The organism is Pararcticibacter amylolyticus, from assembly GCF_003130405.1.
Taxonomy (GTDB): domain Bacteria; phylum Bacteroidota; class Bacteroidia; order Sphingobacteriales; family Sphingobacteriaceae; genus Arcticibacter; species Arcticibacter amylolyticus.
Genome location: NZ_QEAS01000020.1, coordinates 59027 through 107255 on the forward strand (window position 1 = coordinate 59027; position 48229 = coordinate 107255).

General features: G+C 40.9%; 41 protein-coding genes and 2 tRNA genes. 22 read left to right on the forward strand and 21 right to left on the reverse strand.

Annotated elements, in window-relative coordinates; translation table 11 throughout:
* From atpH to DDR33_RS20370, 4 genes are all read left to right on the forward strand, one after another.
* A partial coding sequence (gene atpH, locus DDR33_RS20355) for an ATP synthase F1 subunit delta (RefSeq protein WP_317047463.1) occupies positions 1-597 on the forward strand: 597 nt, incomplete at its 5' end.
* Positions 598-659: 62 nt separating this feature from the next.
* Positions 660-2234: a F0F1 ATP synthase subunit alpha gene (gene atpA, locus DDR33_RS20360; RefSeq protein WP_109417644.1), complete on the forward strand. Its 1575-nt coding sequence runs from the start codon at positions 660-662 to the stop codon at positions 2232-2234.
* Between the two features lie 94 nt (positions 2235-2328).
* Positions 2329-3216, forward strand: a complete 888-nt coding sequence (atpG, locus tag DDR33_RS20365) for an ATP synthase F1 subunit gamma (protein WP_109417645.1) — start codon at positions 2329-2331, stop codon at positions 3214-3216.
* 138 nt (positions 3217-3354) lie between these two features.
* A complete protein-coding gene (locus tag DDR33_RS20370) occupies positions 3355-4344 on the forward strand; it encodes an aldo/keto reductase (protein WP_109417646.1) in 990 nt (329 codons plus the stop codon).
* A gap of 84 nt (positions 4345-4428) precedes the next feature.
* Here the strand turns inward: DDR33_RS20370 and DDR33_RS26500 are convergent, their stop codons facing one another.
* Complete coding sequence (locus tag DDR33_RS26500) at positions 4429-4605, reverse strand: DUF6496 domain-containing protein (protein WP_202913803.1); 177 nt, start codon at positions 4603-4605, stop codon at positions 4429-4431.
* Positions 4606-4798: 193 nt separating this feature from the next.
* On the opposite strand from DDR33_RS26500, the gene DDR33_RS26770 reads away from it, so the two are divergent.
* Together DDR33_RS26770 and DDR33_RS20380 are read left to right on the forward strand one after the other, a co-directional pair.
* The gene (locus tag DDR33_RS26770; protein WP_238387879.1) at positions 4799-4942 is read left to right on the forward strand and encodes a hypothetical protein; all 144 of its coding nucleotides are present in this window, start codon (positions 4799-4801) and stop codon (positions 4940-4942) included.
* A gap of 75 nt (positions 4943-5017) precedes the next feature.
* Complete coding sequence (locus DDR33_RS20380; RefSeq protein ID WP_146198817.1) at positions 5018-5716, forward strand: hypothetical protein; 699 nt, start codon at positions 5018-5020, stop codon at positions 5714-5716.
* Here DDR33_RS20380 and gldB read toward each other — a convergent pair whose 3' ends face one another.
* Positions 5717-6745 (reverse strand): gliding motility lipoprotein GldB, encoded by a 1029-nt coding sequence (gene gldB / locus DDR33_RS20385; protein ID WP_109417649.1) that lies wholly within the window; start codon positions 6743-6745, stop codon positions 5717-5719. It abuts the gene before it with no gap.
* A gap of 21 nt (positions 6746-6766) precedes the next feature.
* Between gldB and DDR33_RS20390 the strand changes: the two genes are divergently transcribed.
* The 8 genes from DDR33_RS20390 to DDR33_RS20425 all read left to right on the forward strand — a co-directional run bounded on the left by DDR33_RS20390 (position 6767) and on the right by DDR33_RS20425 (position 15088).
* Positions 6767-7426: a porin family protein gene (locus DDR33_RS20390; protein ID WP_109417650.1), complete on the forward strand. Its 660-nt coding sequence runs from the start codon at positions 6767-6769 to the stop codon at positions 7424-7426.
* 64 nt (positions 7427-7490) lie between these two features.
* Entirely contained in the window at positions 7491-9131 is a 1641-nt protein-coding gene (locus DDR33_RS20395) for an NAD+ synthase (protein WP_109417714.1), read from the forward strand.
* 402 nt (positions 9132-9533) lie between these two features.
* Positions 9534-10046: a glutathione peroxidase gene (locus DDR33_RS20400; RefSeq protein WP_109417651.1), complete on the forward strand. Its 513-nt coding sequence runs from the start codon at positions 9534-9536 to the stop codon at positions 10044-10046.
* A 93-nt stretch (positions 10047-10139) separates the two neighbouring features.
* Positions 10140-10217: transfer RNA gene (locus DDR33_RS20405), tRNA-Val, on the forward strand.
* Between the two features lie 53 nt (positions 10218-10270).
* A tRNA-Val gene (locus tag DDR33_RS20410) sits at positions 10271-10348 on the forward strand.
* 104 nt (positions 10349-10452) lie between these two features.
* Positions 10453-11688, forward strand: coding sequence for an MFS transporter (locus DDR33_RS20415; RefSeq protein ID WP_109417652.1), 1236 nt, complete (start codon positions 10453-10455; stop codon positions 11686-11688).
* A 27-nt stretch (positions 11689-11715) separates the two neighbouring features.
* Entirely contained in the window at positions 11716-13218 is a 1503-nt protein-coding gene (locus DDR33_RS20420) for an ATP-binding cassette domain-containing protein (protein WP_109417653.1), read from the forward strand.
* A 496-nt stretch (positions 13219-13714) separates the two neighbouring features.
* Entirely contained in the window at positions 13715-15088 is a 1374-nt protein-coding gene (locus DDR33_RS20425) for a glycoside hydrolase family 55 protein (RefSeq protein WP_238387880.1), read from the forward strand.
* Positions 15089-15092: 4 nt separating this feature from the next.
* Here the strand turns inward: DDR33_RS20425 and DDR33_RS20430 are convergent, their stop codons facing one another.
* The 19 genes from DDR33_RS20430 to DDR33_RS20520 all read right to left on the reverse strand — a co-directional run bounded on the left by DDR33_RS20430 (position 15093) and on the right by DDR33_RS20520 (position 37045).
* Positions 15093-15608, reverse strand: coding sequence for a D-glycero-alpha-D-manno-heptose-1,7-bisphosphate 7-phosphatase (locus DDR33_RS20430; RefSeq protein ID WP_158280818.1), 516 nt, complete (start codon positions 15606-15608; stop codon positions 15093-15095).
* A 1-nt stretch (position 15609) separates the two neighbouring features.
* Positions 15610-16323, reverse strand: coding sequence for a nucleotidyltransferase family protein (locus tag DDR33_RS20435; RefSeq protein WP_109417656.1), 714 nt, complete (start codon positions 16321-16323; stop codon positions 15610-15612).
* Between the two features lie 12 nt (positions 16324-16335).
* Positions 16336-17367, reverse strand: coding sequence for a GHMP family kinase ATP-binding protein (locus DDR33_RS20440; protein ID WP_109417657.1), 1032 nt, complete (start codon positions 17365-17367; stop codon positions 16336-16338).
* A 36-nt stretch (positions 17368-17403) separates the two neighbouring features.
* Positions 17404-17904, reverse strand: coding sequence for a cupin domain-containing protein (locus DDR33_RS27010; RefSeq protein ID WP_109417658.1), 501 nt, complete (start codon positions 17902-17904; stop codon positions 17404-17406).
* Complete coding sequence (locus DDR33_RS20450; RefSeq protein ID WP_109417659.1) at positions 17838-18845, reverse strand: NAD-dependent epimerase/dehydratase family protein; 1008 nt, start codon at positions 18843-18845, stop codon at positions 17838-17840. The genes DDR33_RS27010 and DDR33_RS20450 overlap by 67 nt, the downstream gene beginning before the upstream one ends.
* 129 nt (positions 18846-18974) lie before the next feature.
* Positions 18975-20105, reverse strand: a complete 1131-nt coding sequence (locus DDR33_RS20455) for a glycosyltransferase family 4 protein (protein ID WP_109417660.1) — start codon at positions 20103-20105, stop codon at positions 18975-18977.
* Positions 20102-21094: an NAD-dependent epimerase/dehydratase family protein gene (locus DDR33_RS20460; protein ID WP_109417661.1), complete on the reverse strand. Its 993-nt coding sequence runs from the start codon at positions 21092-21094 to the stop codon at positions 20102-20104. The genes DDR33_RS20455 and DDR33_RS20460 overlap by 4 nt, the downstream gene beginning before the upstream one ends.
* A 47-nt stretch (positions 21095-21141) precedes the next feature.
* On the reverse strand, positions 21142-22155 hold the full coding sequence (locus tag DDR33_RS20465; protein ID WP_109417662.1) for a glycosyltransferase: 1014 nt from the start codon (positions 22153-22155) through the stop codon (positions 21142-21144).
* 12 nt (positions 22156-22167) lie between these two features.
* Positions 22168-23250 carry an acyltransferase family protein gene (locus DDR33_RS20470; RefSeq protein WP_109417663.1) on the reverse strand — a complete coding sequence of 361 codons (1083 nt, stop codon included), beginning with the start codon at positions 23248-23250 and terminating at the stop codon, positions 22168-22170.
* A gap of 47 nt (positions 23251-23297) precedes the next feature.
* Positions 23298-24212 carry a glycosyltransferase family 2 protein gene (locus DDR33_RS20475; RefSeq protein WP_158280820.1) on the reverse strand — a complete coding sequence of 305 codons (915 nt, stop codon included), beginning with the start codon at positions 24210-24212 and terminating at the stop codon, positions 23298-23300.
* Positions 24213-24229: 17 nt separating this feature from the next.
* A complete protein-coding gene (locus DDR33_RS20480) occupies positions 24230-25525 on the reverse strand; it encodes a glycosyltransferase family 4 protein (RefSeq protein WP_109417665.1) in 1296 nt (431 codons plus the stop codon).
* A gap of 29 nt (positions 25526-25554) precedes the next feature.
* The gene (locus tag DDR33_RS20485; RefSeq protein WP_109417666.1) at positions 25555-26892 is read right to left on the reverse strand and encodes a hypothetical protein; all 1338 of its coding nucleotides are present in this window, start codon (positions 26890-26892) and stop codon (positions 25555-25557) included.
* A 33-nt stretch (positions 26893-26925) separates the two neighbouring features.
* The gene (locus DDR33_RS20490) at positions 26926-27789 is read right to left on the reverse strand and encodes a DUF5672 family protein (RefSeq protein WP_109417667.1); all 864 of its coding nucleotides are present in this window, start codon (positions 27787-27789) and stop codon (positions 26926-26928) included.
* A 43-nt stretch (positions 27790-27832) separates the two neighbouring features.
* Positions 27833-29203: a lipopolysaccharide biosynthesis protein gene (locus DDR33_RS20495; protein WP_109417668.1), complete on the reverse strand. Its 1371-nt coding sequence runs from the start codon at positions 29201-29203 to the stop codon at positions 27833-27835.
* Positions 29204-29251: 48 nt separating this feature from the next.
* Complete coding sequence (locus tag DDR33_RS20500; RefSeq protein WP_109417669.1) at positions 29252-31612, reverse strand: GumC family protein; 2361 nt, start codon at positions 31610-31612, stop codon at positions 29252-29254.
* 63 nt (positions 31613-31675) lie between these two features.
* Positions 31676-32491: a WecB/TagA/CpsF family glycosyltransferase gene (locus DDR33_RS20505; RefSeq protein WP_109417670.1), complete on the reverse strand. Its 816-nt coding sequence runs from the start codon at positions 32489-32491 to the stop codon at positions 31676-31678.
* On the reverse strand, positions 32439-33569 hold the full coding sequence (locus DDR33_RS20510; RefSeq protein ID WP_109417671.1) for a glycosyltransferase family 4 protein: 1131 nt from the start codon (positions 33567-33569) through the stop codon (positions 32439-32441). The genes DDR33_RS20505 and DDR33_RS20510 overlap by 53 nt, the downstream gene beginning before the upstream one ends.
* Before the next feature lie 29 nt (positions 33570-33598).
* The gene (locus DDR33_RS20515; RefSeq protein WP_109417672.1) at positions 33599-34369 is read right to left on the reverse strand and encodes a polysaccharide biosynthesis/export family protein; all 771 of its coding nucleotides are present in this window, start codon (positions 34367-34369) and stop codon (positions 33599-33601) included.
* A gap of 624 nt (positions 34370-34993) precedes the next feature.
* Positions 34994-37045, reverse strand: coding sequence for a M13 family metallopeptidase (locus DDR33_RS20520; protein WP_109417673.1), 2052 nt, complete (start codon positions 37043-37045; stop codon positions 34994-34996).
* Positions 37046-37300: 255 nt separating this feature from the next.
* Between DDR33_RS20520 and DDR33_RS20525 the strand changes: the two genes are divergently transcribed.
* From DDR33_RS20525 to DDR33_RS20560, 8 genes are all read left to right on the forward strand, one after another.
* Entirely contained in the window at positions 37301-38275 is a 975-nt protein-coding gene (locus DDR33_RS20525; RefSeq protein ID WP_109417674.1) for a deoxyhypusine synthase family protein, read from the forward strand.
* A gap of 238 nt (positions 38276-38513) precedes the next feature.
* Positions 38514-39881 carry a cytochrome c3 family protein gene (locus DDR33_RS20530; RefSeq protein WP_109417675.1) on the forward strand — a complete coding sequence of 456 codons (1368 nt, stop codon included), beginning with the start codon at positions 38514-38516 and terminating at the stop codon, positions 39879-39881.
* A 37-nt stretch (positions 39882-39918) separates the two neighbouring features.
* Positions 39919-42936 carry a TAT-variant-translocated molybdopterin oxidoreductase gene (locus tag DDR33_RS20535; protein ID WP_109417676.1) on the forward strand — a complete coding sequence of 1006 codons (3018 nt, stop codon included), beginning with the start codon at positions 39919-39921 and terminating at the stop codon, positions 42934-42936.
* 29 nt (positions 42937-42965) lie between these two features.
* Entirely contained in the window at positions 42966-44438 is a 1473-nt protein-coding gene (gene nrfD / locus DDR33_RS20540) for an NrfD/PsrC family molybdoenzyme membrane anchor subunit (RefSeq protein ID WP_109417677.1), read from the forward strand.
* Between the two features lie 2 nt (positions 44439-44440).
* On the forward strand, positions 44441-44977 hold the full coding sequence (locus tag DDR33_RS20545; protein ID WP_109417678.1) for a DUF3341 domain-containing protein: 537 nt from the start codon (positions 44441-44443) through the stop codon (positions 44975-44977).
* A complete protein-coding gene (locus DDR33_RS20550; protein WP_238387881.1) occupies positions 44961-45557 on the forward strand; it encodes a c-type cytochrome in 597 nt (198 codons plus the stop codon). The genes DDR33_RS20545 and DDR33_RS20550 overlap by 17 nt, the downstream gene beginning before the upstream one ends.
* Positions 45558-45573: 16 nt before the next feature.
* Positions 45574-46809 carry a quinol:cytochrome C oxidoreductase gene (locus DDR33_RS20555; protein ID WP_109417680.1) on the forward strand — a complete coding sequence of 412 codons (1236 nt, stop codon included), beginning with the start codon at positions 45574-45576 and terminating at the stop codon, positions 46807-46809.
* A 44-nt stretch (positions 46810-46853) separates the two neighbouring features.
* Entirely contained in the window at positions 46854-48170 is a 1317-nt protein-coding gene (locus DDR33_RS20560; protein ID WP_109417681.1) for a cytochrome c oxidase subunit II, read from the forward strand.
* The last annotated feature ends 59 nt before the right edge of the window (positions 48171-48229 follow it).

Genomic DNA, 48229 nt, shown 5'->3' on the forward strand with positions numbered 1-48229 from the left:
GTATGCCAGGCCTTACAACTTACAATTTACAACTTACAACACATAGAGATGTCTGAAATACAAGTAGCATCACGGTACGCAAAATCATTAATAGACCTGGCTGAAGAGCAAAATGCGCTTGAGCCTATCAAGTCTGATATAGAGTCGTTTCTGAAGGTTCTGAAGTCGAATCCGCAGTTAGCTGCGATTCTCAGGAATCCCATTATACATATGGACAAGAAACTCGCTATTCTTAAAGGTCTGTTTGGAGCCGGGTTTCATAAAATAGTGATGTCCTTTTTCACAATTGTTGTAAATAAGGGACGTGCTGAGATCCTTTATTCCACCGCGAAGGAATTTATCAACGAGTATAACAAACGGAAAGGGATTATAAGGGCAATTGTTACTTCTGCCGCGCCTTTAAGTGAGGATAACAGGAAGCAGATTGAGCAACTTGTGACTGAAGCTACGAAGAACCAGGTTGTTCTTGAAACTAAAATAGATACCGGCCTGATCGGAGGGTTTATTTTAAAAGTAGGGGACAGGCAGTTTGATGCCAGTATTGTAAGCAACCTGAACAAGTTAAAGAAAGAGTTTGCACAGAAAGCGTCTGTTTAAAGAAGGCGGACTTATTGCATAAATAATCAATCATTAAAGAAAAAAAATTAAGATAAAAAACTATGGTAGAGGTAAGACCAGATGAAGTTTCGGCGATACTGCGTCAGCAGTTGTCGGGCTTTAAATCAGAGGCCGAGCTTGAAGAAGTAGGTACCGTGTTGCAGGTAGGCGATGGGATCGCCCGGGTATACGGCCTCACCAAAGTTCAATCAGGTGAGCTGGTTGAATTTGACAACGGACTACAGGGGGTTGTATTAAACCTGGAAGAAGACAACGTAGGGGTCGTATTATTAGGCCCTACAGAAGGTGTTAAAGAAGGTGATACCATAAAGCGTACAAAGAGAATCGCTTCTATACGTGTTGGAGACGGCATGCTTGGCCGGGTTGTGAACACCATAGGAGAGCCAATAGACGGAAAAGGACCTATTGCCGGTGAGACTTATGAAATGCCGATTGAGCGTAAAGCTCCGGGAGTAATTTATCGTCAGCCGGTGAATGAGCCTTTGCAGACAGGTATCAAAGCTATCGATGCTATGATTCCTATCGGCCGCGGACAGCGTGAGCTTGTAATCGGCGATCGTCAGACTGGTAAGACTGCTGTTTGTATCGATACCATCATCAATCAGAAGGAGTTTTATGCGGCGGGCAAACCCGTATATTGTATTTACGTTGCGATTGGTCAGAAGAATTCTACAGTAGCTAATATTGTACGTACGCTTGAAGAAAATGGTGCTATGCCGTATTCTATAGTTGTAGCTGCATCCGCTTCTGAGCCTGCACCGATGCAATTCTTTGCACCATTTGCAGGTGCTGCAATCGGAGAGTTTTTCCGTGATACCGGTCGTCCGGCGCTGATTATCTACGATGACCTTTCAAAGCAGGCTGTAGCTTACCGTGAGGTGTCTCTGCTGCTTCGTCGTCCTCCAGGCCGTGAAGCTTATCCAGGCGATGTATTTTATCTGCACAGCCGTTTGCTGGAAAGAGCTGCAAAGATTAACAGTTCTGATGAGATTGCGCAGCAGATGAATGACCTCCCTGAGTCAATCAGGCCTCTTGTTAAGGGTGGTGGTTCGCTGACAGCTCTTCCTATCATTGAAACACAGGCTGGTGACGTATCTGCATATATTCCGACAAATGTAATTTCTATTACTGACGGGCAGATCTTCCTCGAGTCTAACTTGTTCAATGCCGGTGTACGTCCTGCAATCAACGTTGGTATCTCGGTATCGCGTGTGGGAGGTAATGCACAGATCAAGTCGATGAAGAAGGTTGCCGGTACATTGAAGCTTGACCAGGCGCAGTACCGCGAACTGGAAGCGTTTGCAAAGTTCGGTTCTGACCTTGATGCGGCTACCAAGTCTGTACTCGACAAGGGTGCAAGAAATGTGGAGATCCTTAAGCAGGGACAGTTCTCTCCGGTTACAGTAGAAAAACAGGTTGCTATTATCTATGCGGGTACTAAGGGATTGCTTCGTCAGGTACCTGTGAACAAGGTAAAGCAATTTGAAGCAGAATATACCCAGCAGCTTGAAGTTCGCCATCCGGAAGTCCTGGAGGCACTAAAGGCTGGAAAATTTGATGACAGCATTACGGAAGTGCTTGAGAAAGTAGCTAAAGAACTGGCAGCAAATTATTAATTGAGATATTAGATGTGAGATCTGAGGCGGAGATGAGGGGACCGGCAGGTAACCTGATCTTAAGTCTTAAATCTCATATCTTATTAAGAGAAAAATGGCGAATTTAAAAGAAGTTAGAAACAGGATTACGTCGGTAGGTTCAACGCAGCAGATCACAAAAGCTATGAAAATGGTTTCGGCTGCAAAACTTAAGAGAGCTACGAATGCTATTGTTCAGCTACGTCCATATGCTAATAAGCTTAAGGATATTCTGGGCAACCTTTCCGCAAGCCTTGAAAGTTCTACTTCTCCATATATTCAGGAGCGTGAACCTGTAAGAGTTTTAATCGTAGCAGTTTCCTCGAACAGGGGATTGGCCGGAGCTTTTAATGCCAATGTTATTAAGACGGTAAATCAATTAATAGCAGAGAAGTACAGCGAACAGTTCAGAAAGGGGAATGTAAGCATAGTTGCGATCGGAAAGAAGACCCAGGACTTTTTCGAAAGACGTAAATTCAATGTAATAGGGAATAACAATGAAGTTTATTCCAATTTGACTTTTGAGAACGTTTCTGCTATTACAGAGTCTATCATGCAGGGCTTTGTTAATGGGAACTATGATCGTGTGGAAGTAGTTTACAACCATTTCAGAAATGCTGCCGTTCAATACCTGCTTACCGAGCAGCTTCTTCCTCTTCCAAGGAATACAGAGGATGCAAAGGCCGGGAATGCATCTAAAGTTGACTATATTCTTGAGCCTTCCCAGGAAGAGATCGTTAATGAACTCATTCCGAAGTCGATCAAGATTCAGCTATATAAAGCGGTGCTTGATTCTCATGCTTCAGAGCATGGAGCCCGGATGACCGCAATGGACAAGGCTACTGAAAATGCAGGAGAACTGTTGCGTTCCCTTCGCTTATCATATAACCAGGCCAGACAAGCCGCAATCACTACAGAGCTTACTGAAATTGTAAGTGGTGCTGCTGCATTGTCGAACGGATAAAGAATATAAATAACATAATTGAAGTCAGACATTGGAAATCGGATCCGGTGTCTGATTTTTTTTGTCGTCTGCATTGCAGCGGGACCAGGTTCCTAAAAACTTATCATTCTTCTTTCTTGTTAGGAAAATAAACAATTTATGGAATACAGAAAAATAGGTAATTCAGATCTTGAGTTATCAATAGTGACGTTTGGGTCCTGGGCTGCCGGCGGATGGATGTGGGGAGGCACGGAACGTAAAGATGCCGTAGAGGCTATCCGGGCCTCGTATGATCTCGGAGTAACATCTATTGATACAGCACCTGTCTATGGACAAGGGTTGAGTGAAGAAATCGTGGGAGAAGCAATTAAAGGGCTGCCAAGAGATAAGGTCCAGATCCTGACGAAGTACGGAATGAGGTGGGATCTGGCAAAAGGCTCATTTGCCATGAAAAGCAAGAACAATGCCGGGCAGGAGATTGAAATTTATAAATATGCCGGGAGGGAAAGTATTATAAAAGAATGTGAGGATAGTCTCAGACGCCTGGGGACAGACTATATTGATCTTTACCAGATACACTGGCCTGACGAAACCACTCCGGTAACCGAGAGTATGGAGGCTGTACAACGGCTGATTAAAGACGGAAAGGTGCGGCATGCCGGTGTGTGCAATTACAATGAGGACCAGATGAAGGAAGCAGAGTCTTCGATAGATCTGGTATCTAACCAGGTGCCTTACAGTATGGTAAACAGGCATATCGAGGAGGTAGTTATTCCTTATTGTCTGGCAAATAATAAATCAATCCTTGCCTACAGCCCATTGGAAAGAGGCCTGCTTACCGGGAAGATGAAACCAGGATATCAGTTTTCAGAAGGAGATCACAGGGCTGCTCACAGATATTTCAATGGAAACAGTATGCAGCGTGTGAATGCTTTTCTTGACAAAGTAAAGCCTCTTGCAGACGAGAAGGGCGTTACACTGAGCCAGCTGGTGCTTCGCTGGACAGTTGAGAAGCCAGGGATTACGATAGCGCTTGTGGGTGCACGTAATGCAGAACAGGCCGTGCAAAATGCAAGAGCTGCCAGTGTGAAACTGTCAGCGGACGAATTAAGCTTTATCAGCAGGGAGCTGGAGGATCTGAAGATTTAAGGAATCAGCAATTAGTCTGTTAGCTGTCAGATTTCGCGAAATGGCTGATCGGCCAGCTAACAAACTAATTTTCGGTCTTTGTTTTTATTTTTTCTTTTTCGGTACCTTCGCACCTTCCTCCCTGGCTTCTGACAGTCCAATAGCTACAGCCTGTTTGGGGTTGGTGACTTTTTTACCGGTACCGCTTTTTAGTTTCCCTTCTTTCATCTCGTGCATAGCTTCATGCACTTTCTCCTGAGATTTTTCTGAATACTTTGCCATAGGTTTATTGTTTCCTTAAGAACCCGTGCCCGACTTAATTGTTTTACAGTCGGATAGTGCGCCCTGAAGATGGCTTGATTCCCGGATTTTTTATAAATTAGCAGCAGTATAATAGAAAATGGAAAACGTAAAACAAACTTACAACACTAGCAACGGAAGCGATAACGCTAATAATCCTGCTCATTACAGTTTAATGACTATTGGTATCGTTGTCATTATGATTGGTGTAGTCCTTCGCTTCCTCGGGGAATGGACAATGATAGACCTTGTTTCCAATCTGATAACATTAGCAGGTATCGCGATTGCGCTGAAGTCAGTTTATAACATACTACGCTAATTTCTTCCGGAATTTTTTCCAGGATTTATGGAGAACCGAGACTAAGTGCATCTCTTTATCGTTAATATGAATGTAATGATAAAGAGACTGATTTTTTGCGCATTAGCATTTATCTCCTTGCTGGGCCCTGCTTTTGCCCAGGCCGGTAGTGAGCCTGTTAGAATTGGTAAGCTGGAGCTTAAAAAACGGCAGGAATACAGAATTAGCGGGAGAGACTCCCTCACTTCTATCGTGATAGATACTTTAATTATGGGAGACAAGTCTTCTATTGATTTTCTAAATAAGAAAAAGGTTAACCTGCTTATAAAATATGCAGTTATCGGCAGGGAATGTATTATCAGAGGAAGTGACGGCAGGAATAACGGGACCGACATCGTTCTTTCTGTAAATTTTGCAGCGCTCAATGGTCTTGTTATTCAAGTTCCCGGGCTGGATGCCAAGATGTCTAACCGCAAGCACGACAACGGTAACGGGGGAAAAGTGCTTATAAATTATCTTTCTTCAGGGGTGAAGCCACAGATGTCAGATCCCCGGCAGACGGCATTTATCGGTATCAACAACAGGGCGGGAGGTTATCTTACAAATGCTCAAACCGACTTGTATACGATTTATTCCCAGCTTAACAGCGGGGTGCCGGGCAGGCCCCTGAGCCAGCTTCCGCAAGGCCGTGTTTATTCGGGAGGTACCGGGCGTGCGGGTAAATCAGATATCAGGGGTGTTAATGAACTTGCTGTTTCCCCCGCAGATCAGAAGTCCTCTCCGGAGAACTTTTGATTATTTGGGCTTATAGTGAGACCGGTTGAGGATCTCCTGGTATTTTGTATCCTGCATTAGTTGCAGAGGGGTAATCCCTGGATTTTCTGACATGTATTTCTTTACGATCTGCCAGCCAATATAAATACCAAGCTTCGGTGCTGAGTTGTTTCCTTCTCCAATACCCGGAGTAAACGGAGCTTCCGAAAGGAACTTCTGTGTTTTTATATAGTCTGTTTCATACAGTAAATTTTCCTGCAGGAAATAAGCCCATATATCTGCCTCATAGGTCTCACACCATTTTTGTTGTTTTCCGGTATAGCCGATGACTACGGAGTCGGGCACATCAGGCAATACCGAATTCATCAGATACATGATCTTGCCATTATAAATCATCCTTTCCAGAAATGAATTCAGGTGGTCGGGTTCGGGAAACATATCTTCCCTGATGAATGATTCCGTTACCCTGGGGGTGATATTGGAAGGGGTAAATCTCCTGGAGATATATACAGGTATGCTTTGTCTGAGAGCCGGGTAGAATTTTGAGTCGGCTCCGAGAAACATATCGAGACCAATCCCCACATAGTTATCTCCTACGGGAACCTGGACTGCGAAGCCGGAAAGGAATGTGATGATCCTGGGAGCTTGCTGATCAGGGAAATAGTATTTAATATGCTTAAATGCATCCGTTAGTTCTTTCTGCCAGGGACTCATGTCTCGGAACTTTTGCTGAACCGCCTGGTGGAGGGCCTTATAGTCCTGATTAGTCAGTATCGTTCGCAGATTTTGATAATAGGAAGTGTCGGTGGTGCTTCCGGCATTGAGCATTCCTTCTACATAGTCCTTATAAAAGCTACCGTATCTTTTCTGCAGGGCGGGTATTTGCCGGCCGAAGTTACCGGGGGCAAGTTTCCCGAAATCCTGATCAAACCGTTCGATTTGAATGTCCAGTTTTATATTGCTAATGTCTGCACGCTTCTTATTCTTGCATGAGACCAACAATGCAATTAAAAAAAACAAGTAGATTTGAAAACTTCTTTTACGTATCATGTTTATATCAGAAGCGAAAATATGAAAAAACTAATTGGTGTTCTTGCGATACTTTTCCTGGCTTTACAGTCGGGCGCTCAAACAATAACAGATAATTTGCAGCTTGGGTTTACGGCTTCGCCAAATATTGCCTGGCTCTCCGTGGATGAGGGTAATGGTATTCCCGAGAATGATGGTGTAAGGACCGGCTTTTCTTATGGTGTACTGGCCGACATCGGTTTTGCCCGTAATTATTACTTTTCTACCGCTTTCACCCTTACAACAATCAACGGGAAGACAACAGAAGGTATACAGAGTAACTCTTCTACTTATTATAATGATGTTTATAAGATCCGGTACATTGAAGTACCTTTTACTTTAAAACTCAAGAGCAATCCTGTTCAGGCGGGAAGGTTCTACGGGCAATTCGGACTCGGGACGGGGGTAAAGATAGGAGCTAAGGGAACACGGGCTGAAAAAGTTATAGGGGAGCAGGCTGCGGATCAACGTAATCCGAATATTTCGGATGTTAAAACTTTCCGTCTGAGCATGATAATTGGCGGAGGTGCGGAATGGAACATAAATGATAACTTTAATATTGTTACAGGCTTAACCTACAATAATGGTTTTACAAAGGTGATAAGCGGAAGTCCTGATATGAAGAATTCATATCTCGCATTGACTGTGGGTGTTTTCTTTTAAACGTTATCATCAAAAATCCTTTTATCATATAAATTATTCTACCAATAACGTTGAAGCTTTTATTATGAAGATTGCTCTTGCACAACTAAATTATCACATAGGAAATTTTGAATCAAATACTCAAAAGATCATTGACGCTATTAACAGAGCAAGAACACAGGGTGCAGATCTTGTGGTGTTTGCCGAACTGGCTGTATGCGGATATCCCCCCAGGGATTTTCTTGAGTTTACAGAGTTTCTTGAGTTGTGTGAGAGTTCTGTGCAAGATATTGCTGCGGCCTGTCATGGGATCGCCTGTATTTTAGGTACCCCTACCCGAAATCCAAAAACAGAGGGTAAAGATCTGTTTAACTCTGCCTGCTTCATTGAAGATGGCGAAATTAAATCGATAGTAAACAAAGCGTTGCTGCCGACGTATGATGTGTTTGATGAATACCGGTATTTTGAGCCGTCTGCAGAGTTTAATTGTGTTGATTTTAAGGGCTGCAAGATCGCTTTGACGATTTGTGAAGATCTGTGGAACATCAATGACAATCCCCTCTATATTGCAGCTCCGATGGATCAGCTGATAGAAGAGAAGCCAGACCTCATGATCAATATTGCGGCGTCGCCTTTTGCTTATAATCATGATGATAATCGGGTGAAGGTGTTGAGTGATAACAGCAGGAAGTACAGTCTTCCTCTGTTGTATGTTAATCAGGTGGGGGCTCAGACTGAAATTATATTTGACGGGGGATCGTTTGTGTTTAATGAGGAGGGAGAGATCCTTGACCAGCTTAAGTACTTTGAAGAAGATCTCCGGATTTATGAATTTGCAGGGGGGAAGATCCAGGATCTGACTCCTGTGCCCTATAATCCGTTGCCGGATATTGATCAGATCCATCAGGGATTATTGCTTGGGATAAGAGATTATTTTACGAAATCAGGGTTTACGCAAGCTGTTCTTGGATTATCCGGAGGGATTGATTCAGCCATCGTATGTGCGCTGGCTGCAGAAGCTCTGGGTCCGGAAAACGTGACAGCGGTACTGATGCCTTCTAAATTTTCGACGGATCATTCTATTAAAGATGCAATGGATCTGGTCAATAACTTAGGGTGTAAGCATTATGTTGTTCCGATTAAAGAAGCTGCTGATGCATTTGAACGCATGCTGGAGCCTGCATTTAAAGGCCTTCCGTTCAATATCACCGAAGAAAACATTCAGGCCCGCTGCCGTGCGGTCATTGTGATGGCTTTCTCTAATAAATTTGGGTACATTCTGTTGAATACCTCCAATAAAAGTGAGTGTGCTGTGGGATATGGTACACTTTACGGGGATATGGCGGGCGCTATTTCTGTGCTGGGAGATGTTTATAAGACCCAGGTTTATGAACTTGCTAACCATATCAACAGGGAACGTGAAATCATTCCGCAGAACAGTATTGTGAAACCTCCGTCTGCAGAACTTCGTCCCGGGCAGAAAGACAGCGACTCTCTGCCGGATTATGATATCCTTGACCGGCTTCTCTATCAGTATGTAGAGCTTAAGAAAAGCTCGAGGGATATAATTGCCCAGGGATTTGACGAGGAACTTGTGAGGAAAGTTATTAAAATGGTTAATAAGGCCGAGTTTAAGCGTTATCAAACACCCCCTATTCTACGGGTATCGCCAAAAGCGTTCGGTATGGGCAGGAGAATGCCGATAGTGGGCAAATATCTTTCTTAGCAGCTGCGTAATCTTTGTATATCATGCTTGTGTAAATCTGGTGTAACAAACTTATAACCAGATAGTAAAGTTGTGTTTTGCGCGTTTGTAATATATAAGGAACGCACATGGAGGAGCCAATAATATTATTGGCCTGATAGATTATAGCATCAAAAGTTATCGAAAAGCAGTGAGAGATTCAAAAAGATTGCAGAAAAGCTTTTTGACGAGTTTCCGGCATAAAGGCTTGGTTTAGTAATGTTTAGTGAGTTAGGTTAGCCGCTCCCGGAGATTATCCGGAGCGGCTTTTTTGTACTGCTGCGGAAAGGATTAAAAATTTACGTTGAGGCTACTTTTCTTTCGTATATATAGCTGGACGTGTACAAATATATTTTCTAAGTTTGTTTTATATACCGAGAAATTATGAAATTTGCAGCAATTATTCTGTTATCTCTTTTAACTTTCCCGCCTAAAGGCATCCACGGCTTTAAATTCACGTCTATAGACGGAGAAACGGTTAGCCTGTCGAAGTTTAAAGGCAAGAAGATCCTGATCGTTAATACGGCTTCCAAATGCGGTTTTACGCCTCAGTATGCTGAGCTTGAAAAGCTTTCGCAGGAATACAAGGATAAGCTGGTAATTATTGGGTTTCCTGCAAATAACTTCGGAGGGCAGGAGCCCGGATCGAATGAAGATATCCAGGAATTTTGTCAGAAGAATTATGGGGTGAGTTTTCTGATGGCTGAAAAAGTAAGCGTGAAAGGGGAGGATATCAATTCTCTTTTCAAATATCTGACCACGGAGGACAATCCAGATTTTACCGGTGACATTAAATGGAATTTTGAGAAATTTCTTATAGATGAAAACGGGAAGCTTATTCACCGGTTCCGGTCGGCTGTGAAACCTGATTCTCCCGAACTCACAAAATATCTGTAATCCTTTTACAGGAAATTTTAAAATATATTTTGCAGAGTTCATCAACGATTCTATATTTGCAGTCCCAAACGGGATAGCCCGTATGACAGGGAGGGAGGCTTAGCTCAGCTGGTTCAGAGCATCTGCCTTACAAGCAGAGGGTCACTGGTTCGAATCCAGTAGCCTCCACCAAAGTTCTTCGGGTAGTACTCAGACGGACTTGTTTTTGAAATATATCCTGTAATGGAGGCTTAGCTCAGCTGGTTCAGAGCATCTGCCTTACAAGCAGAGGGTCACTGGTTCGAATCCAGTAGCCTCCACCAAAGAAACCCCTCGGAAGAAGCTCTGAGGGGTTTTGTTTTTTATTGGCTTGCCCTGTTGCCCCGATTTGTTGCCGCAGGCTTTACTTTTATTGATAGCAAACAGTATGAAAGTCTCAAAATCTGCATTGACTCCGGAAGCTAAATCGTTCACACAGCAGACTGTCTATTCTATATTATTTGCGATCAGTTTTACGCACCTGCTTAATGATATGATGCAGTCTGTGATTCCTGCTGTCTATCCATTGATAAAGGAAAAATATCATCTGTCATTCACCCAGATCGGGTTGATTACTTTTACGTTTCAACTCACTGCCTCGCTTCTGCAGCCCTTTGTTGGCCATTATACCGACCGAACACCCCGGCCTTATTCCCTGGCTGCAGGAATGGCATTTACTTTTTTAGGACTTATTTCCGTTTCTTTTGCTTCAAGTTTTATCACTATACTCATTTCAGTAAGCCTGATCGGGATAGGATCCTCGGTCTTCCATCCTGAATCTTCGCGTGTCGCACATTTAGCGTCGGGCGGGAAGAAAGGGCTGGCTCAGTCGATTTTTCAACTGGGCGGAAATGCCGGCAGTGCTACTGGTCCTTTGCTCGCAGCCCTGGTGGTTGTGCCCTACGGGCAATTTAATATTATCTGGTTTGCACTTGCAGCTATCCTTGCGATAATCGTGTTGTCGAGAGTCGGTACTTGGTATAAGGAGCATCTGATTCTCAGATCGAAGGGTAAAGGTGCGAATGCAGCAGACGCCGGTCCGGGAATTTCGAAAACGAGGGTAACGATTTCGCTGGCAATATTACTGGTCCTGATCTTTTCGAAATATTTCTACATGGCCAGTATGACCAGTTATTTTACCTTCTACCTGATCGATAAGTTTGGGGTATCAGTGCAGCTGTCGCAAATCTATTTGTTTGTATTTCTTGCCTCGGTTGCGGCGGGTACTTTGATCGGAGGGCCGCTCGGTGACCGGTTTGGAAGGAAGTACATTATATGGGTGTCTATTCTGGGAGTGGCTCCGTTTACTTTGCTTCTCCCTCATGTAAACTTGTTCTGGACGGGGATCCTGTCTGTTATTATTGGAGTTATCATATCCTCGGCCTTTTCAGCTATCCTGGTTTATGCAACGGAACTGGTTCCGGGAAAAGTAGGAATGATTGCGGGCTTGTTCTTTGGTTTCGCATTCGGAATGGGAGGACTGGGTTCAGCATTGCTGGGAAAACTTGCAGATATGACGAGTGTCGGGTATGTTTTTAGCGTTTGTGCTTACCTTCCGCTTATTGGCATTATAACGGGACTTTTACCCAATATAGAAGGCCGGCGAAAGGGGATTAAAGCATAAGATATTTGCCGTGATATAGCTGTTCAAATGGAAAATATAATACTTTCTTTCAAAGATGTAACAGTGCGCGGAGCTACACAAACAATATTTGGTGGGCTCGACTTCGAAATTAAGAAAGGCGAACACTGGGCGCTTGTGGGAGCAAGCGGATCTGGTAAGAGCAGTCTTCTGGATACTATTGCCGGAAAGTATCCTATTTCAGGAGGCCATGTGGTTCATCCTTTACCAGAGGGCGGGCAGGAAGCAGAAAGAGTGCGCGATCCTTTGTTCACCTGGCACAAGCTTGTTGCGCTGGTAGGTACACGACATGGTTTTCGCAATCTTTCTAATGTCAGCAATTTTTATTACCAGCAGCGCTTTAATTCATCTGATTCTGAGGACTCAGAATTGGTAGAAGAGTATCTGCTTAGGGTTCAGCATACCGGAAGGGGCGGGATCTGGGATTTCGGCAGGGTAACAGAGAAACTGAAACTTACGCCTCTTCTTAATAAGCAGCTGATTAAACTTTCGAACGGTGAGACCAAACGCTTACTGATAGCGTCTGCACTGATTAAGAATCCGGTTTTATTATTACTTGATAATCCTTTAACCGGGCTTGACACAGGTACGAGAAAGGAGTTTAATGATCTGTTATCAGAAATTTCGGCCACTGGAATCAGTGTGATAATGTCTACAGCTCCAACTGAGATCCCCGATTCGATTACCCATGTAGCAGTACTTGAGAAGGGAAAGATTGTGGCCTCTATGGACAAAAGCGGGTTTGATGCCGCAATGCTTAATTTTTCAAGTTTGCCGGTAATTAATACCGAAGAACTCGGTACCCTGATTTCTGAAGGCCAAGGGCAGGCTTATTCAAGTATTGTTGAAATGAAAGATATCGTGATACAATATGGAGAGAAGGTGATTCTTGATCATGTCAACTGGACGATAAAGCAGGGAGAGCGATGGGCGTTAGTTGGACACAACGGGGCGGGAAAATCGACCTTATTGAGTCTTATAAATGCAGATAACCCCCAGGCATATGCTAATCATATCATTTTGTTCGACAGGAAAAGAGGAAGCGGGGAAAGTATCTGGGATATTAAGAGGAAAACTGGTTTTGTATCACCGGAGCTCTTTCAATACTTTCCGGCAGGTACTTCCTGTCTGCAGGTTATTGAATCGGGCTATTATGATACACTTGGGCTTTTTCGTCCTTCCAATCCCCAAAAGGCTGAAGTTGCCAAGCGATGGATGCGGTTGCTCGAAATAGAATGCTTTGCTGCCAGGTTATTTAAGAATGTACCGGCAAGTACACAGCGTCTTTGCCTGCTTGCGCGTGCTCTGATTAAGAATCCGCCTTTATTAATATTCGATGAACCTTGCCAGGGCCTGGACAGACATCAGCAGGACCACTTTAAACATGTTGTTGATGCCATCTGCAGTCGTTCCAATGTATCGCTGATTTATGTCAGCCATTATGAGCATGAGATACCGGCAAGTGTCGATAAGATATTGAAGTTAGAGAATGGTAAGGTGGTAATTGATTAGTTTTTTGATATTAAGTGTAATAATGCTTTGAAATGCGGGGGCTAAGAGTTATCTTTAGCCTCATATTCAAACTACTGCTACACATCAGCAATCTAAAAGTTTTCCCGAGCTCAGACAAACCATAGGAAAGGTATGGCCAAGTTCATGCCTTTCTTTTCTATAAAGATAAATACCCAACAAGTTAATCTTTATTTTTAAGCTCTTTTGTTGTTCTTATTGTATATTCAATAGTTTTTTGTGAAAAAAAGATCATAACTAGGTTGTATGAAGTTTTTTCAATATTAAAGTCAGTGATAGAAGCCTTTTTTGATGAGGTGAGATAGGCATTCTGTCAGATCATAAGGTGATATGAAGTAAATTCGTTTTGGAGGTGATTGATATTTGAGTGGTCTGGGTCATAAAAATAAATGATCTTAATCATAATTTAATTTAAATGCTTTATAACTCTATTTTTGAAGTTGTTTACTGTAACCTAATAATATTAGTGAGGTATAAGATGAAAAGATTATCAAGAAGTTTAATCTTAAAATCAATATCGAAAATATTATTAGTTATTATGAAAGCATTTATTTTTCCTCTTTTAGTTGTTACTTCGTTTCTGGTTTGTTGTAAGGCTGAGGAAACCGAAATCGTACCAGAAGAAATTACATCAGTTGAGCAGAACCTGACATTGACAGATGTAACAAAATCAGGAATTAGCAGCAATGGACTCTCCGATGAAAGTCAAAAAATTCAATCACTTATTGCAAGTAACAAAAAACTCTTTTTTCCAAAAGGAACATATAGAATAAGTAAACCAATCACACTTAGTAAAGTAAATAATCTTCAAATTTTAGGAGAGGAGGGTACTGTTTTTACTACAGATCAGAATAAAATGTTTGTAGTTTCAGGAAGTATTAAAACCCTGGATATTCAACGGATTTCTTTCATTTCTACTAAGAACAGTACAGCTGAAGACGCCGAGGGTCTGATCTTTATTGCTAATTATGGCGCAAGTGATGTTATGGATGGGATTAATATTAATCAATGTACATTTTCTATTCCAAACTCGAAGGTTAATGCTATTAAAATGGTAAGCGAAGGGGCAAATTCATTGGTGAAGAATGTTAATATAACTTATAATAAGTTCTTAAGTATTGGAAGGATGGGTGTTGAGTTTCAGAATCACAATTCTTCTCCAAAGATAGCCCGGTTCCGCGACTATACCATTAATAATAATTATTTCAATGATATCGGTACGGTTCAAACAGGCTCAGCTCCCTCCTGTATATCGGTTAGCGGATATTCTCTGAATGGTAAGATCAATTATAATAAAATCTATGACATGAGAATGAATACAACGTCTAGTGTTTATTATGGAATTGAGAACGCCGGCACAGATGGACTTGAAACCGTTGGAAATGAAATGTACTCTACTACATATGGTTTTACTGGGATATTAGGTTCGTCTACATATGCTAAGGCTAAATGGATTATTAAAGATAATATTATTAATCTTACCGGTAGCTCCAGCAATACTAAAATAAGAGGACTTGAACTTAATAATATAGAAGGAGTTGTTGTCGCAAACAATAAAATACAGGTTGATGGATATGGTATGAAGTTAGATAACTGCAAGAAGGGAAAGATAACCGGTAATAATGTAGTGGTTACAAAGGCGGGAAATGTACTCTACCTTCAATCAGGCAGTGCAACTAATGAGATCAGCAGCAATACGCTTGACGCGAGCCGAGGTTTAGATCATGGAGTAGTGATATTTAATGGTTCAGCAACAAGTGGGAACAATGCTTTCCAGAATACATTGATTAAACCAGGTAATAAAAAAGGCGATTATGTAAACTTAAATGGCGCAGTTAATAGCGTAAAGTAAGAATTTAATATAAGTTGTTGAATGCAGACAAAAGATGTAAGGTCGAACTTACTCTTTTGTCTGCATATTTGCTTTCATAGCCAGATATATAAATTGTTTTGATTCCGAGTTCTTTTGCCGGAATCAAATCGGATTCAGAATCTCCTACAAGTACGGAATTACTAAAGTCAATATTATAAATATCCCCAGCCTTGCGGAAAAGTCCATCTTTGGGTTTTCGACACTCGCACATATCGTTATTCAGGTGCGGACAAACGAGGAAATGGTCTATATGAGAACCTGTTAATTGGTTTAAGGTCCGATTGATCATTTCCAGGCGGTCCATCGTCAGCATTCCTCTCCCTACACATCGCTGGTTCGTAACAACAATGATCTGATTAAATAGATTACGAACCCGGGATAAGAAGTAGACTACACCCGGAAGAACTTCAATGTCGCAGATATCGAGTACATAGCCAGCTTCAATCTTTTTGTTAAGTACCCCGTCCCTGTCTAAAAAAAGCGTATCATACTTTTTCATTTCAGATAATATTCTTAAGGATCGTCTGAGCTGCCGCATAGTCAGAAGGAATTCCTATGTCGATAAAAGTATTATGATAAATCTTTCCGAACATCGCCAAATCGTTTACCTTATCCTCAAAAAGGTCTTTTTCGAGAGAAAACTTTTTTGGCATATTAAATTGATCTATCAGGGCTTTTTTCATGTAATAAATTCCCCCATTGATTATTGTATTTCCTTCTGGAGATAGCCCCTTTTCCTTAAAGCCTATTATTTTGCCGTTTTCTGTAATTGATACACTGCCGTAGCGTTGTGAATTCTGTATTTTTTTTAAGGCCATGGCCACGCTGGCGGAACTGGATTGTGCAAATTTCTCGAGATCACTCAGGTCTGGATCAAAATAGGTGTCTCCGTTAATGATGAAAGCGCTTTCTCCTGCTATCTGTTCAAAACCCTTATATACAGCGCCTCCTGTACCAAGCAGATCTTCCTCAATGCTATAGCAGATTTCCAATCCGTAATTATTGTGAGGGTTTTCGAGGAAATTTCTGATGATTTCATGTTTGTATCCGACAGCAAGAATTACCCTGGAAATTTTATTTGCCCGAAGATAGTTTAATGTATATTTCAGGAATGGGACTCCGGCGACCTCAGCCATCGGCTTTGGAATGTCTTTTATTACAGACCTCAGTCTGGTGCCGAGTCCTCCTGCTAAGATAATCGCTTCGCGTATCATTCAATTCATAGTTTATGCGTCGGTTTTCCATGTCATGACTCCTTTATCGTAGAAATTAACTCTTTCTACTTGTCCCCCCATCTCATGAAGTACATTTCCGAGATGATAGACATAGCAATTCTTTACGTAAAACATCATATACCCACCTCCCCCCGCGCCAGAAATCTTTCCACCCAAAGCTCCGTTCTTCAATGCGACTTCATAGATTTCATCGACCACAGGGTTGGAGATTTCGTCTGCTGTCTCTTTTTTTGAGAACCAGCTTTCATTTAATAAATTTCCTATATCCGTCAATCTTCCCCTGAGAAGAGATTCCTTCATGTTGTATGCTAAGTCTTTGAGAGAATGCATGGCTTCAATTGACTTAGAGGCATTTTCGCTTACATTTCTTACCTGGGCATCAATAATCTTAGAAGAAAGCCTGGATGTTCCTGTATAATATTGGATAAGGGAAAACTCAAGCTCATAAATATATTTTTGCTTGATGCGCAATGGATTGACCACAACCCGGTCGGCATAAAACTCCATAAAATTAAATCCGCCGAATGTGGCAGCATATTGATCCTGTTTACCGCCACTTAGTCCTAAATCTTCCCGCTCTATGCTGTATGCCAAATGTGCAATATCATAGTCGCCTAAGGGGAGTCCGAGCCATTCTGAAAATGCGGCGACAATGGCTACAACGAGTGTGGACGATGAACCGAGTCCTGATCCGGGAGGGGCATCAACGTAAGTTTCCAGCTGATAAAACATTGGTTCTTTAATTCTGAACTCTTTTTTTATCCTGTTGTGGATGCATTTGATTAACGCAAGTTTTGAATCTGTAAGATCAAATTCATCAATATTATTGAATATGTGGTGCTCGTTAATGTCATGACATTTTATTACAATTTGAGGTAAATCCAGAGGGATTAAAGTTGCATACGCAAACTTTGTAATCGTGGCGTTCAATATGGCTCCTCCAAACTGATCGCTATAAGGGCTTACATCGGTTCCTCCTCCTGCGAGGCCTAGCCTAAGAGGTGCTCTGGATCGTATTATCATAAGAAAGTCGGGTCTAATTTGTGATAATGGAAATGCTTAAGGAATAAGCATCAGACAAGAATACAGAAAACGTAAGGATGACGAGCATTCAATGGAATGAAATGACCTGGCAGGAATGTTAAAGAATGCCCCTGTAGTAGCTGGGTAAGTAGTTCCATCAATGTGAAAAGTTCCTTCGCCTTCCAGTACATAATAGCATTCGTCCATATCTGGGTGCGAATGCGGGGGAATTACTTCGCCTTTCTGCAATATTCCGACGGCTATTTGTTTCACCTGCATTTTTTCGTTGAAGCCTTTGCAAAGTATTTGTTTTAAGCCGCTAGTATGGGAAGTGGGAATTGGAACTATACTGCTTATGTTCGTATAGATCAATCTTTTTTGTTCATCTTGCATGATTTTGCGTTCTGAGAATAAAGGACCGGGGAAGTGAAACTTCCCCGGAAGGAAGCCCATTGTAAAGAGGTAGAGAATTATAGGGTCATTTCTTCGGTGGCAGATACCTTCTCTTTGGTTGCTAACACCTGTTCTTCTATCCATTTGTAAGTCTTGGAGATTCCAACTCTTAAGGGTACAGAGGGTTCCCAGTCGAGCTTTTGCATAATGAGCTTATTATCAGAATTCCGGCCTCTTACTCCGATAGGGCCTGTAATATGCTTTATTGTTATTTCCTTTCCAGCAATTTCAGCTACCATTTTAACCAGGTCATTTATTGGGAGCATCTCTTCAGAGCCGATATTGACAGGCCCCGAAAAGTCGCTGTTCATGAGCCTTCTAACAGCCTCTACACATTCGTCGATAAACAGAAAAGAGCGGGTTTGCTTTCCGTCTCCCCAAATTTCTATTTCTCCTCCATTTTCTGCCATGGCAACCTTTCTGCATACAGCAGCCGGAACTTTTTCTTTTCCCCCATCCCAGGTGCCCTGAGGCCCGAAGATGTTATGGAAACGGCCGACTTTAACAGAGATATTACAGTTTTTCTGATAGGTGAGGTAAAGTCTTTCGCTAAAGAGCTTTTCCCAGCCATATTCGCTGTCAGGCGCAGCGGGATAAACAGTATCTTCTGAGCATTTTGGATTATCGGGATCCATTTGATTATATTCCGGATAAACACATGCGGAAGAGGAATAGAATATTTTTTTTACATTATTCAAACGGCTAACTTCAAGCATATTCAGGTTGATTAAGGCCGAATTATGCATTACTGCCGCATCATTTTCTCCTGTAAATAGATAACCAGCACCACCCATGTCGGCTGCCAACTGATAGACTTCATCAATTTCCCGATCAAACAAAGATTTACAGATGTTAAAATCGCGTAAATCTCCCAGAACGAAATCGTCTGAATTGTTGTTGTTGTATTCGTTAGCTTTGATGTCTACTCCTCTAACCCAGTATCCTTCACTCTTCAATCTGTTAACAAGATGGCCGCCAATAAATCCTCCGGCGCCACAAACAATAGCACTTTTGTTTCTGTTCATAAATCTGTTTGTTATAATTAATTGATTTCTAAAAAATATTTAAGACAAGCATTGAGATCAGCAGTCATAGGCTGATAGCTGATTCCGGCTTTTTAAATTCGACAGGTAATATACTTTTGGTAACTAAGGTTATAGAGAAAGGGCAAGCTCCTGCTTTTTGCCTGCAGTTTCATTGAACATTGTTTGGTATGATTTTACCAGCTTCTCCATTGAGTAATTGCTGTTAACATATTCTTTCTGTCTTTTCCTGAGCTCGAGGTAGTCATCTTCTGTACGTTCTATGGCTTCTGCCAATACCCGATCAATGTCATTGGGTATCTCTAGGTCAAACATATAACCAGATGTCTGCTCCTCAAAGAACTCTCTAAAACCAACAGCATTGCTTGCTATTACAGGTGTATTGTAATGATATGCAATCATCAGTGGTCCGCTTTGCGTTGTGTCCCGATATGGAAGAATGAGATAATCGGAACTTAAGAAGTACCGAGGAATATCTTCGTTCTTAATGAATCCGATATTAACAGAAACTAATTCTTTGTTTAAAACAAGAGGAGCGTACAGTTCTTCCCAGTCTGTACATCTTCCGGCGATCAGCAGTCTGAAATTAGAATATCGCTTTGAGAGCCTGTTGACAGCTTTAAGCAAAATATCAAGGCCTTTATAATGCTGGATGTTTCCGAAAAATAAGAATGTCACATTCTTGTTTTTGCGTGGAGTAAGTATCTCCGGTTTACCAAAACCAATTAAAGGAAGAGGGATTGTATAGATTTTTTTTCCGGGATACCTCTCATTAAGTAAACGCGATTGTGATTTTGAGTAAGTTAAAAAACGGTTGAAATTTTTGAATAAAATTGTTTTACTAAGGCTTACTAGTTTGTCAAAAGCTGTTTTACTATGATTACTTACATCATGCATTGCAATAATTGTATTTTTGGGATTCAGTAACAATAGCATTAAGTTAAGATAGAGCTGATCGAAATTGGCAAAGAGAACCACGTCGGGCTTTGTAGACTTAATTGTTTTAATTATTCTGTAATAACTGAGAAACAGAAGCGGATTTCTGAAGCGATATTTTAGTTTAAAGGGCAAGAATCTGATATTATGCTGCTCGCAATATGATGAAAGCTCTTCTTCCGTATAGTTGGAGTTTTTTGAAGGAATAATTACTCCGTAGGTTAACTCATATTCCTCCGGAAAATGGTGGATCAGATTTATCTGATTGTCTGAGTATGCTGAACTTGTTAAATAGAAAACTTTCATAATGAGCTGGATATGAGATTGGTTTCGTCTTTCTCTTCGTGCAAATCGATTAATTCATTAATATATAGCTTGACCTTTTCTTCGTTGTTGCTGGTGTAACGCTGTACTATTTCATGAAGATTCTCTGCGCGGGTAAAAAATTGAAAACTGTCTGTTAAGTCATCCGGCATGGGAATAAGACGGACGAGGCGATCGCCGGAATTTTTGAGTCCTCTTTCAATGAATGAATTGGATACAATTTCGGCGAGGGACTTATGTGAAATGGGATTTCCGGAGCCAAGGTTATAGATTCCGTTTGGTAAAGAGGAATTGTACAATATATCCAAAATGACATTTGCAACATCTTCTACCCAAACATAATCTCTTTGGATTTCTTTATTAAAAAGATCTATATAGCCATTATTCTGAATAAATGAAAAGAAACGATGGGGCAGGCTGGCATTTTTGCCTTTATGAGATTCTCCGTGGCCAAAGATATTGAAGAATCTCAATCCAATTACCCTGTTTGTGAATGTGTCGATATTATTCAGAACTAATTTGTCAAACATCCATTTTGACCAGGAATATACATTGTGAGGGTGTTCGAAATTATCCCCGACTACACAGTTATATGAATTTCCGTATACGGCAGAGCTTGAGGCATATAGAAGCGGGATATTTCTCCTGATGCAGAAGTTTAAGTAGAATTTAGAGTGTTCGTAATTTGAGGCCATCATCAGATTTGCGTCTTTAATTAATACGTCCGCATTGGCCCCGATGTGAAGAATGGCTTCAATTTCATATTTGTCCAGCTGTTGTTCAATTTCTTTTAATTCATTTTTATAGGATATATAATCTACGAATGAGCAGTTTTTTATATTCCAGAATTTCTGTTCGTCGTAGTTGTCTATAATGATAATATTTGTTACTCCCCGTTGATTGAGCTTTTTTATAAGATTTGATCCTACGAATCCTGATCCTCCTGTTACAACAATTGTCTTTTGTTTCATGACTTCAATCGTGATGTTTTAGATTTACTTAATGTTTTATCGGGCGGTTAGCGAATAACCTGGTCCATCATAATGTTGTGTTTGGCACGGCCATAGTTGTTGATAACGGTCTCATGCGCATTTTTTCCAATAAGTTCTTTGTCAAATAAGTCTGATTCGAGGTTTTTGATGATTTGAGGGATTTCCTTTTCTGCATTGTGTACGACAAAGCCATTAGCTTCATTGCTGATCATTTCTTTCAGAATGCTGGAAGAAGATGAAATTACGATACGTTTATGATACATTGCTTCAAGTGTAAAAAGCTGTCCGGCTGCACCTGAGTCATCTTTGATCAGGATAACACATCCTTCGGATCTTTTGATGAGCTCACTGAAGTCTTCCTTCTGAACGTCATTCAGGATAATGACATTGTTAGGGAGTTTTGCTCCTTTTACGTCATCATTTAATGTTGAGGAACAGATTATCAGGGGATGAGAAATGTTTTCAAATACCTTAATAAGTGTTGCATAGTCGCGGTGACTGTAGCCACCGGAGAAATAATATTTTTCCGGAAGTTGTTCCCATTCAACTCTTTTTGTATAATCCGTGTAAATTGATTTTCCGGGATTAAATACCAGAGGTACATAGTAGAGTGCGCCGGGGCTTAAACCGAGTTCTTCAGAGTACAGTTTACGCTCATATTCTGAATATACAATCAACTTATCTTTATGAGTGAAAAGCAGGGTGAAGATTTTTTTGAATATGCTGAAATACTTCTTGTTGTGGAGGAAAAAGCCGGCCCAGATAATTGTAGTGTTCTTATTTATAAGACCAAGCTTACGGAAAATAAGAATCGGTACAGAAATAAAGAATACACATATAATCTGATCTGCTTTTCTTATCTCTTTCAAATGACCTAAACACTTCAATGTATCTTTGATCATTTTTAGAATCAATATAAACTTAGGGAATATGGATTTAATATCATTATTTAATCTTATAACCTGTAAGGAATTTTCTTTGCAGTAGTTTTCCAGGTTACCGGGTAGAAATGCAGATGTTATAACAATCGTTTTCATCATACGAAATCTGTTTTATAAAACGTTTGATCCAAATTGTTTTCTTATATGTACAAAGGGTTTTTCGACCAGATAGTAAGAGGTCAGAGAAAATATTATCGTCAAAGAAATAGTGGCTGCCATCCATTTGGCTGAATGGACCCCCTCGAAAAAGTTTTCCTGAAAGTATTCATTCATCATCATAATGCACAGTCCGTTAAAAAGATAAAGAGAGTAGCTGAGTTTTCCGATGAAGATCAGTGCGGGACTTTCAATAAGTTTTTTTAACAGGGAATCAGATGGATAGAACATTGGACCAGGGAGGAGCAGCATTAAAGCCAAACCCTGAATAGAGTATCGAATTGATTCTCTGAAGAGCGGGTCGCGGTATAAGAGCGAAATGAGAATTAAAGCAACTCCTATAAATACGGTCAATTTATTGTTCAAAATACCCATGTAGGTTTTGCTATTTTGTTTATAGATCAGAATAGCAGATAAACAGCCGTAGATGATCGAATCCACTCTTGTATGAGTTGAATGGTAAATGATTAAGCTCGATTGGTTAAAATCATTATTGAACATGAGTATAAACAGTCGTATGAGTAAAGAGAGGATTGCTATCAGTATTAGTATGGATATAAGGTGCCGGGTGTTTTTATTAAAGAACAAAAAGATAAAAGGGAAGAAAAGATAGAAGTGCTCTTCAACTGCCAGTGACCATAGAGCATCAAATACACGCTCACAATCTAACGGAGCCGCAGATCTGAAGAAGCTGATGTAATAATTTGTATAGTAAAAAATGCCTGAGAAGATGTAGGGTTTAACGGATGCATTGCTGCAGGTAAGAAATATAAGAGCTGAAGTAACAGCTATCATCGTAAGTAATGCGGGGTAAAGTCTGAGTAATCTTCTTACATAGAATTTCTTGATATCAATTGTTTGGTTTTTGTGATATTCGAAGATTAAGAGTCTTGTAATTAGAAATCCACTTATGAAGAAGAACAGTGTGACCCCAAAGCCACCGGGGATAAAGTTGCCAAAACCGAGATGTCCTAAGATCACTAACATTATTGCAATTCCCCGGAACCCATCGAAGTATGGAAGATATGTATTGTTCATTTCGTAGTACTATAGCGTGTGTATATAAAAGCTTTTCTTACGTTTAACTATCTGATGAGCCATTGTTTGCAGTACCTCCAGCAGATGCCTCTGAAATTGTAATAGAAATTACTTATAAAAAATATTATAAATTGAAGTGGTGACCTTGTGGCTATCAGGGAATAGTGATAAATGAACCCTATGTTATTCGAAGACCTGAAGTCAGTTAAAGAACGGTAGATATCTTTTAGTGTTAAATGCTCTTGTGAGTCGAGTGAGAATGAATGCTGAGGTAGTTCGTAGACAATTGCATCGTAAGACACCAGCAGATGATATCCTTCTTTTTTTGCGCGGAGAGGTATATCAAGATCTCCGCGGTGTTTGAAGCGTTTTTGATCGAAGAGTCCCGTTTTATGGAAGACTTCAACGGGAATGTATAGTCCCCGTCCGTATAAATCAAACGAGTCGGTTACATACCCTTTTTGGAAATTGAGGCGTGGAACTTTATAATTTATTCTTTTCTCCTTTGCGAACCATGCATTTATGTCTCTTCCTCCATAATTGATCAGGTCCCTGGAATCGGGAACCGATGTCGCGCAGCCTATTAAGCATCCGGGGTGTTTAGAGGCTGTTTTAATCAAAACATGTAACCAGTCTTCTTCTAACATTACATCATCATTCTGAAGGATTACTGCTTTGAGATTTTCAAAGTGCTGCAGGCTATAGTTTATACCCAGGTTTACTGCTCCTGTCCACCAGAGATCACCTTCGCTTTCCACAACATGGATGTATGGATAGGCCTTTTTGATCAATTCCGCTGTCCCATCGGTCGATCCGTCGTCAACCATCACAATTTGGATGTTGTATTCAGGAGAGGATGCTTGTTTGTTATAATAATCAACAGATCTGGAGATGTATGTGAGACCTTGCTTGGTTACTTCGATTCGGTTATAAACCGGTATTATAATAGTAATAGTATCCATGGGTGGGTTAGTACGTTTTAAGCGGTTGTAAGTGAGCATTCTGATGCTTTGCTTTGTCTGGAATTGCTTTCTCCGAGTATTTCGCGGTATGTGTTAACGACGGTGCGGACAATTTCTTTCGGATTGTGTCTTGTTTGTGCTAACATGCGTGCATTTTTACCATATGCAATTAGTTCAGACGGAGAATCATAGAATTCCAGAATTCTTCCGGCAAGCTCGTATGGGTCATGTGAATTGTATAAAATACCTGTTTTCTCATGTTGTATTATAGTAGAGATCCCACCAACATTTCCTGCTATAATGGGCATTCCAAGCAGCATCGCCTCACATATGCTGTTAGGGCTATTTTCAATGTGAGAAGGATGTATATAAATATTTGATGATAGCAGCTCCTGTATTAATGACTCTTCATCTTTTGCACCAGCCAGGATTATTCCGTTGTGGGAGAAACGTGTTTTTACCAATTTTTCAACAAGCCTGACCAGTTCGTGATCCTGATTGATTCCGAGGATGGTCCATTTGAAGTTGAAATTGAGTTTCTCTTTAAGAATCTTTGCTGTCTCAAGAATGATCTCTAAACCTTTGAATAGGTAGGGGTTGATCGTTGTGACAATCTTCAGTTCTGTGTCAGGATGATTATTCCAATGTCTGTTATAAAACGAAGGCCTAAGCATTTCCTCACATTTTATATAGCGGAACTGATCTTTATACAGACGGATGTAATTCTTGTCCCAATGGGTCCGTCCGAAGAATAACTGACAGTTTGAAATGATTTTCTTTTCCCTGATCCCCCGCTTTTTGAAGAACTTATGTTCGAAATAGTATCCTGTTCTAAAAATAATTGATTTTATAGGCGAATTAAACAGTACCTGCCATTTTGAAACTCCTTTTGGCAGCCATGCATATGTACAAGGATTAATGAGCCCCTGTAAGTGTATAACAACCGGGATTTTTGTTAATTCAAGGATTTCCCCCATTCCCGTTTCTGTTCCAAAGAGATGAATAATGTCTGGTTTAAAATCGTCAAGAACTTTTTGTAAGCCTTCTGTATTTACATCATATAGAGCGGAAGAGAATTTTTGATATATTTTCCCGGTTAGGGAGGTGTATTTTTGCTTTAGGGGGTAGTATGTGACATTTTTATATTCGATCTTAAACTGATCATGCCTAAGAAAAAAGCACAGACCTAATGTAATGCTTTTTTCATCCATGAGATAGTTTTGTAACGAACTGATCCACCCGCATCCGGGATTATTATAATTTAATAATTCACTCGCATTGGCGGGTGTTTGAGTTAACCAGAGAATCCGCATAATTGTGTTTTTTGAGAAAGTAAGAATGTTTAAAGATTGTTATTGGCTATTTTTAATCCGGTATGGAGATGGCTGGGAGTGATCCGATTGGGCGAATCAATAGTTTTGTCAATAATAATCCGTACTCTTTTTCTGTTTGGCAATGGGGCCATGTATAATAGTGTCAGACATTTAAAAACGAGAAAAATAAAATATACTTCACTGAATGAGAGAATCAGAACAACAAACAGAGAAAGATAAGCGAGGCTAGAAGGGATGTTTCCAATCTTCGTGAGCTGCTTAAAAGACAGGGCGATTGAAATAATGGAAAAAATGAAAAAGAATAAACCATATCTTGTCAGTAGATCTGTTATTCCATTATTGCGTAATACCTCTTTATCGTCTCCGGCTACGCGAGTATCCTGGTGAGAACCGCGGCCAAAAAAAATAAAAAATGCATTTTCTCTTATCTCTGCTAAATCCAGGAGAGCACTGGCTACCCGGCCGTCTCCGCCTTTTGTAAATGCATAGTATTCAGCATCATCTATTTCTTCCTGTATTTTCTTTCCCAGAAATTCAATCTTAAAAAACGATATAGCAGAAACGGCGAGAAGAATAATCATTAGTCCCCATTTTACTCCCGGGCTTTTTATTTTAAAGAATGCATATCCGCATAGGAAAACGGCAAAAGCAAGGTAAGTTGTAGTTGAGAATGTAGTAATGATTGCGACAACAAGTATTATATTATCTTTTTTTAACCACGTTTTGGTGGTCAACATATCGAAAATTAATGCAATTAAAAGATAGCCGCCAAAAGCTCCAGGTTCCCAGAATGGTCCGCTATTCCTTACCAGTCCTTCGAAAAAGTCGGGAGGAAAGTTCATTATAAAGATGTTATGGGAAGTGCTTTCCCATCCATATGCTTCTGCTGTTTTTGAGATATGAATAGGAGAGGCTGAGATTAAAGTATCACTAAAACCCGGTATTATTAGCATTGGGATAAAAAGCAATGAAGCGATAGCGGCAATAATAACGAGGGTCTTTTTATATAAATAGATAAAATTTGTCCCGAGTATTGCTATACTAAAACAAGCAGTAGTAAATAGCAGTATCTGATTTATAGCTGTTGTAATATAAAATGCTCCCCAAAAAGCCGTTTGGAATAGCATGAGCAATATAAAGAACGAGCTGTATTTGAAAACCCATCTTAAATCAGGTTTATACATGATAACTCCTGCAAGGCTATAGAGAAATGTAGTGATGTAAACTAACTTATCGTTTACAAACATCGGAAAACCCGAAGAAATTATTAAGATCAGAACAAGCCCGGTCTGGTAAACTTTATCTCTGAACGGCAGATTTTTATATTTTAGCGCGATGTTCATCATACTGGATATTGTCTTTAGATATCTGCCCCGCGGCTATACTGTCTGCCAGACTGCTTGTAAAGAGTTAATGTTAACGTCTATAAATTTCTTCCAGAATGACGGATCGTATTTTTCCCAGGCATGACAGCCAAACGGCAATTCATTATTGTTGAGCTTTAGAAGTTCCTCCGGCAATACTTCAAAACTAAATCTTAAAGCTTCTTCCGGCCTGGCAACATTAAACCATTTGAAATATCTGGGCACAATAAGCCCCCAGAATTCATCTTCATAGCCCATGTGAGGTTTAATTATCTTCATTAAATAATTTATACCAAGCGTTTTTCTTAGGAGATTATAATTATTCCCCTGAAGAAACTGGTATAAGGTATACATAAACAGGTAATTCCGGATAATTCGCTTGTTGCCTGAAATTTCTATAAAAGAGCTAAGTTTTCTTAATGAGAAACCGCCATTTCCTACACCCTTAAATTGGAGTGGTTTAGCGGGTTCGCTATTTCCAACAAACCACGGCGCGCCTATATAGTCGAAATTTAAACTGCACCAATAGTCCAGCTGATCAGAAAAAACATACGCATCAGTATGATATATCAGCATGAAATCGTAATCCGAAAATTTTGAATAGAATTTGTATTGAACAAAAAGCCGATTGCCCCGCACCGGGTTACCAAAGTATTTATCATCAATGAGAATTGATCTGACGTTTAATGGTTGGAACAGTTCGATGTATTCTGTGACATTAACGTAAGAAGGATGAATAAAAAAGATGTCCCTGTTACCTAATATGGTTTTTAGCTGTAAAAGAGATTGTATCTCGCCAGGGAGCTGCTGATTGAAGGCTTTGTAAACAGGCGTTACTATTGCTACGTTGGCCATTTTTAATGTTTCAGGTTTGTTCATACACAACTTCAGTTAATAGTTGGTAAAAGAGGATGACATCAGCTTAAAGTTCGTTGTCGTGCCCTGACCTGGCACTTAGAATTTTGCGGGTTTGAATAGAAACTACAATAGAACTGGGTATCAGGCTGATGATGTTGGCGAGGCAAATGGATGTTAATCCTAATTCCGTATAACGTGCCAATAGAATCGTAATTGGGATGTTAATAATTGCTCCGCTTATACCACACCATAATTGGGACTTGAGTCTGCCAATACCATTTAGAAACAGTACGAATACGTTATTGAAAATCATTTGTGTGTTATAGATAATGAGGCTAAGCGCAAGGTGATTGTGTATATGAAAGGATCTTCCAAGCCATAGTTTTACTAAGGGTTCAAATGCGAAGAATAAACATATGTTGACAGCCAGAAACAAAAGGTTCATGAAGTGCATTCTTTTAACCATTTTTATGATCCAACTGATATCACCCTGATACCATGCATTGGTAAAGGCGCTCCACAAGGGAGCCATTACCATATTCGATAGCAGGAAGACAATCCCGTAGTAACGGGAAGCTATATTAAATGTAGTTACTGATTGCATATCGAATAAATTGGCAACAAGAAATTCGGATGTGGAAAATATGATTATCACACAGATCTGAAGTAAGAAAAATTGATATCCTAACGTCAACAGACTCTTTCTTAAAGAGTGATCTATGAATTTAATAGATGGTCTCAGAAATTTATAGCTGCCATTAAAAAAGAAGAAGTTATATCCTATCAGCACTATTATCGGCGTTATGCTCATTGACAACATCAGGTTGTAAAAGTTGGCGTGCCCGCTTTTATAGAGTATGAATATTAGCAGGATTGTTATCACATTGGCTATAGGCATGATGGCGTCACTCAAATAACCTTTCTGATCTGCTAACAGAATCATGCTTATCAGCTGCAAGATGAACCTTACAATAAATATTGCTATTACAATGTAAATACAGAGGGAAAGTTCCGGTACCTCGGAAGAAGAAATGTGCAGTAGTCCGTGCCAGTTTATGAGAGGATGTACAATTGTATAAAGTACGAGGATGGATAAGAAGATAATTGTTACATAATAAAATGCGGTACTGACATATCTTCTGCCTAGCTCCGGATTATTTTCAGCAATTGCCTGACTTAGTTTGTTCCGTAAACCATTTCCGATGCCGATATCAAAGAATGAAATCCAATTGACGATTGATGTAATGGTTAGAACAAGTCCATATTCTTTTTCTGTTATAGCATTTAAACACAGAGGTACTAATATGAAGTTAATAAGAATGGATATCCCTTTGAGAAATAGCGATGAGAGGGTGTTTATTAATACCGTATTGGTCCTGTCGTTTGAAGTTCTAAGTCCTCTTACAGCCCCATACAGGCGAAGTAGTAGTTGCATATTGCTTTTTCTGGTATTGTGTTTTTGCTTATGATTTGATTTTTAATATCAAAAGCGCTTAAAGAAATCTCTTACCCCGGCTTCCATTAACTCTTTCTTAGTTATGTCTTTATTATCATAATATCCATAATGATAATTAGAGCTTTGCTCGGAGGAATTTATTCCATTAAACACAATATTCAGATTTCTTAACTTTTGTTCTCTGAAGAGTTGTTTTATAAAATCGAGATGTGATTTATAGGTATATCCATGTCTGACAACAAAGAGATTTACATCGCTATATTTCGAAAGGATCATAGCATCGGCTACAAGGCGGATTGGAGGGGTATCAATGAGTATTTCGTCAAAGTTGATACTTAACCAGTCTATTAACTCCTGCATCTGTGGTTTAATGAGCAATTCAGTCGGAAATTCAGGCAGGCTTCCTGCACTTGCTATATATAGGTTCTCATTGATATCAGATCGTTTTACTATTTTTTCTTTATAAGCTTTGTCGTTTAAATAATCACTAATACCGACATCGTTACTTAACTGGAGGTAATTTGATATCATAGGGCTCCGTAGATCTAATTCCAGGATTACGGTTTTTCTTCCTGTCGCGGCTAACGCTGCCCCCAGATTACAACTGACGAAGCTTTTGCCTTCACCCGACATTCCTGAAGTTAACAAAGTAACCCTTCCTTCCTTTTTTTGTGCGTAAATGTACTCGAGGTTTGTTCTAAGAGACCGGAATTGCTCAGCGATCATTCTCCTGCTTTTATCTTTTATCACAACCGGAGAATTTGACTTTTGATAGGCCAGTTCTGCAAGCACCGGAACAGATGTTGCTTCCTGGATTTCTTTTGAAGTTAGAATACGATTGTTGAGCAGACCTCTTCCATATATTATACCAGTGGGAAATAGCAGGCCTATTATTGCAGCAATCCCCAATATTAATGTTTTGTCAGGACTATCCGGACTTCCATAAAAAGCCTGATCTACTGTTCTGCTGTCGGCAATAGTGGATGCGTAGCTAACAGCGGCCTCTTCCCGTTTTTGCAACAGATATACATAAAGTTCTTCCTTTATGCTCTGTTGTCTCTTTATTGTAATGAATTCTCTTTCCTGACCAGGTAGTTTTTTTATAGAAGCTTCAAAATTAGAGTTGAAATTCTGAAGTTGTTTCCGTGATGTTACAAGGGCGTTCTTAATGCCTTTGATGTTTTCTCTGATCGAGTGTTTTATACCGCTGATCTGTCTGTTTAGTGCTTCAAATACCGGACTTCCTTCAGGTGCTGTTTCCAGAAGTTGTTCTTTTTTTAATTCGAGGTTAATTAACTGATTAATTAATGCCACGAGTCCAGGATCACTAATTCCGGTTGTGGCGGGTGCATGCCCAGTATTTTGAGAAGAATTGATATAGGCTTCGATTCCATTTACTACTTCAAGCTGTACATTAACCTCGTTTAATTTAGAGTCAATATCTTTTACGTTTTCCAGAAAGAATTTTGACTCAGAGGAGATATCAATCAAGCCCCTGCTGCTTTTAAAGTCCTCAACGTTTTTTTCGACAGAGGTTAACTCACCAGTAAGGGAAGACAATCGTTTGTCTATGAAATTCAAGGTGCTCTGCCTGACCCGATTTTTGTCATTGATAGCAGCGCTGTTATAGGCTTCTATTAGCTTATTTAATACATCCTTGCCTCTTTGAGGTGTTGTTTCTCTTATGCTAAGTTCGACTACTGTTGCCTTCTTGTTTGTTAGTACAACGTTTAGTGACTTTTCGTACTGATCTGTTATCTTATCAGGAGGGTTTATTGAAATTTTTATCTTTTTGCCTTCATACAATGGCAAATGTTCGCTTGGGTCAAGCTTCCAGGTTCCAAACCTGCTTCTTAGTTTAGAATTAAAGGAAACCAGGCTTTCAGAATTTTTATGTTTTAAGATAAACGATTTCTTATCCTTAATGGTTATTTCAATGCTGGCACTCTCCAGATCTTTCAATGGTGTCAGAAGAGTAAGCCTGACGGGACTTTTGTCATAAAGATCCTTGTATTTCAAATTATCCTGGCCCTGGTATTGAACCCAGAGCTTCAGGTCCTGGACCACATTATTCAGTAAAGAGCGCGATTTCAATACTTCCAGTTCATTTTCAACTACGGTGTTGGATTTAAAAAGATTTAGCTCCTTCAGGGCGGTTTCTGCTCCGATTCCTTTCTCGCTGTCTTTTATCAAAAGCCTAGCCCTGACAGTATAGGCAGGTGTTGCATAGTGCAGATAAATCAGAGCACCTGTAACGCTTATAAGCAGAAATAAGACAAATAAAGGCCAATGGTATAAGTATTCTCCTATTATATTGCGGAAGCTTCCTGACTGTTGCGGTCCTGCGTTTTCTTCATAATAGAAGTATGCATTCTTTTCTGTATTCATATTGATGCTTTATGTGATAGACAATGGAGAGAATTAGATCCGGACAGATTTATTGTAGGGTATTTATGCCGGAACATGTTCCTCAAGAAGGAAATCGTTATGTTTACTATCGATGAGATGGTATTTCGCTATGCCGGTTTTTTGAAGGAAAAAGTGGTACATAAACAGGAAGTACATAACAGTGTATCTCTTCCATAATCTCTTAAAATCCTTCCCTAAAAGGCGATATAGCCATTCAAAACCCGATCTGCGGATAAAGGTCGGAGCCATTTTAATCCGTCCGCCAAAGAAATCAAATGTGGCTCCGGAAGCGATAAGTACAGATCCTCTGATTTTATGGAGATGATCTGCTATCCAGTAGTCCTGTTTGGGCGTACCGAGACCTACGCATACGATATCGGGGGCGAGACTGTTTATTTCATCTACAATAGCCTGGTCTTCCTCTTCGGTCAATTCACGAAAAGGGGGAGAATAATGGCCTACAATATTTATATGCGGAAATTTCTCTTCCAGGAATTCTTTCATCTTGACACAGACGTCTGGTGCTCCACCATATAGATAAAAGGTATAATTTGTCATTTTCGCATGTTCTGCGAGCTGTAGGATCGTATCAGGAGCGGCGATGCGATCACAGGACTGTTTGTTTATTGACCGGATCCATCTCACGAAAGGCATTCCATCTGCACCTACTACATCAGCTGCGTTGTAAATTTTTCTGAGTTTTTCATTTTTAAGTGACAGAGAGATGTTGTACGCATTTACACATGCAATATGATGTGACCGGTTGCTCTTATCGGAGATCCAAACATCAATTTTCTTAAACAATTCACTGTATGTGATGGGGTTCAGCCCGATGCCTAAAAAGTTTATCTGATTCATGACTGTTGATTTTTTGATATAATTCGTTTAAACTGGTTAAGTAATTTTTAAGGTCGTATCGTGATACGATAGTATTACGCGCGTTCTTGCTTAATTCTGTAAGTCTTTCTCTGTAAGTTAAAGCTTTAATCAGGTTGGCTTTTAATCCTTCTGCATTGCCTTTAGTGCTTATGTAACCATTATGATTATTAGAGATTACTGTTGATATAGAAGCATCGTCGGATACAATTGGTACACAGCCGTAGCTCATGCTTTCGAGCATAGCTATAGGTAAGCCTTCACCAAAACGGGAGGGGAGGAGAAAAACATGAGCATTTCTTAAAACTTCTTCCTTGTAATTGCCTCTTACTACCCCATGATAACTATAGTTAAGTCCATTTATTGAAGATAATTTGCTGAGAAGTTCTTCCTTGTCAGGGCCAGTACCATAGATATGCAGGCTGAATTGAGAGAAGAATGAAGCCAACTCTTTCAAACATTCACATATCAGAAAGATACCCTTGGCTTCAACTATTCTTCCCATAAAGAAAAATGTGAGTTTTCCGGAGAAATCCTTGTCACTTCTATAATTATTGCTTTTTACCGCATTTGGTAAAACCGAGCAGTCAAGAATATAGGACCGGGCTATGGCTGTTCTCTCTGTTTCACTTAATACTACTGTTGTATCTGCATTTTTAAGCATGGTTTTTATCAGAAAGAAGAATATAGAGCGGCTGGGTGGCGGCTTCATAAGAAAACGTCCGCCATGAAGGTGAAGCAGTATTTTTTTCCTTAATATGAATTTCCCGGTAATTAGAAGTGGAAAATCTCTTATCAAAGACAATGGAGTTAAATCTGTATTCAGATGAATTAGTGTGATGTTGTTTTTTAATGTAAACAGAAGAAAGCCAGGAATAATCAATAATTGGTTAAATAACCATTTAAGTCCTTTGCCTTCTGAATCTTTTTTTCCCAGCCGAAAATGAAAATACGAGTGTTGTTCTGAGTTGTTGTTAATAATTGTTTTAGCAAGGCTTGAAATTCCACTGATATTAATGTTCTCATCAAGAGATGGAGCTGTTATTAAGATGTTCGCCATGGTTTACTCTCCTGGATTGAGCCTCTTTGTTATTTTAAAGCAGTAACCATCACAGCGAGAAAAGATAGTGCAGAAATGATAAGAGAGGTAGTTCTATAGCCGCGTTCTACCGTGGCATATTTTGTTTTATCTGGCTGTACATATATTTCATCGTTGTTTTTCAAATAGAAATAGGGCGAATTAAATAGTTCTTTTGATGTTAAGTCTATTCGAATAAATTTTCTTTTGCCGTCTTCATTCCTAATAAGGAGAACGTTTTTTCTTTTTGCCGTAATGTTTAAATCTCCGGCGAGGCTTAATGCCTGAGTTATGGACGTATGCTCGTTTTGTAATGAATATATATCAGGACGAAGAACGTCTCCATAAATAGCGACTTTGAAGTTTATTACACGTAAATTTACAACCGGATCTTTGTAAATTGCTTCCAGTTTGTCGTTAAGTTGCTGTCTGGCCTGAGCTGTTGTTAACCCAGCGACCTTCAGTGCACCTATATAGGGCAGATGAATATTGCCATTCTCGTCAACCAGATAACCTATAACAGGATTGTCGGGCGAGGCTTGAGAAGTCCCTTTGATATTTCCTAAGTTATAATTGAATATTACCGACGACTCAGGGTTTCGGCTTGTAACACTTATTGCCAGTATATCTGCCTCTTTTATAATTAGAGGCGAATAGTTGGTCATAGCTTCGTTTGTGCTGTTCTGACTAAGGTCCTGAAAGTATTGGACGTGTTTATAAGAGCTACATGAGCTTATAATGCCTGCAAGAAGCAAAAGTGAAATACCAATGATATTACGCATAGATTAATAGAATATGATGGAATAATGAATAATTGAGCGAGAGAAGTATTCCTCCGTAATTCTTTTGTTTAGGCTGCTGAGTTTTTAGTTGTGCAATTAAATTTTCTAAATCAAAACGTTAGTTGAAGATTAACAATAGCTTCGCCATTCCGCTTACACAGATATTTTATTTAAAAAATAGTTAAATGTTTCTTTAGCCCGATCTTAGCTGTGTTTTCAAAGCTTCGCCATTCCACTTACGCGGATGATCTAGTTTAAAAATTTTTATTTTGCTATCTGTTTATTTCGCTTATTAAGCTTTTTATACAGATGTTTTTTTAAAAATTTTTAAGTGTCAATTTTCATTGAAGAAAACCAAGCTTTAAAATTTAAATTATACCCCACAGGAACTGTTAATCATAGACAATTCGAAGGTAAAAGTTTTATTTTAACTTGGATTTGATTTTTGTACGATGTGTATTAGAATGTGGTAAGTTGTGAAAGTATATGTGAATTTTAACCACAATGTATCACTGTCTGAATTGGATAACTTTCTATTGTCTATATTATTCATTGTAAGGTTAGGTAAACTAAAGCCGGCTTGTTTAGGAGCCGGCTTTTTAATGCAAAACAATAAATAGTTTATTACCAGATCTTTACTCTTTTTTGAGGCGGCAGCCACATAGGATCACCTTCTTTTACATTAAAGGCTTTGTAGAATTCGGGAATATCGGAGAATGGACCATTCACCCTTAAAAAGGCGGGAGAGTGGACATCTGTCATAATCTGATTGGCGAGATTTTCATCTCGGGTGTGGTAAAGCCATCCCAATGCATACCCAAGAAAGAATCGCTGAAGAGGGGTAAATCCATTGATCTTTTCGTTCTTTTTATACTGCTCAGTCTTCTTAAATGCATCGAGTCCGAGTGCAATGCCTCCCAGGTCGGCTATGTTCTCGCCGAGCGTAGCGTTGCCGTTAACGTGCAGACTGTCGAGCACTAGGTAGCTGTTGAATTGATTCGCCAGCATGTTCGCCTTGAAGGTGAATTTTACAGAATCTTCTTTCGTCCACCAGGATCTCAGGTTCCCTTTTTCATCGTATTGCCTTCCCTGGTCATCGAAACCATGAGTTATTTCATGCCCTATGGTAGAAGCTGCTGCATAGCCATATACCACAGCGTCGTCTACGTTCTCGTCTTTTACATCGGGAATCAGAAAAATGGCAGCGGGCAGAGTGATTTCGTTGTTTGAAGGACTGTAGTTAGCGTTATATGTTTGAGGGGACATATTCCACTCAGAATGATCGACAGGTTTTCCGATCTTATGAATACTGTGCCTGTATTGCCATTGATTAGCTTTCATGACATTACCGGCATAACTTTTCCGGTCAATGGCGAGTTGGCTGTAGTCTTTCCACTTATCGGGGTAGCCCACGCGGGCTTTCATTTTATCAAGTTTCAACAGGGCCTTTTTCTTTGTTTCCTGCCCCATCCAGTCGAGCTTATTGATATGCTCCTTATAGGAATCACGTACTGCTTCTACGAGTTGTTGATATCGTTCTTTGGCTTTTTCGGGGAAATAATCCTTCACGAAAATCTGACCCAGAAGTTCGTCAAGCAGATCGTTTTCTGTTGTGAGAACTCTTTTCCAACGAGGAAGTTGCTGGGGAACACCCCTGAGCGTTGTTTGATAAAAGCGGAAATCTTCTTTTTCTACTTCCTTGTTAAGAAAAGCGGCAAATGAAGAAATGAGATGCCAGCGTAAATAAGCCTTCCACTGGGCGACCGGAAATTTCTTTAACGCAGTACCTACGGCTTTGTAATATTCGGGTTGACCGATAATAACCGAATCCGCGTTTTGAACTTCCAGGCTCTTAAGTATTGCAGTCCAGTTTAAACCGGGAATGGCGTTGTCAAGGTCTTTAACAGCATATTTGTTGTAGTTTTTATATGGGTCGCGGAGGTCTTCCAGTCTTCTGGAATTTGAAGCAAGGAAAAGCTCTATCGCATATACTTTTTCAGCGAGCTGACCGGCATCAGATGCCTTAATGCCCGAAAGTGTCAGCATGTATGGTAAATGTTTTTCTTTATAGTCTTTGCGAACGGCAGTTGTCCGTTTATCTGTGTTGAAATAATAGTCGCGGTCAGGCAGCCCCAGTCCTCCCTGATAGAACTGCAACAGCATTTTTTCACTGTTCTTATCATCCTGGCTTACATAGGGGCTGAAGAGACTGCCGGCTCCCAGGGTATTCAACCAGGCTGCGGTCTGTATGATGTCCTGAGGTGTCCCTGCCTGGTCGATTTTCCTGAGCTGTTCCTGAATAGGGCTTAGTTTCTGACGTTCTATATTTAGGGAATCCATACCTGAAAAATAGAAGTCGCCAATTTTTTGTTGGTCGGTTCCGCTGGCAGCCCCGGCATTCATGGCTTCAGTGCAGATTTTCAAGAGCCTATCCCGAATTTCTTCAACAATGAGGTTTCCAATTCCCCATGAAGAGTATGCCGGTGGAATTGGGTTTTTCTTTATCCATGTTCCGTTGGCATATTTGAAGAAATCGCGGCCCGGACTCACAGTGGAGTCTATATTCTTTGCGACGGGATCATGCTGAGCATAGTTCTTCGTCTCATTCCGGCATGAAGACAGTCCCAGGTAAAACAATACAAAGCAACCAATAATAAAGTGGGATCGATTGAACATATATGTGAAGTTTAATAGCAGGGACAAAAGTACCGTTTAACTTCTTGTTATTATAGCGGGCTGCTAAGATTTGGGAACCAGCACGCTGAAACATCGGAGAACCGATATAAGGGCATTCCGGTACTAACGGGAGCCTGATTTGGTTCCCGGGACACTTAACTGGTTTGCCTCAGTTTTGATTCTGCTGCTTCGTGTTAAAGTTTAATGGATTAAAGCCTATAAAAATCGTAATTTTGCAGCCTCAAATCAGGAATTATGGAAAGAGGACCTATTTCTCAGTTTATAGAAAAACATTATCGTCACTTCAATGCTGCGGCTTTGATAGACGCTGCGAAAGGATATGAAACGCATCTTGAAGAAGGCGGAAAGATGATGATCACCCTTGCGGGGGCAATGAGTACAGCAGAGCTTGGTATTTCACTGGCTGAAATGATCAGACAGGATAAGGTAGCCATTATTTCGTGTACAGGAGCGAACCTGGAAGAGGATGTTATGAACCTGGTGGCCCATTCGCATTATAAAAGAGTTCCGAATTACCGGGATTTGAGTCCGCAGGAAGAATGGGATTTGCTTGAGAATGGATTTAACCGGGTTACAGACACCTGTATTCCTGAGGAAGAGGCTTTCAGAAGAATTCAAAAACATATCTTTAAGATCTGGAAAGATGCTGAGGACGCCGGTGAGCGTTATTTTCCTCACGAATTCATGTATAAGCTTCTTTTGAGCGGCGTGATGCAGGAGCACTATGAAATTCCAGTTGAGCATAGCTGGATGATTGCTGCTGCTGAGAAGAACCTGCCAATCATTGTGCCGGGATGGGAAGACAGTACGATGGGGAATATTTTTGCTTCATATGTAATTAAGGGTGAACTGAAGGCCTCTACTATGAAAAGTGGTATAGAGTATATGGCCTGGCTTGCAGACTGGTACCGTGCAAACAGCAGCGGAAAGGGAATCGGTTTCTTCCAGATCGGCGGGGGAATTGCTGGTGATTTCCCTATATGTGTTGTGCCTATGCTTTACCAGGACCTGGAAATGCATGATGTGCCTTTCTGGAGTTATTTCTGCCAGATATCAGATTCGACTACTTCCTACGGTTCTTATTCCGGGGCGGTTCCAAATGAAAAGATCACCTGGGGGAAACTGGATATTCATACGCCGAAATTTATTGTTGAGTCAGATGCAACCATTGTCGCTCCTCTTATTTTCGCATGGGTGTTAAAGCAGTAATAAAAATCGTATTATCTCCAAACGACGAACTAATCGAAATGGTTTAAATAGACCTCAAAAAGGCGCTTCATTATATGGTGAAGCGCCTTTTTGAGTATAATTTAGAATGAATATAAATTATTTTTACCCGTCATTATAATGTCACAGATCATTTAATTAATTATACTTTTGTCATCCGAAATTGTGACTTCGAGCACAATTTTGATTTGACATTCAAAAATTATCGTAAAATAGTAATATGAGTAGCATCTCATTGGTTTTTAGAAGAGTTGTAAAATCATTAATCTTAGTTTCCGTCCTAAGTATTGGTATTCATGTTAAAGCTCAAAATGCTCCTGACGCAAATGCGGCTGCCGAACAAAGTGCTGCCGGTGCAGCCACCGGAGCTTCCGCAGCTCAGGCTGTAAAGGGTGATGCCAATGCAGGAGGGGCTATTTTCAAACAGAAGTGTACAGCCTGTCATGCAATGGACAGAACCGTTGTTGGTCCTGCCTTAAAGGGTGTACACGAACGGCATGATGAAGCATGGCTGATCAAATGGATCAAAAATTCCCAGGCACTTGTTGCTGCCGGAGATCCGGCAGCGGTTAAGGTATTCAATGAATACAACAAGACAGTTATGACTCCGTTCCCGGAATTGAGTGATGATGATGTCCGAAACATCCTTGCTTATATTCAGGTTGAAGGAGACAAGCCAGCTGCTCCTGCGGGCGGCGCTCAGGGAGCGGAGGGCAGTACAGGCGCTGGTCAGGGTTCCGGTGAAGTCAGTAACTTCATGCTGGGCGGTTTGATTGTGGTTGTCATCGTCGCATTGCTTGTCATTCTGGTTTTAAACCGGGTGATCAAGACTCTTGAAAGATTGCTTTTGCAGAAACAGGGTATAGTGATTGAAGAGGAAGCAGATGAAGAAGGAGAAAGTGCTGCTGCGAAAATAAGAAGGCTTTCAAAGAATAAGAAACTCGTATTTTTTATAACGATTCTTCTCATTATCTTCTTCGGTACATGGGGATGGATAGCCATGTGGAACACTGGTGTTCACCAGGGATATCAGCCTACACAACCGATCAAGTATTCTCACCAGCTTCATGCGGGAACGTTGAAGATCGATTGTCAATACTGTCACTCTGGTGCGTACAAATCTAAAAATGCATCTATTCCATCTCTGAACGTTTGTATGAACTGTCACAACTATGTACAGGCAACAGAGAAATATAACGGGGAAATCTCACCGGAGATCATGAAGATCTATAAAGCTCTTGATTATGATCCGCAAACAAAGCAATACGGCTCTAATCCAAAGCCAATCCAGTGGGTAAGGATCCACAATCTTCCTGATTTTGCTTACTTCAATCACTCTCAGCACGTATCGGTGGGTGGTCTGGCCTGTCAAAAGTGCCACGGACCAATTCAGACAATGTCGGAGGTTTATCAATACTCGCCTTTGACCATGAAATGGTGTATTAACTGCCACCGTGAGAACAATGTGAACTATAAGGGTAATGCTTATTACGATAAGGTTATTGCGGTTCACGATCAGCTAAAGAAAGGCGAAAAGGTAACTCCGGCAGTCTTAGGTGGTCTTGAGTGCGGAAAGTGTCATTATTAATCATTTGTAAGAATACGATACAGTTTATATAGCTTAAATGGAAAGCAATAAAAAATACTGGAAAGGTTTAGATGAACTGCAAAGAACTCCAGAATTTGCAGAAAAAAATAAAAACGAATTTGCAGAAGAACTTCCTCTCGAGGAGGTTCTTAGCGAATCTGGTCTGAATACAGTAACACCCCGCCGCGACTTTCTAAAGACTCTGGGCTTTGGATTAGGGGCGGTATCACTGGCTGCTTGTCAGACTGCTCCCGTACACAAGTCAATCCCTTATTTAATAAAGCCGGAGGAGGTCACTCCAGGTGTGCCAAACTATTATGTTTCGAGTTACAATGGTCAGAGTATCCTGGTAAAGACAAGGGAAGGGCGGCCTATTAAAGTTGAAGGTAACGGCACAGGTCTTTTTGGCAACCATGGTACCGATGCTACAGCCCAGGCTTCAGTGCTTGATCTTTATGACGTTTCAAAGTTAAAAAGCCCGAAATTAAACGGAGCAGAAACCTCATGGAAGGAACTGGATGCCTTCGTTAAAGGAGAGCTTAACAAAGTTCAGGCTTCGGGAAAGAAGATCCGTATCGTTTCTTCAACCGTAACAAGTCCATCAGCCAAATCGGTTATTGCCGAGTTTATTTCTCAGTACCCTAATACTACACATGTTCAGGCAGATGCCGTGTCTTACAGCGGCATCATACAGGCGAATGGAAGCAGCTTTGGTAAAGCGGTTCTTCCGCGTTACCGTTTTGACCGGGCTGATGTCATCGTAAGCTTCGGTGCCGATTTTCTTGGTACCTGGATCGCGGGCGAGGAATTCACCAAACAATATGTGAGCAACCGGAACGCTCAGTCCCTGAAGAAGGGAAAGATGTCAAGGCATATACAGTTTGAAGCCGGAATGAGTATGACCGGTACTAATGCAGATTCCAGGATTGCGGTGAAGCCATCGGAAATGGGACTGGCAGTTCTAGCATTGTACAATGCGGTAACAGGAAGCCAGACAGGCGGCGCCCAGATTGGAAATAACACCGCAGCAGATAAGGCTGTGAAGCTGGCTGCGAAGGAACTGCAGAATGCGAGGGGCCGAGCACTGGTTGTAGCCGGCTCGAACGATGTTGCAATACAGACAGTTGTTAACGCCATCAATGCTGCTCTAGGAAGCTACGGAGCAACAATAGATCTTGATAATCCTTTTTATACATACTCAGGAAATGATGCATCATTTAATGCATTCGTTGACGAGATGGGCAGGGGAGAAGTAGGAGCTGTATTTTTCCTGAATACTAATCCGGCTTATACTTACTTTAACAGTAAGGCATTCTCTGATGCACTTGCAAAGGTGCCTTTGAAGGTTTCTTTTGCTGACCGTGAAGACGAGACTGCGTCTCTATGTAATGTGATTGCCACTAACGCTAATTACCTTGAGTCATGGGGTGATGAAAACGCGTTTGAAGGATATTATACTCTCATACAACCTGCCATTAACCCGGTATTTTCTACCCGCCAGGCTGAGCAGAGTTTATTGATCTGGTCTGATAACGCCCAGAAGAATTATTATCAGTACGTTAAAGCGTACTGGGAGAAGAACCTGTTGCCAGCTGCGGGAAAGACCTGGAAGCAATTATTGCAGGAGGGTTTTGTTTATACAGGCGAGAAGCCGGCAACGGCATACACGTTTGGAGGTAACGTAGCTGCAGCTTCACAAGCTATAGCAACTCAAAGCAAGGCACTTGCAAAAGATATTGAAGTTCAGCTTTACGAGAGCGTTGCAATAAGGGACGGAAGGCACGCTAATAACGCCTTTTTACAAGAGCTTCCTGATCCGGTATCCAAGGTTACCTGGGACAATTATGCTGCTGTTGCTCCAAAGTTCGCTGAAGAGCAGGGAATCGAAGAGTTTGACCTGATAGAGATCAAAGGAGCTAATGGTTATACTGTTGTCCTGCCGGTACTTTTACAGCCCGGACAGGCTAAGGGAACCATTTCTATCGCTGTTGGTTACGGCCGAACCAAGACTGGTAAGGCTGGAAACGGTGTAGGAAAGAATGCATATCCATTTGCATCGGTCGTGAATGGCACTGTGCAATTCCTGACTACTGCTACTATCAGCAAGACCGGCGGTAAGATGGAGCTTGCGCAAACGCAGACGCACCATTCTTATGAAGGCCGTACTGTGATACGCGAGGCATCATTCAAGAACTATCTTAAGGATCCTCATACCGGAAATGATAAACACCAGGGTGAGCATAAAACCTATGATTTATGGCCAGAGCACAAGCAGATCGGTCATAGCTGGGTAATGGCGATCGACCTGAATGCATGTACCGGCTGCGGCTCCTGTGTGGTAGCGTGTAATGTTGAGAATAACATTCCGGTTGTGGGTAAAGATGAAGTGCGCAGAAGACGGGAAATGCACTGGATCCGGATAGACCGCTATTACAGTTTCAATGAAGGTGGTAAGTCTGTGACGGAAGAGAAGGAGATTGAGAAGCTTGATAACTTTGATGACGTTTCGGTTGTTCACCAGCCAATGCTTTGTCAGCATTGCGATCATGCACCATGTGAAACTGTTTGTCCGGTTATTGCGACCATGCACTCGTCTGACGGCTTAAATCATATGGCTTATAACCGTTGTGTGGGTACCCGTTATTGCGCAAACAACTGTCCATATAAAGTACGCCGGTTCAACTGGTTCAATTACTGGAACGATTCCCGGTTTGACAACTATCTGAACAATGAATTTTCTCAGTTGTTGCTAAATCCGGATGTTACAACCCGTTCACGTGGTGTAATGGAAAAATGTACCATGTGCATTCAGCGTATTCAGGGTGGCCGTTTACAGGCTAAACTTGAAAAACGCCCGTTGAAAGACGGAGAAATACAGATGGCCTGCCAGCAGGCATGTACTGCAGGGGCCATTATTTTCGGGGACTTTAATGATCCGAACTCTGAAGTAAGGAAAGCTCTGGGAGATGAACGTACCTATTATGTGCTTCAGGAATTAAATGTGCAGCCGGGCATAGGCTACCAGACAAAAGTTAGAAATACAGTAGAAGCTTAACAGATTTCATTAAGAGATTTAAATATATTATGTCAGCTCATAACGAATCAATATTAAGGGAACCATTAATCACTGGTGAGAATATAACCTATTCAAAGATTACCAATGATGTATTGGTACCCGTGGAAAATAAGCCCAATAAGGCTTGGTGGATCGGCTTCGGAATAGCAGTTGCATTCGCACTTACCTGGGTGGTTACAATCAGTTATACTTTCTGGGTAGGACTGGGTACCTGGGGATTAAATAAAACAGTTGGATGGGCCTGGGATATTACCGGCTTCGTATGGTGGGTAGGTATTGGTCACGCGGGTACGCTGATCTCGGCGGTGTTGTTACTGTTCAGACAAAACTGGCGTAACTCCATTAACCGGTCGGCAGAGGCGATGACGATCTTTGCGGTTATCTGTGCTGCCACTTACATTTTTGCACACATGGGACGTCCGTGGTTAGCCTACTGGGTGTTCCCTCTTCCAAATCAATTCGGTTCTTTATGGGTAAACTTTAATTCTCCGCTGGTTTGGGACGTATTCGCGATTTCGACTTACTTCTCTGTATCGCTGGTTTTCTGGTATACCGGATTATTACCTGATATCGCCACTATCCGCGACCGTGCTACCGGTGCACGCCGCAGAATCTATTCCATCCTGTCTTTCGGATGGGCCGGATCAGTAAAGAACTGGCAGAGATTTGAAGCGGTGTCGCTGATCCTTGCAGGTGTATCCACACCGCTTGTACTTTCTGTACACACCATTGTATCCTTCGACTTTGCTACTTCTCTTGAGCCGGGCTGGCATACTACTATCTTCCCTCCATATTTCGTTGCCGGAGCTATTTTCTCTGGCTTTGCGATGGTTCAGACTCTTCTTCTAATTGCAAGAAAAGTAATGAAGTGGGAAAATTACATCACCATGTTTCATATTGAATCCATGAATAAGGTGATCATCGTTACCGGATCTATCGTTGGGGTTGCTTATTTAACAGAGCTCTTCATCGCATGGTATTCGGGAGTTGAGTATGAACAGTATGCGTTCCTTAACCGTATCAGCGGTCCTTACTGGTGGGCATACTGGAGTATGATGACCTGTAACGTAATCTCTCCGCAGTTGTTCTGGTTTAAGAAGATCCGGACAAGTATCTGGGCATCCTGGGTTCTTTCTATCGTTGTAAATATCGGGATGTGGTTTGAACGTTTCGTGATCATCGTAACTTCGCTGCACCGTGACTTTATACCATCAAGCTGGGTGATGTTCTATCCTACCGTTGTAGACGTTCTGCTCTTTGTAGGATCAATCGGGGTATTTTTTACATTATTCCTGTTGTTCCTGAGGGTTCTTCCTGGTATTGCGATGGCTGAGGTTAAACTGATCCTGAAAAGTTCAAGCGATCAGGCTAAGCAGAAACTGATCAGAGAGGGAAAAGTAGACCCTGAACAGGCAGAGTTCTATAAGAACTCTTTGGAGAAATATGATAGTGTGTCAAAAACTGAATACGCGAATATTTAAAAATGAGCAACGTCAAATATATATTAGGCCATTTTGAAGATCCTGATGATCTGATGCACGGGATCGAGAAACTTCAGGAAAATAACGTAGGCATTTATGATGTTTATACCCCTATGCCTATTCACGGAATTGAGGAAAAGCTGGGATATAAGCGGTCCAGGCTTCCTATTGCAGCGTTTTGTTTCGGTCTTACCGGTACAATTACTGCGTTCTCCATGATTTATTATATGCTGGTATACGACTGGCCGATGAACATTGGTGGTAAACCTGCGTTTGCTATGCCCAATTTCGTTCCGATTACCTTTGAGCTTACCGTTCTGTTTGCTGCATACGGAATGATGTTTACATTCTTTTATGCCAATCATTTCTTCCCGGGAAGAGCGCCGAGGGTAATGGATTTGCGGGCGACAGATGATCGTTTTATAATCGCGGTAGACGCTAAGGCGAATCCTTATCCGGATAAAATTGAAAATCTTTTAAAAGATGCTGGAGCTGTAGAAGTAAAGCATAATGAAAGGAAGTATGTTAGTTATGAATAAGCTCAGGATAGTAAGTGCAGCAGTCATTACGGTTGCTGTTGCCGCCGGCCTTTCATCCTGTGGCAATAAGAAGAACCCTGGGCTGGAGTTTGCCCGGAATATGTACGATCCGATTGCATTTAACCCGGATCAGCCGAATGATAATTTTGCGAACGGACAAACCGCTCAGTTACCACCGGAAGGAACGATGCCTGTAGGATATGATCCTGTTGCGGATGCTTATCCGAATACACCGGAAGGATATCAGGCAGCAAGTGCTAATTTGAAAAATCCACTTCCTGCAACTCAGCAGAATTTATCACAGGGAAGGACCCTATATCTTCATATGTGTTCACATTGTCACGGAACCCAGGGGCACGGGGACGGGCAAATTATTAAGTTGGAAAAGTTCCCTCCTCCTCCCTCATATTCAACGGGAAACTCCTCAAGAGGAGGAGCTATGAAGGATTTAACCGATGGAAAGATTTTTCATACGATCACATACGGTTTAAATCTTATGGGGCCGCACCGTACGCAGCTTAATCCCACCGAAAGATGGAAGATCGTTATGTACGTTCATGAATTGCAAAAACTTCAATAGTTAATGTTTAAGCCAAATGGGAACTCACAGTCATCATACACATAATTTTACTCAACAATACGAATTCTCTGGAAAAGCAAAAACCTGGAGTTTAATTGCTATTGTGATCGGAATACTCGCCGTCTTATATGGTTTTCTAATGGATCCGGCAGAGAATCACGCGGAGCGGACTTTCGCAAATCTTTTATTAATGGGCTATTACTTTACATCTGTATGTGCAGCGGGGGCTTTCTTTCTTGCACTTCAGTTTGTTACCCAGGCTGGCTGGTCTGCAGCTCTCCTCAGAATACCTCAGGCTTTTGCAAAAGTGCTTCCTATTGCCTCGATTATCTTAATTGCGATCTGTGTTGCGGGATTATTTACTCATAATCTTTATCATCACTGGAATCACGAAGGGATTACGATCCCCGGGCATAAGAATTATGATCCGATTATTGCAAACAAAGCCAGTTATCTTAATGTTCCTTTCTTCATTATAAGGCAGGTAATCTTTTTGGGAATATACAGTATTTTTGCTCTCTCTCTGACACGGTTTTCCAGGAACGAAGATCTGGAAGGCGGACTGAAAAGCTATAAGAAGAGTTTTAAGATTTCCGCAATTTTCCTTGTGATCTTTGGTTTTACTACTCCTATATGGTCTTTTGATACCATCATGTCTCTTGAAGCTCATTGGTTTTCAACGATGTTTGGCTGGTATAATTTCGCGGCTATGTGGGTAAGTGGTCTTTGTGTTATTTCGATAACGGCTATACTGCTAAAAAGAGCGGGATATATGAACTGGCTTAATGATAGCCATTTCCATGATCTTGGTAAGCTTGTATTTGCGTTTTCTATCTTCTGGACCTATGTATGGTTTGCACAATTCCTTCTTACGTGGTATGCTAATATTCCGGAGGAGACAGTATACTTTTACAAAAGATGGGAAGACAATTACAAGCCATGGTTCTGGTTGAATATTGTGATTAATTTTGTAGCACCTGTTTTAATTCTGATGACGAGAGATGCAAAGAGAAGGACTAATACCCTTTTATTTGTATGCATTCTTCTGCTGATGGGACACTGGCTGGATTATTATATCATGATCATGCCCGGAACTGTAGAGGAGCATCCTGGTTTCGGAATCATTGAGATCGGTACAGCCATAGGCTTTGCAGGATTATTCACCTTCCTGATGCTTAATCAGCTGAGCAAGCACGCTTTAATTCCGAAGAACCATCCTTTCCTTGAAGAAAGTTTACATCACTCTATATAATAATACTTTACAGACGGATTTAAGTCAAGAATTGTTAGAAAGAAATGCAGTTTAATAGAATTTTTAATATCAGGAGCTTTTTTGCAGTACTTGTTGTATGCTTACTTATCAGTAGCATACAAGTATTAGCCCGCCAGGCCTCACCGGCGACAGAGGGCGATATGGTTGCTGCTGACACCGCTCAGCAAATCAACTCAACAACGGGGTCTATTGGGGAGACCCCCACTGCTGTTTCGGAGTCGGAAACAGATGACGGAACAACATTGGCTTCAGCCGAAGAGGTGGTGCAAAATACAGCAATGTATAAATCTGCTGCATTTTATGTCATTCTTTTTATTCTCGTTTGCATATTTCTCGGTGTCATCGGAAAGGTGCTGAAAGTATACGAGCTAACAAGAGAGATACAAGGGAAACAGGCACCTCTTAACAGAAATACTGTTCAGGCTTTTCTGTTCATCATTACGCTTGCTATCCTGTTTTTTGGTACTTACTGGTCGTATCATACCTGGGGCAATGTAGCCACAGGCCCATCAGGATCTGTACACGGAGAGCGTATTGATAATATGATGATGGTGACAATCACTATTACAACCATCGTTTTTGTCATTACTCAATTCCTGCTGTTCGGTTTTTCATTCCGTTATAAAGGGTCTGAGAAAAGAAAGGCTTATTATTATCCGCACAATAATGCAATCGAGCGTTTGTGGACTATTATTCCTGCACTAGTTTTGACGGCTTTGGTTGTATTCGGGTTTTTCACATGGAGAAGTATTACGAATCCTCCTGAAGAAGAGATAAAGCGGGCTTTATCTGTAGAGGTAACGGGTGAACAGTTTAAATGGAATGTTCGTTATGCCGGAGAAGACAATCAATTGGGTGTGAGAAATTACAAACTTACCACCCCGCTAAATACACTTGGTATTGATTTTACTGATAAGAAAAGCTGGGATGATAAGTTAGGGGGCGAGATCGTTCTTCCCAAAGGGAGGCCTGTACGGTTCACTATCAACTCAAAGGATATTCTTCACAGTTTCTATATTCCTGATTTCAGGGTACAGATGAATGCTGTTCCCGGTATGCCTACTTATTTTCAGTTTACTCCCCGTTTTACTACTGATGAAATGCGTGAGAAAACAGGAAATGCTGCCTTTGATTATGTTTTATTGTGTAACAAGATCTGTGGAACCGGACATTACAATATGCAATATAAGGTAAGGGTTGTAGACGAAAAAGAGTATAACGAGTGGATAGCCAAGCAACCGCTATATTACAATGACGATGTGAAGAAGGAAACTGAGCAGAGAATGGTTAAATCGGAGGCGGCAAAGGCAGATAACAAATTAGCGATTAATAATCAGTAAACAGATAGGTCGAGAATATGTCAAGTACAGCAATTCATCATACATTAGAGCATTCAGGG

Excerpts from the sequence above, each read along its gene's own strand:
- atpA (WP_109417644.1), top strand. The coding sequence starts at position 660 with ATGGTAGAGGTAAGACCAGATGAAGTTTCGGCGATACTGCGTCAGCAG.
- atpG (WP_109417645.1), top strand. The coding sequence starts at position 2,329 with ATGGCGAATTTAAAAGAAGTTAGAAACAGGATTACGTCGGTAGGTTCA.
- DDR33_RS20370 (WP_109417646.1), top strand. The coding sequence starts at position 3,355 with ATGGAATACAGAAAAATAGGTAATTCAGATCTTGAGTTATCAATAGTG.
- DDR33_RS26500 (WP_202913803.1), bottom strand. The coding sequence starts at position 4,605 with ATGGCAAAGTATTCAGAAAAATCTCAGGAGAAAGTGCATGAAGCTATG.
- DDR33_RS26770 (WP_238387879.1), top strand. The coding sequence starts at position 4,799 with ATGACTATTGGTATCGTTGTCATTATGATTGGTGTAGTCCTTCGCTTC.
- DDR33_RS20380 (WP_146198817.1), top strand. The coding sequence starts at position 5,018 with ATGATAAAGAGACTGATTTTTTGCGCATTAGCATTTATCTCCTTGCTG.
- gldB (WP_109417649.1), bottom strand. The coding sequence starts at position 6,745 with ATGATACGTAAAAGAAGTTTTCAAATCTACTTGTTTTTTTTAATTGCA.
- DDR33_RS20390 (WP_109417650.1), top strand. The coding sequence starts at position 6,767 with ATGAAAAAACTAATTGGTGTTCTTGCGATACTTTTCCTGGCTTTACAG.
- DDR33_RS20395 (WP_109417714.1), top strand. The coding sequence starts at position 7,491 with ATGAAGATTGCTCTTGCACAACTAAATTATCACATAGGAAATTTTGAA.
- DDR33_RS20400 (WP_109417651.1), top strand. The coding sequence starts at position 9,534 with ATGAAATTTGCAGCAATTATTCTGTTATCTCTTTTAACTTTCCCGCCT.
- DDR33_RS20415 (WP_109417652.1), top strand. The coding sequence starts at position 10,453 with ATGAAAGTCTCAAAATCTGCATTGACTCCGGAAGCTAAATCGTTCACA.
- DDR33_RS20420 (WP_109417653.1), top strand. The coding sequence starts at position 11,716 with ATGGAAAATATAATACTTTCTTTCAAAGATGTAACAGTGCGCGGAGCT.
- DDR33_RS20425 (WP_238387880.1), top strand. The coding sequence starts at position 13,715 with ATGAAAAGATTATCAAGAAGTTTAATCTTAAAATCAATATCGAAAATA.
- DDR33_RS20430 (WP_158280818.1), bottom strand. The coding sequence starts at position 15,608 with ATGAAAAAGTATGATACGCTTTTTTTAGACAGGGACGGGGTACTTAAC.
- DDR33_RS20435 (WP_109417656.1), bottom strand. The coding sequence starts at position 16,323 with ATGATACGCGAAGCGATTATCTTAGCAGGAGGACTCGGCACCAGACTG.
- DDR33_RS20440 (WP_109417657.1), bottom strand. The coding sequence starts at position 17,367 with ATGATAATACGATCCAGAGCACCTCTTAGGCTAGGCCTCGCAGGAGGA.
- DDR33_RS27010 (WP_109417658.1), bottom strand. The coding sequence starts at position 17,904 with ATGGATAGAAGAACAGGTGTTAGCAACCAAAGAGAAGGTATCTGCCAC.
- DDR33_RS20450 (WP_109417659.1), bottom strand. The coding sequence starts at position 18,845 with ATGAACAGAAACAAAAGTGCTATTGTTTGTGGCGCCGGAGGATTTATT.
- DDR33_RS20455 (WP_109417660.1), bottom strand. The coding sequence starts at position 20,105 with ATGAAAGTTTTCTATTTAACAAGTTCAGCATACTCAGACAATCAGATA.
- DDR33_RS20460 (WP_109417661.1), bottom strand. The coding sequence starts at position 21,094 with ATGAAACAAAAGACAATTGTTGTAACAGGAGGATCAGGATTCGTAGGA.
- DDR33_RS20465 (WP_109417662.1), bottom strand. The coding sequence starts at position 22,155 with ATGATGAAAACGATTGTTATAACATCTGCATTTCTACCCGGTAACCTG.
- DDR33_RS20470 (WP_109417663.1), bottom strand. The coding sequence starts at position 23,250 with ATGAACAATACATATCTTCCATACTTCGATGGGTTCCGGGGAATTGCA.
- DDR33_RS20475 (WP_158280820.1), bottom strand. The coding sequence starts at position 24,212 with ATGGATACTATTACTATTATAATACCGGTTTATAACCGAATCGAAGTA.
- DDR33_RS20480 (WP_109417665.1), bottom strand. The coding sequence starts at position 25,525 with ATGCGGATTCTCTGGTTAACTCAAACACCCGCCAATGCGAGTGAATTA.
- DDR33_RS20485 (WP_109417666.1), bottom strand. The coding sequence starts at position 26,892 with ATGATGAACATCGCGCTAAAATATAAAAATCTGCCGTTCAGAGATAAA.
- DDR33_RS20490 (WP_109417667.1), bottom strand. The coding sequence starts at position 27,789 with ATGAACAAACCTGAAACATTAAAAATGGCCAACGTAGCAATAGTAACG.
- DDR33_RS20495 (WP_109417668.1), bottom strand. The coding sequence starts at position 29,203 with ATGCAACTACTACTTCGCCTGTATGGGGCTGTAAGAGGACTTAGAACT.
- DDR33_RS20500 (WP_109417669.1), bottom strand. The coding sequence starts at position 31,612 with ATGAATACAGAAAAGAATGCATACTTCTATTATGAAGAAAACGCAGGA.
- DDR33_RS20505 (WP_109417670.1), bottom strand. The coding sequence starts at position 32,491 with ATGAATCAGATAAACTTTTTAGGCATCGGGCTGAACCCCATCACATAC.
- DDR33_RS20510 (WP_109417671.1), bottom strand. The coding sequence starts at position 33,569 with ATGGCGAACATCTTAATAACAGCTCCATCTCTTGATGAGAACATTAAT.
- DDR33_RS20515 (WP_109417672.1), bottom strand. The coding sequence starts at position 34,369 with ATGCGTAATATCATTGGTATTTCACTTTTGCTTCTTGCAGGCATTATA.
- DDR33_RS20520 (WP_109417673.1), bottom strand. The coding sequence starts at position 37,045 with ATGTTCAATCGATCCCACTTTATTATTGGTTGCTTTGTATTGTTTTAC.
- DDR33_RS20525 (WP_109417674.1), top strand. The coding sequence starts at position 37,301 with ATGGAAAGAGGACCTATTTCTCAGTTTATAGAAAAACATTATCGTCAC.
- DDR33_RS20530 (WP_109417675.1), top strand. The coding sequence starts at position 38,514 with ATGAGTAGCATCTCATTGGTTTTTAGAAGAGTTGTAAAATCATTAATC.
- DDR33_RS20535 (WP_109417676.1), top strand. The coding sequence starts at position 39,919 with ATGGAAAGCAATAAAAAATACTGGAAAGGTTTAGATGAACTGCAAAGA.
- nrfD (WP_109417677.1), top strand. The coding sequence starts at position 42,966 with ATGTCAGCTCATAACGAATCAATATTAAGGGAACCATTAATCACTGGT.
- DDR33_RS20545 (WP_109417678.1), top strand. The coding sequence starts at position 44,441 with ATGAGCAACGTCAAATATATATTAGGCCATTTTGAAGATCCTGATGAT.
- DDR33_RS20550 (WP_238387881.1), top strand. The coding sequence starts at position 44,961 with ATGTTAGTTATGAATAAGCTCAGGATAGTAAGTGCAGCAGTCATTACG.
- DDR33_RS20555 (WP_109417680.1), top strand. The coding sequence starts at position 45,574 with ATGGGAACTCACAGTCATCATACACATAATTTTACTCAACAATACGAA.
- DDR33_RS20560 (WP_109417681.1), top strand. The coding sequence starts at position 46,854 with ATGCAGTTTAATAGAATTTTTAATATCAGGAGCTTTTTTGCAGTACTT.